Genomic DNA, 41533 nt, shown 5'->3' with positions numbered 1-41533 from the left:
CATCGATGTAAGAAACACGGTTATTTTCTTTTACAGTTTGGGCTTGATGCAAACCTAGTTCATAAGCACAGACACTTAAAAAAAGTGCAGCTGCTGACCCAGCTAGATATTTTTTATTGATTTTCATAATCTCCTCATTTCAATTCTTCTGCTAAAATGCTCATATTTTCTTCAAGGTTTTCTAGATAAGTCTTGTCATTTTGTGGGTCTGCCTCTAAAGGATTCAGAGTTTTTAGACCCACACCTGTTGATTTGACAAGAGTTTCAGCTACTTTCGAAGAAGCATTACTTTCTGTAAAAATCGTTTTAACCTTATAGGTTTTAACAAATTCCTGAATTTCTGTTAGTTGTCTTGGACTTGGTTCTTGTTCTGGAGAGATACCAGCGATTCCAAGCTGATTGAGTCCAAATCGCTTAGCTAGATAAGAAAAGGCTGTATGTTGTGTTACAAATGTTTTCTGACTCGCTTTTTCAAATTTAGGCTGGAATTTCTTAGTTAATTCCTGAGCTTTTTTGATAAAGGCTTGCGCATTTTTCTGATAAGTTTCTTTATGTTCACTATCCACCTCTGAAAGTTTATCAGCGATAATCTGAGCTTCTTCGCCAGCTTTTTCAGGATCTAGCCATGTGTGAGGATCATAAAGCGTTTTTTCATCAACTCCATCACCTGCTTCCACATCTTCTAGACCAGGGACACGATCCAATGTCATTCCTTCTGAAGCCTCTAAAACTTTAACTTTGGATTTTTTTAGATTGGGATCCAGACTTCCTGCCCAAGATTCGAGCGTATGCGAATGGTAAACAAAGACATCTGCATCATAGATGGCTGCAATGTCATTTGCTGAAGGTTCAAAGGAGTGAATCCCACTACTTGACTGAATCATTCGAACATCATTCAAGTCACCAGATACTTCCTTGACCATAGCGTAGATAGGATAGAAACTGGTCACAATTTTCATCCCTTTCCCTGTCTGGCTTTCCTTTCGGCCACAAGCACCTAAACATAAAAGAAAGACACTTAACAATACTAAAAATAAACTTTGTTTCTTCATACAAAACTCCTTAACCAGTTATTTAATTAGTTAATATTCTACTCCTATTTTTTTTATTGTCAAGCATTTTATGAACTAGTTAATAAATTTCTGATTTTAAACTATCAAAAAAACCTTGCAACTAGGTTACAAGGTTAATCACATTAATCGAAGTTAACGTATTCTTTTTGAAGTTCAAGAACTTCTTCCATTGTTGAACACTCTGTAAGGGCACGATTAGCGTACTCTTCCATCTTAGCAGTGTCCAATTTTTTCATCAAGCTACGTGTACGAAGTACTGATGTTGCTGACATAGAGAACTCATCCAAGCCCATTCCGACAAGAAGTGGAACAGCTTTTTGGTCACCAGCCATCTCACCACACATACCAGCCCATTTACCTTCAGCGTGAGCTGCCTTGATAACATTGTTGATCAAGCGAAGGATTGATGGGTTATATGGTTGGTAAAGGTATGAAACTTGTTCGTTCATACGGTCTGCTGCCATTGAGTATTGGATCAAGTCGTTTGTACCAATTGACATGAAGTCTACTTCTTTTGCAAATTGGTCTGCAAGCATCGCTGCTGCAGGGATTTCAATCATGATACCAACTTGGATGTCATCCGCAACTGCAACACCTTCAGCAAGAAGGTTTGCTTTTTCTTCTTCATAAACTGCTTTGGCTGCACGGAATTCTTTCAAAAGGGCAACCATTGGGAACATGATACGCAATTGACCATGAACAGAAGCACGAAGAAGGGCACGGATTTGTGTACGGAACATTGCATCTCCAGTTTCAGAAATAGAGATACGAAGGGCACGGAATCCAAGGAATGGGTTCATTTCATGTGGCATATCGAAGTAAGGAAGTTCCTTATCTCCACCGATATCCATTGTACGAACAACCACTGGTTTACCATTCATTCCCTCAAGAACAGCCTTGTATGCTTCATACTGCTCATCTTCTGTTGGGAAGTCTTGAGAATCCATATACAAGAACTCTGTACGGTAAAGTCCAACAGCTTCTGCACCGTTGTTGTTAACACCTTCAACGTCTTTTGGAGTACCGATGTTAGCAGCCAACTCGAAGTGTTTACCGTCAGCAGTCACTGTTTGAGCATCTTTCAAAAGTGCCCATTCAGCTTTTTGTTTAGCATAAGCTTCACCAGCTGCTTTAAATTCTGCCGCTTGTTCATCTGTTGGGTTGATAATCACTTCACCAGTAATTCCGTTAACGGCAAGGATATCGCCGTCTTTCACTACTTCAGTGATGTTATTTGTTCCCAATACAGCTGCAATTTCAAGTGTACGTGCCATGATAGCTGAGTGGCTTGTACGTCCACCGATATTTGTTACAAAAGCTTTTACAAAGTTTTTGTCCAATTGAGCTGTATCAGATGGTGTCAAGTCATGCGCAATCACAATTACTTCTTCATTGATAGAAGCTGGGTTTGGTAATTTTTTACCAAGAAGGTTTGCCAATACACGTTTTGTCACGTCGCGGATATCCGCTGCACGTTCTTGCATATATGGGTTGTCTTCCATGCCTTCAAAGATAGTGATGAACATGTCAGTCACTTCTTTAAGACCTGCTTCAGCATTGACTTTCTTAGCACGGATTGTTTCTTTAATCTGACCAATCAATTCTGGGTCAGCAAGAACCATCAAATGAGCGTCAAAAACTTGAGCTGCTTCTTCACCAAGCGTACCTACAGCTTTCTCACGGATAAGAGAAAGCTCGTTTTGAGAAGCTTCAAGAGCTACATCCAAACGAGCCTCTTCTGCGTTTGTATCTTCGACTGAAACAGTCTCGAATGACAAATCCGGTTGAACGAGTAGATATGCTTTTGCAACTGCAACACCATCAGATGCTGCGATTCCTTTAAGCATTTCTGTCATTTTCCTTATGCCAATCCTTCTTTTTCCATTGTTTCTGAGATTGCAGCGATAGCGTCATCTGCATCTGCACCTTCAGCTGAGATAGTTACATCAGCACCTTGGCCAACACCAAGACTCATAACACCCATGATTGATTTAAGGTTAACTGATTTACCTTTGTACTCAAGAGTGATATCTGAAGCAAATTTGCTTGCAGTTTGTACCAACAATGTTGCTGGACGTGCGTGAATACCTGTTTCTGCCACTACGTGGAAATCTTTAGAAGCCATAGTTTGACTCTCCTTTTGTTCTTTCTTTTTTGAGTTATATGTGATAACCCTTACAATTTGGTATTATACCATCTTCTAGGATTTTTTTCAAGCATTTTATGGGATTTATTCGATTTCCTTTCAGATAACTTGCTGAAAATCTTCTATTCTAGATAACAAAACACAGGATATAGTTTTCCAAAAAACTACTTCTAGGATAATCATCACTATTTTACAAAACAAACACTACATGTTGTGTTTTGCGACCTTGAGTAGAAAAATATACCACTATATTTAGTTTCAAATCATTGACAAAAATTTATTTTCTGATATACTAAGAAAGTAATCTATTTTGAAAGAGGAGTTACACAATGGTAACCGTTTATTCTAAAAACAACTGTGTCCAATGTAAAATGACCAAACGTTTCTTGGACAGTAATAATGTCGCTTATCGTGAAATCAATCTTGATGAGCAACCTGAGTACATCGATCAAGTTAAAGAGCTCGGTTTCAGCGCAGCTCCTGTTATCCAAACACCAACAGAAGTCTTTTCAGGTTTCCAACCAGGAAAACTGAAACAATTAGCATAATCTTAGTACATCATCCAGAAGAAATTGCTTCTAGGGCTAACTTAGAAGCCTTTCTTTTGTAATTAGATAAGGGAAATTTTATGGGATTAAAACATCTTGAAGACGTAACTTACTTCCGTCTCAATAACGAAATCAACCGTCCTGTCAATGGACAAATCATGCTTCATAAAGATAAGGAAGCCCTGGATGCCTTCTTTAAAGAAAATGTAGTTCCAAATACTATGGTTTTTGATTCAATCAAGGATAAAATCAACTACCTCATTGAACACAACTACATCGAAACAGCCTTTATCAAGAAATACCGTCCAGAATTTTTGGAAGAATTGGCTCAATTTATCAAAGAACAAAACTTCCAATTCAAGTCTTTCATGGCTGCCTATAAGTTTTACAATCAATACGCCTTAAAGACTAATGACGGTGAATATTATCTTGAAAGTATGGAAGACCGTGTCTTCTTTAACGCCCTTTATTTCGCTGATGGCAATGAAGCTGTTGCAATCGATATTGCCAATGAAATCATCCACCAACGCTACCAACCTGCTACTCCTTCCTTCTTGAATGCTGGTCGTGCTCGCCGTGGGGAGTTAGTATCTTGCTTCCTAATCCAAGTAACGGATGATATGAACTCTATCGGACGTTCTATCAACTCAGCTCTTCAACTTTCACGTATCGGTGGTGGCGTGGGAATTACTCTCAGCAACCTTCGTGAAGCTGGTGCTCCTATTAAAGGATATGAAGGAGCAGCTTCTGGCGTCGTTCCAGTTATGAAGCTTTTCGAAGACAGCTTCTCTTACTCAAACCAATTGGGTCAACGTCAAGGTGCTGGTGTTGTCTACCTCAACGTCTTCCACCCAGATATTATCGCCTTCCTTTCAACTAAGAAGGAAAACGCCGATGAAAAAGTTCGTGTTAAGACACTTTCACTTGGTGTTGTAGTGCCCGATAAATTCTACGAATTAGCACGTAAAAATGAAGAAATGTACCTCTTCAGCCCTTATTCTGTAGAGCTTGAATACGGTGTACCATTCAACTACATCGACATCACTGAGAAATACGATGAACTAGTCGCAAATCCAAATATCCGCAAAACAAAAATCAAGGCGCGTGATTTGGAAACTGAAATCTCTAAATTGCAACAAGAATCTGGCTACCCTTATGTTGTCAACATTGATACGGCTAACCGTGCAAACCCAGTTGATGGTAAGATTATCATGAGTAACTTGTGTTCTGAGATTCTTCAAGTTCAAGAACCAAGCTTGATCAACGATGCTCAAGAATTCCTTCAAATGGGAACAGATGTTTCATGTAACCTTGGTTCAACCAACGTGGTCAACATGATGACTTCACCTGACTTTGGTCGTTCTATCCGTGCTATGGTTCGTGCCCTTACTTTCGTTACAGATAGTTCACACATCGTAGCTGTTCCTACCATCGACCACGGAAATAGCCAAGCTCATACCTTTGGTCTTGGTGCCATGGGACTTCACAGCTACCTTGCCCAACAATTGATTGAATATGGATCGCCTGAGTCTGTTGAGTTTACAAGCATCTACTTCATGCTCATGAACTACTGGACCTTGGTAGAATCAAACAATATCGCGCGTGAACGTGGTATTACCTTCCATAACTTTGAAAAATCAGACTATGCTAACGGAAGCTACTTTGACAAGTATATTACAGGCGAGTTTGTTCCAAAATCAGACCGTGTTAAAGAACTCTTCAAAGATGTCTTTATCCCAAGTGCTGCTGACTGGACTGAACTTCGCGACAAGGTTCAAGCAGATGGTCTTTACCACCAAAACCGCCTTGCTGTAGCACCAAATGGTTCTATCAGCTATATCAACGACGTTTCTGCTTCTATCCACCCGATTACGCAACGTATCGAAGAACGTCAAGAAAAGAAAATCGGTAAAATCTACTATCCTGCTGCTGGCTTGTCAACAGAAACCATTCCTTACTACACTTCTGCTTACGACATGGATATGCGTAAAGTGATTGATGTGTATGCTGCTGCAACTGAGCATGTGGACCAAGGACTTTCACTCACACTCTTTATGCGTAGTGACATTCCAAAAGGACTTTACGAATGGAAGAAAGAAAATAAACAAACGACACGTGACTTGTCTATCCTTCGTAACTATGCCTTTAACAAGGGAATCAAGTCTATCTACTACGTCCGTACCTTTACAGATGATGGTGGAGAAGTCGGTGCCAACCAATGTGAAAGCTGTGTGATTTAATCTTTGCTTGAGGAAATTACTTTTTCTCAAATTAGTGATTCATTCACCCTGCTAAACTAAACTGGAATAAGCACCTATACTATGGAAAAACACAAAAGTCGGACTTCCGACTTTTTGTGCGATACTCCTCTAGAATTATGATAAAATAGAAGTAATTGTGAGTTCGCAATACTAAACACAGAAAGAGATTTCAAAATGGAAACTTACTACAAAGCCATTAACTGGAATGCCATCGAAGATGTCATCGACAAATCAACTTGGGAAAAACTGACGGAGCAATTCTGGCTTGATACACGTATTCCTTTGTCAAATGACTTGGATGACTGGAGAAAGCTATCAAATGTAGAAAAAGACTTGGTTGGAAAAGTCTTTGGTGGTTTAACCCTTCTCGACACTATGCAATCTGAAACTGGGGTTCAAGCCCTTCGCGCAGACATCCGTACACCACATGAGGAAGCTGTTTTCAATAACATCCAATTTATGGAATCTGTCCACGCTAAATCTTACTCATCAATCTTTTCTACCTTGAATACTAAGGCTGAGATTGAAGAAATTTTCGAATGGACCAATACCAATCCTTACCTACAAAAAAAGGCTGAGATTGTCAACGAAATCTACCTAAACGGTAGCCCACTTGAAAAGAAAGTTGCTAGTGTCTTCCTTGAAACCTTCCTCTTCTACTCAGGTTTCTTCACTCCCCTCTACTATCTCGGTAACAACAAACTGGCCAACGTCGCTGAAATCATTAAATTGATTATTCGTGATGAATCTGTTCACGGAACCTACATTGGTTATAAATTCCAACTTGGTTTCAATGAATTACCTGAAGAAGAGCAAGAAAAACTCAAAGAATGGATGTACGATCTGCTATACACTCTCTACGAGAATGAAGAAGGCTACACAGAAAGTCTCTATGACGGTGTTGGTTGGACGGAAGAAGTCAAAACCTTCCTTCGCTACAATGCTAACAAGGCACTCATGAACCTGGGACAAGATCCACTCTTCCCAGATTCAGCTGATGATGTCAACCCAATCGTTATGAACGGTATTTCAACAGGAACTTCCAACCACGACTTCTTCTCTCAAGTCGGAAATGGTTACCTCCTTGGTGAAGTTGAAGCCATGCAAGACGATGACTACAACTACGGTTTGGACTAAGGTCATCTATTTTATAAGTGATAAAAAGATCATGGTTTGTTTAAAACAACCATGATGTTTTTGTTTTTGTTTTCTTTTGTTTTTTAAATTGATTGATTGAATACTTTATGATAAAATAGTAATAGAAATAGAGGTGATAACGATGTTAAAGCAGGAAAAACTAGATAATATTCTAGAAACGGTAAATACAAAAGGAACTATTACTGTAAAAGAAATCATGACTCGCTTGGATGTATCAGATATGACTGCTAGACGCTACTTGCAAGAGTTAGCAGACAAGGATTTACTTGTTCGGGTGCACGGGGGAGCTGAGAAAATTCGCACAGGTTCTATTTTAAACAATGAACGTTCCAATATTGAAAAACAAAGCTTACAGATTGCAGAAAAACAAGAAATCAGCCGTTTTGCAGGCCATTTAATTGATGAGGGTGAAACCATTTTTATTGGTCCAGGGACAACCTTGGAATCTTTTGCCCGTGAACTTCCAATTGATAATATTCGTGTTGTAACAAACAGTTTACCAGTCTTTCTCATCTTAAACGAACGAAAACTAACAGATTTGATTTTAATAGGTGGAAACTATCGCTCTATCACTGGAGCCTTTGTCGGAACACTAACCTTGCAAAACTTGGCCAATTTGCAATTTTCTAAAGCCTTCGTTAGCTGTAATGGTATTCAGGACAATGCGATTGCGACCTTTAGTGAAGAGGAAGGTGAATCTCAACGCATAGCCCTCAATAATTCCAATAAAAAATACTTACTAGCTGACCATAGTAAGTTCAATAAATTTGATTTCTATACCTTCTACAATATCTCTGATATTGATACCATCGTTTCAGATTCTAAACTGAGCAAAGAAACGTTTGAACAACTTTCAAAACAAACAAAAATTATTCTTTCTAAACCATAAGACTGAGGATTGATAAAATATAAAATGCGTCATATCAAGAAAATAAAAATCTTGATATGACGCATTTTTTGATGAAGATTTTTACAAAGAGTTTCCTAGATTCTTTATGATTGTTGAAACGGCATAAAATCTGAATCAAAGGAGATATTATCCCGTTCTTCAGGACTGATAAAATTTAAAAAGATATTTTTAAATTCTTCCAGCTCATAGTCTGAATGGCAAATCCATTCTTTACCGGTAGAGACATACCATTTCCCAAGATTTTTCAGCTCCTCATTAGTCAAACAAGGTATTTAAGAACATTTATCAAAATTGATAATATAAACTTTTTCATAAATTGATCAGATAAAATCTTTGAACATCTTTTGCCTCACTAGAATTCTATATCTAATTACTAATTCTACTAGTCTATAATCTGACTTTCCGCTACTTTCTTGTACCAGTGAGCTGATTTCTTAGGATAACGTTCTTGAGTTTCAAAGTCTACATAGAAGAGACCGTAACGTTTTTCATAACCGTTTGACCATGAGAAGACGTCCATCAATGACCAGATGAAGTATCCTTTGACGTTTGCACCATCAGCAATCGCATCAGATAAGACCTCTAAGTGTTGTTTGACATAATCAATACGGCCATCATCATAAACAGTATTGTCTACAAACTCATCTTTATAACCAAGTCCATTTTCAGTGATGTAAATCTTCTTATAGTTCGGATAATCTTTCTTCACGCGCATGATTTGGTCATACAAACCTTGAGGGTAGATAATCCAATCCCAATCCGTACGTGGTACATAGTCAGGAGCTACACGACGACCAACACCTTTGATTTGGTATTTAGAGCTTCCTTTCTCACCCTTACCATTATGGATAATTTCAGTTTCTCCATCAAAGGCTTCCATCCAGTCACTCATATAATAGTTGATGCCTAGAAAATCATTCAAGTCTTTCGCAGCTTCTAATGCTGTGAAATCTTCTTCACGAAGATCCAAGCTACCACCATTGACTGATAAGATATGGTTGACGCCTTCCATCGTTTCAGCTGAATAGTGACCTAGATAAGTTGCATCCAAGATAAATTTATTGTGGATGATATCTTCCAACTCAGCTGCACGAACATCTGCTGGATTTTTAGGATCTAAAGGATACTTGGTTGGCAGTGCGTGAACAACACCAATTTCACCTTTATAACCTTTATCTTTATATAGCTTAACTGCACGCGCATGAGAAACCATCATATTGTGGTGCGATTGGAAAACTTTGGCAAGGTCGTACTGAATACCTGGAGGGAATTTTCCAACCAAGTATTGACCATCACCAATTGGCCCAATTTCATTAAAGGTTGTCCAATAGTTTACTTCTGGGAATTCTTCAAAACAGAAGGCAGCGTAGTCTACAAAGTGTTCAATATTTTCACGGTTTAAGAAGTCTCCATTTGAGTGGAGAGCTTCTGGCGTATCAAAGTGATGAAGAGTTACAAAAGGCTCAACATGACGTTTGTGACACTCTGCAAATAGATTATGATAAAATTCAACACCTTTAGCATTTACTTGATCGTAACCAGTCGGGAAAATACGTGACCAGGCAATAGAAATTCGAATACCATTGACACCATACTCTTCTGCTAGCTTGAGGTCAACTGGGTATCGATTGTAAAAATCACTGGCTGGTTCGGCAGTGTACCAGTAGTTATCTTCAAGATATTTATCCCAAGCAACTGGTCCTTTTCCATCAGTATGCGTAGCGCCTTCTGCTTGATAGGCAGCTGTTGCGCCACCGAAAATAAAGTCTTTTGGTAATGATTTTGTCATTTTTTCACCTATTTCTTGATTTAAATAAAGTAAAAGTGAGAGGAGAGGAGTCAGTGAGCCATCCTTCTCCATCTCACTTCTTGTACCAAGTCACCGAATTGTAACATGAGGAGGTAAAAACGATAGCTTTTTACCGACGAATTAATAAGGCGATTAGGAAATTTGCCATAGCGATTGCCGTAACGATAGGAGACTATTTCATAGTCCCTATCGTTAATCGAATTGTGACATGAGAAGGTAAAAACGATATCTTTTTACCGACGAATTAATAAGGCGATTAGGAAATTCGCCATAGCGATTGCCGTAACGATAGGAGACTATTTCATAGTCCCTATTATTAATCGAATTGTGACATGAGGAGGTAAAAACGATAGCTTTTTACCGACGAATTAACAAGGCGATTAGGAAATTCGCCATAGCGATTGCCGTAACGATAGGAGACTGTTTCACAGTCCCTATCGTTAATCGAATTGAGCTTGTACGAATGCAAGAGCACCTTTTCCATCACGAGTTAATTTGATGTATTGAGCGCCTTCTGTTTTCGCTAGTTTAATACCGAGCTTATCTGTTTCTGCTTTCATGTCTTCAAAGTTTGAAGCAACTTGAGGGGCAAGGATAACAAGATCAAACTCTGGCAACATTTCACGGTGAGCACCATAGCCACCTGCTGCTGCTTTCACAGGAACATTGTATTCTGCAGCTGCCTTATTCAAAGCATTCGCAAGAAGTCCACTTGTCCCTCCACCTGCACAGAGAACGAGGACATTTGTTTCTTCAGTGATTGTATTTTGTGCTGCTTCTACACCAGCTTTTTCAAGAATAGCATCTGCTTTTGCAGTGTTGAAGTTTGCGGCAACTTTTTCTTTCAATTCATCATTAGATTTACCTGAACGCTCTTCTTCAAGAATTTGTTCATCATATACTTTAAGGAATGGATAGTAAATGACTACGTCAACCACGATTAGAAGGGCAGCAAGAATGAATGATAGAACTTGGAAGTTCGTACCAAGAACTAGACCTAGTGGAGCTGGAGTTGTCCATGGTAGATTAGCAGTAAATGAGTTCATTCCAAGTGTTTCAATAAAGAATTTGAAGATCCAAACGTTTGCGATTGGAGCAAAGATAAATGGAATGAAGAAGATTGGGTTTAATACAAGTGGTGCACCAAACAAGATTGGTTCATTTACACCAAAGAATGTTGGGACTACTGAAGCACGACCGATTGCACGGTTACGTTTAGATTTTGTTAACCACATGAACATGAATGGAACAACCAGTGTCGCACCAGTACCACCCATGGTAACGATAAACATTTGTGTACCAGAAGTAAGAATCTTGTCAGCGTGCATACCTTGTTGGAGAAGGTTCAAGTTGACTTCGGCATTGGCATAGGTAATAGCTGCGATAGCTGGTTCAACGATAGATGGACCATGGATACCAACAAACCAGAAGAAAGCAAAGGCACCAAAGATAATCGTAATACCTAGATAACCATCAGCAGCAGAGAATAATGGTGCAAAGAATTTACCGATTGATTCAGCTACGCTTGCACCAACAAAATGACGAGCTAGTAAATCAAGAGCATAAAGAGAAACAACTGATAGAGTGAATGGAATCACATCTTTAAAGACTTGTGAGATATTAGGTGGAACTTCGTCAGGCATGCGAATAGTGACGTTGTTCTTAACACAAACCTTATAGATGGCTACGGTAACAAAGGCAGCAAGGAAGGCTGAAAGCAAACCTTTTGTCCCCAAGAATCCAGTAGCTAGACCATTTTCGATAGGATCAGCTGCCAACATCAACAAACCAACAATTGCTGCCAACAATGTTGACATATAGTTTATTTGATTGGTTTTCTCCATGCTACGGTTTACTGAGTCGGTCAATGACTTAGCTGTTGTACCTGCTACCAAGAGAGCCAGAATACCCATAGAATAGCTATAAGGTTTCATCAGAAAAGCTACAACTTCATCAGACCATTTAAAGCCCCATGAGTTGGGTACAAAAGCAATCAAGATAAAGATACTTGAGAAGAGAATAACAGGCATACCTGCAATGAAACCATCACGAATAGCACGAAGATAGATATTACGAGATAGTTTCTCAAAGAAAGGCTTTCCTTTCTCGATAAATGCAATTAATTTATTCATTACTTAACTCCTCTCTTGTAGAGTTCAATTAAATGGTGCATCAAATCTTTTAACAAGATGGTTGTCATCAAGTGATCTTGACCGTGCATCATGGTCACACTATACGCTAAGTCCTCACCAGAAGCTTCCTTAGTTAATAGACTTGTTTGCGCGTGGTGAGCCTCTGCAATACAGCTACCAGCTTCCTCTACCAAAGTGTCCGCTTTCGCAAAATCACCAGCTTCAGCAGCCTTCAAGGCTTCCAATAGTTTTGAACGAGCGTCTCCAGCATAGGCTACGATTTCAAAACCTAACAATGTTACTTCTTCTCTATTCATGATAGAATTCTCCTTATGTATTTTTAATTAAATTTTTATGACAATAAACGTTGGATATGTAGAACTAGATAAACTCGTTCACTTTTATACAAATCAAGACCCGTATGTTGCGTAATCACATCATAGATCTTGGAACCAATCTCGAACGCTTTTGGATAGGATTGTTTAATATGATCTTCCATATCCAGAAGTGATTGGTTATCATCTCTAGATCTGTCTAAATAATCCAAGAAATAATTCAAATGAATCATAAAGCGATCATAGAAATGGTTATTCTCTTTAGTTCGTTGAATTGCATAGTCCGTTAAAACTTCTTCAACATTCCTGAGAATTTCTTTCCTCTTATCAATCGACTCCACAAGTTCTACTTCATTTTCACCTTCGGCATTAATGAAATGATAAGCAATCCGAATAATCTCGTCCTCAGGAAAATGATCTGCTAGCTTCTGGCGGTAAATTTCAAATGCTTCATTTGCGATTTGAAAAGCGACAGGATACTTAGTGGAAATATCTGGCAGATTACTATCCTTGTACCTTCCTTGTGCTAGAGCTTGGTAAGAACAGTAAATATGATCTGTCAAGGTTACGTAGAGATACTCTTGAATCGGATAATGATATTTCTTTGATAGCTTATCAATGATTTCATAAGTCACTGTGATAAAATCAAGCGGAACATCTTTGAGGAGAGCCATAAAGTTTTCTCTTGACTCTTCGGTCTTCATCCGAAAGATTTTCTCAACCTGATGTTCAGTAATCAAATCTCCCTTCCTCTTCCCAAATGCAATCCCCTTACCAATTACAATCACTTCTTCTCCCTTATCATTCCTGACAAGCGAAACATTATGATTCATTGGATTTAGAATTCGATACATGTCAACCTCCTTTTATATCTTAAAGGTATATGAGTACAAAAAATGACCACAAATGAACTAGAAAATCAGCCGATTTCTAATTCACCTGTGATCATGCCTAATATTACTTAGTAACACTCACCTTGTATTAACTTGTGATTTAAGTATAGCACAAGTAAGTTATTTTGTAAACCTTTACATAAAACTTTTTTTAAAATTTTTTTAGATTCATGTTCCTAACCTAGGAGGACTTGCTTACACGCGTTCTTTCCATGAAGTCGCTGTTGTTTGAAGAACTTTATTGAGCTCATCAATGTTTTCAAAACCAGTTGTGCGAAGCCATTCGCGAGCTGCTGCTTCACCATCTTTGATGTATGCTTCAACTGATCCAGCCCATGTAGCACGGCCACAAAGAACTCCGTTAAAGTTTGCACCTGATTCATGAGCAAATACAAGAGTATCTTGGAAAAGTTTAGCTGATACACCAGCACTCAAGTAGATGTAAGGCAAGTTAGTTGCTTCATCTTGAGCTTTGAAGAAGGCTGCTGCTTCTTCACGTGTATAAACTACTTCACCTTCAGCGAAGCCTTCAACATATTTAATGTTAACAGGAACTTCTACTTTCAAGACATCAATGTTAAAGCGTGGGTCTGAGAAGACTTTCATAGCGCCGATAACTTTGTGTGGTTTTACTTTAGCGTATTCTACAGAACCTGCGTCAGCAATTTTTTCATCGTAAGCAAGGATTTCAAGGAAGAATGGGATATCTTCAGCCACACATTCAGAACCGATACGTTCGATGTAAGCTTGTTTTTCTTGGTTGAGTTCGTCTGAGCTATCTACATCATAGTAAAGCAAGAATTTAACTGCATCTGCACCTTCTTCTTTAATACGTTTTGCAGACCAAACATCCAAGCAGTCTGGCAAGCGTTTTGTGCTTGTTGTGTCATAACCTGTTTTTTCATAAGCAAGGAGAAGACCAGCTTTTTCATCAAGAGCTTTAGTTGCTGGAAGTCCATATTCAGGATCAAGAAGCATAGATGAAGCGTATTTAGTCAATTCATCTGCTACCAAAACTTTAAGTTCTTCCATTTGAGCCACTGTCGGTTCTTCTGTTTGGTGTTGAGCCATGAGGCGTTTCAAAGCACCGCGTTGGTCAAATGCAAGAGCTGAGATGATTCCATTTTCATCAGAAAGTTTTTCTAAGCGTGCACGTTTTTGTTCTGTTAAAGCCATTTTATACCTCTTTTACTATTAATTGATCATATAGAGCTTGATAGTTGGCCATGTTGACATGACCAGTCATTTTTTCTTGAGCATTGAGCATACCAAGGACATTTGCCTTGATGAGTAATTCTGCATCCGATTCTTTGTAAAGAAGTCCTGAAGAAATCCCTGCCACAGTAGAATCTCCAGATCCAACAGGATTTACCACCTGAATTCTAGGAATATCTACCTTGTAGAAAGTGTCACCATGTTTGGCAAAAGCACCGTTGGCACCAAGCGAAACAATAATCCATTCAATACCTGCAAACAAAGGTTCTTGAAGTACTTCTTTTAATTCATCCAAATCCTCAGAAACTTCTCTTCCTAGAAGCTGGGACAATTCCTCATTATTTGGTTTGATGACTGTTGGTTTATGTGGTGATTCAAGAACCGCCTGAAGTGCTCTACCAGAGCAGTCCAAAACAACAGGCTTGCCAGCTTGGTTAGCAAGTTCTACCAAGCTCGCATAGTAATCAACTGGAAGTCCAGCTGGCAGACTACCTGAGATAGCTACTACTTCAACTGACTCCAAGAGTTTTTTGAAATGTTCCAAAAAGTCTTGACCTTCCTGTTCCAATACTTCAGGACCTTTTTCAAGAACTTCTGTTTGGTTATCTCCGTGAAGAATAGCGATACAGTTACGAGTTTCTCCCTGAATTGAGAAGAAATCTTTCTTTACTTGATCATCGATATGTTCAACCAAAAACTCACCAAGTTTACCACCAACTAAACCAGTAGCAAGAACAGAATCTCCAAATTCTGAAAGCACTCGGGTAACATTGAGGCCCTTACCACCAGCCGTTTTGGTTACATCCACCACACGATTGACAGTATCAATCTTTAACTCATCCAAGGGATAGGAAATATCAATGGATGGGTTCATTGTGACTGTTAAAATCATAAGTCACCTCTTAGTCGTGATATTCTCCACGATCCCATTTTTCAAGGAATTCAGTGAAGAAGTTTGCGTCTGTTTGTTGAGCATTGTGACTTTCAAGGTGTTCAATTTTCGCAATCAATTTCTTGTTTTCTTCAGATGGTTTGTATTCAGCATGGATGAAAGCTTCGATGATATCACACATGAGCAATTCACCAGTAATCTTACCACCAAATCCGATAACGTTTGCGTTCAATTGTTCTTTAGCATAAAGGGCTGTTGTCATATCACGAACCAAGGCAGAACGGACACCTGGAACTTTATTTACAGCATTGTTGATACCAACACCAGTACCACAGATACATACTCCAAGATCAGCTTGACCGCTAGTTACAGCTTCCCCTACTTTTTTTCCAAAGATTGGGTAGTGGGTACGTGTATGGTCATATGTACCAAAGTCAATGACTTCATATCCTTTTGATTTCAAAAATTCTGAAACCGCCATTTTTTCATCTGTTACGATGTGATCACATCCAATTGCAATTCTCATTTTTAACTTACCTTTCTTACTGTAATCTAATTAGCACATTTTGTTCAACATGTCGACACGGATTTGATGACGACCACCGTCGTATTTACCGTTAACAAATCCTTTAGCGATGTTTTTAGCCAATTCATCACCAACAAGTTGTGCACCCATAGTGATCATACGTGAGTTGTTGTGGCCACGAGTCATATAAGCTGAACGTTCGTCAGATACTTCTGCAGCAACCATTCCTTTGATCTTAGTTGCGACCATAAATGGACCAGCTCCATAAGCATCAATCACGATACCAAGGTTTTGTTCTTCTTTGTTTACTTCTGCAGCAACAGCAAGAGTCACATCAACAAAGTCTTGACCTTCAGCTGTAACATCCACAACGTGGAAGTTTTCTTTTTCCAAGAAGTCTTTCACAACTTCTTTCAATCTCAAACCTGCAGCATCTGCACCGATAACAATAGACATATTGTATACTCCTTTTATTTTTCTAGGCTAGTAAAAACTTTTATGGTTAGCAGTTTACCTACAAAAAGTTTTCTAGCAGTTTATTGACAAATTGGATTGAATGAGATGAATCACACCTTATTCAAGTTTAGGAAATCAGTTTCCTAGAAATAATCTTTCTCTACGAAAGAGAATATAACAAGTGATTGTTTGTTTGTGACAAACATCATTTGTTGCTTACAAACATAATATACTCCTATTTCTTAAAAAAGTCAACAATTAATGTTTGTTTTTGTGCTTTTTTAATTAAAAAATTTCGATATCAAAACCAATTTGATCCACTTGACCAGGTTCTAGGAGACGAACATTCTTCTTATCTTCTAGATGATCTCCTTCTTCAAGAGATGTTGACAAGCCAGACCATGGTTCAAAAGCAATGAAAGGACCCTTATTCAAAGTTGACCAGATAATGAGATTTGGAAACTCTGCAAAGTGCACTTTCAATCCCTTATCATGTTTACGAGAACGAAGGGCAATTGTTCTAGATTGCAATTCATCTAAGGTGACTGCATCAGTGCTGAAAAGATCATAGCTGAGGTCTAATTCTTTTTGACCTTCTAGCCATGGACTTCTATCTTGAAAATCCAGCATACCTGTTTCTGGGAAAGGACGTGGAACAGAGCAAGTCTCTTCTTTCTCAAACTCTAGATAATAATCTTCATAGACTTCATCATCCAGTAGAGGACAATTAAATCCTGGATGTCCACCAATAAAGTAAGGCATGACCTTGCTAGTTTCTTTATTGAAAATCTTGTATTGAGTTCGTACTGTCTTGCCAGTAAGGCTATAAGTGATTTCTAGGCGGAAATAATAAGGGTAGTTCTGATAGCTATTCTCATCGTCTTCAATTGCAAAAGTTACACTATTATCTGTCTGTTCAACTAATTCAAATTCTTTCTTACGAACCAAACCATGACGAGGAATCTTTCCTTTGCTTTCTTGCCCCTTCTCATCTATATAGAGGGCTGTATCCTCTCTCAAAGAACCACAAATGGGGAAGAGAACAGGAGCTTGTCCACTCCAATAAGTGGCATCCCCTTGCCACAAATACTCCAGTCCCTCAGTATCTTTTATAGAAGAAAGAGCCCCACCAAAACTGTTAAATTCAACTCTTAATTGTTCTGATTTTAATTCAATTACCATTATTTTCTCCGATTTCTTGATAGTTTATAAAAAACTAGGCTGTCACTCCTATCAGGAAAATGACAACCTAGCTTTAACAATTTACATTTTATAGGAGCGCATTATTTTGCTTTTGCTGCGTACTCTTCGTTACGTTTGATCATTTGTTTTCTGTACCATGCAAAGATACCGATATAGAATACAAGGAAGACTACAGCACCAAGGATTGCTTTGATATCACCTGTTGTAGTGTTACCAATTGTCCAACCAAGAAGTTTTTCGATTGGTCCTTCAAGAGTTGAGTGAGTGATCAATTGAGTTTCGCTCACACCTGCTGGGAAGGCACCTACACCTTTAGCAAGTTCTGTTGCAAATGGTGCGATAAGTGTACCTGAAAGAAGGAAGAGTGGCAACAAGAGTGTTCCGAAGATAATCATACGGAGCAATTTACCACGTGTTACAACCAAGAGAGCTGGAGTAACACCCATAGCGATGATACCTGCAAGTGGCAAGATACCATTTCCGACTTTTGAAAGAAGCACAGCTTCGATCAACATGATTGGTGCAAGTACGTTGGCACAAGCCCAGATTTCAGCACGACCAGCGATGAATGGCCAGTCAAGACCGATATTAAATTTACGTCCTTGAAGACGTTTAGTAGCAACGTTTGTAATACCTTGTGAAAGTGGTTCTACGGCAGCGATGAACCATGAACCGATGAGTGAGAAGAGTTCCAAAGATACACCGGCTGTCAAACCAAGAGACAACCAACCTTTAATAACTAATTGCCAGTTTGCTGCATCTTCTACGCCAGCAACTGGATGTGGAGTACCCATCAAACCGATAACGATACCAAGGATGAAACCGATGAAGAATTTAGATCCCCAGAAACCGATTTTCTTGTTCAATTTAGCAGCATCAAAGTCATATTTATCAAGACCTGGGAAGAATTTTTCAAAAATCTTATCCAAAACCATGATAACTGGGTTCATCATGTAGTTCATGTGAGTTGAAGTCATTGGTGATGAACTTGGTGCGTTAAGAAGGTCATCAAATGTAGGTTTCATCAAATCAGAGTTGATGATTTTAAGAACACCTACAAGGACAACTGCTGCAGTGGCGATGAAGAGTGAAACCCCTTGGCTTACACCGTTGTTGTCTGCATACCATTTAATCAAAAGACCTGTGATAGACAAGTGCCAGATATCGAAGATATCAACGTCAAGTGTATCAGTTTTCTTCATAGCAAGCATCACTACGTTGACAATCAACATGATGAGCAAGAAGTAAAGTGTCCAAGCAGATCCCCAAGTGATTGTAGCAAGTGGTGCCCAACCAACGTCAGTGATGTTCAATTGAATACCAGTATTTTCAACGAATTTTGCAAGTGATGCTGAGAAAGCACCATTCAGCATACCGATGATAGCACCGATACCAGTAAGAGCGATGGCAAGTTTGATACCACCTTCAAGTGCTTTGGAGAATTTCACTCCAAAAAGTAGAGCCAATACTGTCAAAATGATCAGCATGATGATTGGCCCACCCATATCCAAGATAGGTTTGAACAGCTTATTGGCTAGTTCGATAATGACATCCATAATAGTTCCTCCCTTTTTATAGTTATATGAATGTTAACAAATTAAAATTAGCTTAACCCGTGTTCTTTGATAGCTGCTTCAATATTGTCAAATACTGGAGCACTCATAGCTGGGATACGGAATAAGATTGGTCCAGCTTCGATAACTGGAATACCTGGGTCAAAACCAAGGTCTGTAGCAGCAATTGGTGTAAAGATGTCATAACCTTTGATAAGATCTTCGTTAACGTCTTTTACCATAACTGCATCACAGTGAACATCAAAACCGCGGTTTGAAAGTTCTTCTTCAAGAGCACTTTTAATTTGGTGGCTTGAGTTAACACCTGCACCGCAGGCAGCAAGAATTTTAATCATATGGATTTCCTCCGATTTAATATTTTTAATAGACAAGATTAAGCGATTGCTTCAGCGATATAAGCATAGAGGGCTTCTGGTTCAGAAATTTTTGATAGGTCTTCAAGATGACCATTTCCAGTAAAGAAGTCCATCAACTGAGCAAGAATGTTTGTTTGACTTGAACTTGAGTTATTAATGATAAAGAAGAGTAAAGATACTTCTACTTCCTTATCTGGTGCAATCATGTTGTGGAAGGTCACAGGTTTATCTAATCTAACGACCACAACTTTTTCAGCTAGATTATGAACAATATCAGTATGAGGAATAGCCACATTCGGCAAATCCTTACCCAAAAATTCCATATCTAGGCCAGTTGGAAATGACTTTTCACGCGTGATCAAGGCTTCACGATAAGTTGGAGTTACGATTTCTCGTTCTTCCAATAAAGTTGCAACCTGATCAAAGAGATGTTCTTGATTATCCGCTTCTAAGCAAAACACAAGGTTTTTGTCAAAGAAATGATCTAATCCCATAAGGTTTTCCCTTCTTTCCATTAACTTTATGCTATAAGTATAACACTATATGAAATCGTTGTCAATAATTTTTTGTTGTTTTTTGTCCTTTTTTCGATTATTTTGTTTATTTTTATATTTACAACCAAAAACAAACATTTAAAACAAACACTTTAAACGATTTAATCCTATTATAAATGCAAAAAAACAGGCCTATTTAAGCCTGTTTTACTATTGATTCTTATGTAAGTTTCCTGTGAACAAGAAAAACAATTATGATAACTTATTCTTCATCCATGCTCAAGACGCTAAGGAAGGCTTCTTGTGGAACTTCTACTGATCCGATAGCTTTCATGCGTTTCTTACCAGCTTTTTGTTTTTCAAGCAGTTTACGCTTACGAGAAACGTCACCACCATAACATTTAGCAAGTACGTTCTTACGAAGGGCCTTGATATCAGTACGAGCGACAATCTTGTGTCCAATAGCTGCTTGAATTGGGACCTCAAATTGTTGGCGAGGAATGATTTTCTTGAGCTTATCAACGATGAGTTTTCCGCGTTCGTAGGCAAAGTCCTTGTGAACGATAAAGCTAAGGGCATCCACCTTGTCTCCATTGAGAAGGATGTCCATTTTGACCAGCTTAGAGGGGCGATACTCTGACAATTCGTAGTCAAAGCTTGCATAACCACGTGTTGAAGACTTAAGTTTATCAAAGAAGTCAAAGACAATTTCAGCAAGAGGAATTTGATAGATAACATTGACACGGTTATCATCAATATAGTCCATAGTCACAAAGTCACCACGCTTGCGCTGAGCTAGCTCCATCACTGCTCCAACAAACTCTTGCGGTACCATGATTTGCGCCTTAACATATGGCTCCTCAATGGTCGCAATCTTAGTTGGGTCTGGAAACTCAGATGGGTTGGACACATCCATTGACTCACCGTCGGTCAAATTAACCTTATAAATAACAGACGGAGCTGTCATGATGAGGTCGATATTAAACTCACGTTCCAAACGCTCTTGGATAACATCCATATGGAGAAGTCCAAGGAAACCACAACGGAAACCAAATCCAAGTGCCTGAGATGTTTCTGGTTCAAACTGAAGACTAGCATCATTCAGTTGCAATTTTTCAAGCGCTTCACGTAGGTCATTGTACTTGTTTGACTCGATAGGATATAGCCCCGCAAAGACCATAGGATTCATCTGCTTGTAACCATGTAATGGCTCTGCAGCAGGATTGGTTGCCAAGGTAACGGTGTCCCCCACACGAGTATCTTGAACCGTCTTGATAGAAGCTGCAATATAACCAACGTCACCAGTCGCAAGGAAATCACGACCAACTGCTTTGGGTGTAAAGATACCAACTTCCGTAACATCAAAGGTCTTGCCATTGCTCATAAGCTGAATCTTATCGCCAGGTTTAACCACCCCATCCATGACACGCACTTGGAGGATAACCCCACGGTAGGCATCGTAAACCGAGTCGAAAATCAAGGCCTTAAGAGGCGCCGTCACATCACCTGTTGGAGCTGGCACTTTTTCTACGATTTGCTCGAGGATTTCTTCGATACCAATACCAGCTTTAGCTGATGCTAAGACTGCTTCGCTGGCATCTAGACCAATGACATCTTCAATCTCTGTGCGTACTCGTTCAGGGTCTGCAGCAGGCAGGTCAATTTTGTTAATGACTGGCATGATTTCCAAATCATTATCCAAGGCCAAATAAACGTTGGCAAGGGTTTGAGCCTCAATCCCTTGAGCAGCATCAACCACCAAAATCGCTCCCTCACAGGCAGCGAGCGAACGCGAAACTTCATAGGTAAAGTCTACGTGCCCCGGCGTGTCAATCAAGTGGAAAATATAAGTTTCCCCATCTTTTGCAGTGTAATTCAACTCGATGGCATTGAGTTTAATGGTAATCCCACGTTCTCGCTCTAGATCCATGCTGTCCAAAAGCTGGGCCTGCATTTCACGGCTTGAAACCGTCTCAGTTTTTTCCAAAATACGGTCTGCTAGAGTCGACTTTCCGTGGTCAATATGGGCGATAATAGAGAAGTTACGGATCTTCTCCTGTCGTTTTTTCAATTCTTCTAAGTTCATGGTTCTCTTCCTTTCAGGGTATCTATTTATTATAAATTGTTTTTGACATTTTGACAAGACCATACCCTGCTAGGAGTACTAATCTTCAGCGACAAAGCCGTCATTTTCGATAAAGTGGTGTTCTGTCATTCCTTGGTCTGTAAAGACAATCCCATGAAGGACACCACCATAGACAGCTCCTCCGTCCATCCCAATCTTGCCATCTTCTGTAGTCCAAAGCTCAGCAGTACCTCGCTCTTGCTTTAACAAACCATAAACCGGTGTATGACCAAAGACAATAGTTTTCCCAGTATGATTTTCGGCTTCGTGGAATGGTTTTCTAAGCCATACTTTCTTGTAATCTGTGGTTTCATGCCAGTCATCCAAGGTCAAATCAATACCAGCATGTACAAAGATATACTTATCTGTCTCTACCACAAATGGCATTTGTCGAATAAATTCGACCAAGTCTGCTGCTTCAGTAGCAACACGCTTGGCATCTTCTACTCCGTCAACTGGGGCATCCAAGGGACGACCTAGGATAGAGTTAATAGTTGTATCTCCACCATTGCGACGATAATGGTCATAACTTTCTTCTGGGTCATCTAGCCAAGTCAAAAACATATACTCGTGATTTCCTGACAAACAGATTGCCCCTTGATTGTCCACTAAGTCCTTGACCATTTCAAGGACACGGCGACTATCTTCACCACGGTCAATCAAGTCCCCTAGAAAGAGCAACTGGGTCTGACCATCCCATGTTTTGAGAAGGTCTTCCAGCATCCCAGCTTTTCCGTGAACATCTCCAATTACATAATAGTCTGTCATCTTATTTCTCCTTGTTTCTCAACAATTCTCTGGCTTGCGTCAGGGCTGCTTCCGTCACATCAGCACCTGCCAACATCTTAGCAACTTCTTCCACTCGCTCTTCAACCGTCAAGAGACGAACAGTCGAAACCGTTGAATGCTCATTGCTAATCTTCTCAATAAAAAATTGATAATCTGCAATCGCAATCACTTGTGGCAAGTGGGAGATAGCTAGAACCTGACCATGTTGGCCAATCTTGTGAATCTTCTGTGCAATAGCCTGAGCTACACGACCTGAAACTCCTGTATCCACTTCATCAAAGACAATACTTGTCTTGCCTTCTTTACGTGAAAAAGCAGACTTGATAGCTAGCATGAGACGGGATAATTCCCCACCGGACGCAACCTTGACCAAGGGTTTAAAGTCTTCGCCAGGGTTGGTTGAAATGTAAAACTCAACCATTTCATTGCCCTCACGACTGAATTTGCCCTTGCTAAAACGAACCTGAAACTGGGCTTTTTCCATATACAGGTCTTGCAGTTCTTGTTTAATCTCTGCTTCGAGCTGCTGGGCCAAATCATGACGAGCAGATGCAAGCTGACCTGCCAAATCAACAAGATTGACTTCCAATTTTTTAAGCTCTGCTTCCATGTCCTCAGACGAAAGGTTATTGCCTGTCAAGAGATTGTATTCTTCCGTAATCTTGGCAAAATAAAGCAAGACATCGTCTACAGTCCCACCATACTTGCGGGTAATAGTATGAAGGAGGTCCAAACGATTCTCAACCTGCATGAGACGATTGCCATCAAAATCAAGGTCCTCAATAATAGCTTCCAGACGCTTGCTAATGTCTTCTAAGACATAGTAGGTCTCAGATAGTGAGCTTGAAATTTCACGGTATTCAGGATCGTACTCTTCGACACTTTCCATGTCATTCATAGCTGAACGAACATTGGCTAGACTTGAAAAATCTTCATTGTCCAACATGCTGTAGGCATTGGTCAACGTATCCGCAATATTTTTATGGTTGAGGAGTTTCTCTCGCTCTTGATTGAGAACCAAATCTTCTCCAGCTTGCAAGTTTGCCGCCTCAATCTCTGCCATTTGAAATTCCAACATTTCAATACGTGCCTTATGTTCCTGTTGGTTTTTCTTGACTTCCAGAACCTGCTTACGCATTTTCCGATAAGCATCAAAACTCGTTTGATAGGTTTCTTTCAATTCCCAAAAAGCTACGTCACCGAATTCATCCAACATCTGGATGTGCAGTTGAGGACGCATTAACTCCTCTTGGTCATGCTGACCATGAATATCTACAAGATGTTGCCCAATAGCACGCAAAACCGACAGATTGACCATCTGACCATTCACTCTACTGATACTCCGACCATTTTGCAGAATTTCCCGACGGATGATAATTTCATCACCCATTTCCAAGCCTTGCTCATCAAAAATTTCCTGTAAAAGGCGACTATTCTCAACGGAGAAAAGTCCCTCAATCTCTGCCTTTGGCGCACCGTGACGAATAACATCTGTCGTCGCACGAGCTCCCAACATCATATTCATGGCATCAATGATAATCGACTTCCCTGCACCTGTTTCACCAGTCAGGACTGTCATCCCCTTTTCAAAATTGAGGGAAATAGCCTCAATAATGGCAAAGTTTTTTATCGAAATTTCAAGTAACATATAGACCTACCAATTTTTTACTTGTTCAAAGATTTCCTCAGCTAGACTTTCACTTCTGGCAATGACTAAAATCGAGCTATCATCAGCCAAACAGCTGAAAATTTTGTCCACAAAAGTCTCGATTAACTGAGCTTTTACAAAAGCCGTATTTCCTGGAATAACTTGGAGATTGATCATCTTATCCATCAATTCAGCTGATTCAATATTGTCTTCAGCTAGTTGCAAACTTTTCACGATTGATTTTGGCAATTCATAGACATAGGTGTTGTCTCTCAAAGGGATTTTGACAATACCTAGTTCTTTGATATCTCGTGATACCGTCGCTTGAGTGGCAGTGATGCCTGCTTCTTTCAAATGTTCTACAATTTCTTCTTGTGTACCGATTTGATAATCTGTCACAAATCGTCTAATTTTTTCAAGTCTCTCTTTTTTATTCATTTTTAAATTGACTATGCGCCCTCTCTACTACTTCTTCAATCTCAGCAAGAACCTGATTGCTTGCTGACTCTTCTTTTTTCAAATACGCTAAAAATTCAATATTTCCATGACCACCTTGGATGGGAGAAAAGTCCAATCCAAGGACTGAAAAGCCTTCCTCTACTGCCATAGCTGTGACAGATTCAAGAACATTCTGGTGCACCTTAGCATCTCGAATAATTCCATTTTTCCCAATTTGCTCACGGCCTGCCTCAAACTGGGGCTTAACCAAAGCCACAACCTGACCTTGATCAGATAACACACGGTGTAAGGCCGGCAAAATCAGACTAAGGGAAATAAAACTCACATCAATACTGGCAAAGCTCGGTTCCTGCTCGAAATCAGTCTTTTCTGCATAGCGGAAATTGAACTGCTCCATGCTGACAACTCGTGGGTCTTGGCGTAGTTTCCAAGCCAACTGGTTGGTACCAACATCGACTGCAAAGACCAACTCAGCACCATTTTGCAACATGACATCGGTAAAACCTCCAGTAGAGGCACCGATATCAATCGTTGTTACCCCTTCTACTGACAAATCAAAGACCTGCAAGGCCTTCTCCAGTTTCAAGCCACCACGACTGACATACTTGAGTTTCTCCCCCTTGAGTTTCAGCTCAGTGTCGTCCGGGATTTTCTCTCCTGGTTTGTCAAACCGTTCTCCATTCAGGACTGCTACGACTAGACCAGCCATGACACCGCGCTTCGCCTGTTCTCGCGTTTCAAACAAGCCCTGTTTATAAGCTAGTACATCCACTCTTTCCTTAGCCATTGATTCTCAAACTTTCTACTACACTAACAATCGATTCTATCTCAAAGGGAACCTGCTGGGCAATTTCTTCTAATTTTGCATTAGCTTGATCCAAGGTTTGGTTACAAAAGGCAATTGCCTCTTCCAAGCCTAACAAGGCTGGGTAGGTTGACTTCTCTGCCTGCAAGTCCTTTTGTGGAGTCTTGCCGATTTCCTCAAAACTAGCTGTCACATCTAGCACATCGTCTCTAACTTGAAAGGCAAGTCCAATCAATTCGCCAACAGTTTTCAGCTTCACCTGCATTTCAGGTACTAATTCAGCTATAATGGCTGCAGCTTGGAAGGGATAAGCTAGTAACTTCCCAGTTTTATTGGCATGAATGGTTTGGAGCTCTTCCAAAGACAAATGCTGGTGTTCCCCTTCCATGTCCAAAACCTGCCCTGCTACCATGCCTAAACTTCCTGAAGCAAGCGATAAGTTGGCAATCAAGTCCACCTTGATCTGACTTGGCAAATCTGCCTGCGCTATCAAGGCGTAAGGATCTAGGAACAAGGCATCTCCTGCCAAAATGGCCATAGCTTCACCGAATTTCTTGTGATTTGTCAAGCGTCCCCGACGATAATCATCATCATCCATAGCAGGAAGGTCATCGTGAATCAAGCTCCCTGTATGAATCATTTCCAAGGCAGCAGCCACCTGCGCGTGAGCAGGTTTAATAGCGACCTGCAAGGCTTCCAAAACTTCCAACAAGAGAAAAGGCCGAATACGCTTGCCACCAGCATGAATGGAATAGAGAACCGACTCTCTCAAACTAGAGGCAAACTGCTGGTCTCCATAAAAGTCTTCCAAAGCCGACTCAACAAGAGCTAATTTTTCTTGCTTTTTCATTCAAAATCACTTTCTGTTCCGTCTTCTTGCATGACCTTGACCAAGGTCTTTTCAGCCTTGTCCAGCGTCGCTTGGAGCTCTTTTGACAAGACCATGCCCTTTTGAAAGGCTGCAATCGCATCTTCCAAAGCAATTTCACCATTTTCCAAACTTTGGACAATAGTCTCCAGTTCTGCAAGATTTTCCTCAAATTTCTTTTGTTTTGACATCTTTAACCTCTAATTCTACTTGACCATCTCGCATCAAAAGCGTCACTTGGTCTTTTTTCTTCAAACTCTCAACCGAATCTACAACGGACTCTTCTTTTTTGACAATAGCATAACCACGCGCCACGATTCGGCTAGTATCCAACATCAACAAGGCTTCCGAAAGTCGCTTCACTTCAGCAACCTTGGCATCATAAACCAGCGCCATTTGGCTACGTAGGAGCTTGTCTAACTGACCTAGACGATCTTGATAACGTTGAATTTTGGTAACAGGTGATAACTGAACCAGTCGATGCGTCCTTGCTTGGACTAATTGGTTGCTATCGGAAATCCGTGTTCGCAAACTTTGTTTTAAGCGCAGTTGCAGCTGATCCAAGCGTTGCAAATAACCGTCATACAAGCGCTCTGGCTGTCTAAAGATAACAGACTGACTGCATTTTTTTAAAGCTTCTTGTTTCTTCGATAGGACATTTCGGACTGCCGTTGCCATCCGTTTTTCCTGATTTTGCAAATGAGCTAATAGATCCAACTTGGTCACAGGTGTAGCCAGTTCAGCAGCTGCTGTTGGAGTTGCAGCGCGGCGATCTGCCACAAAATCCGCCAAGGTCACATCTGTCTCATGCCCCACACTAGAAATAACTGGCAAACGAGATTCAAAAATAGCTCGTACCACAGTCTCTTCGTTAAAGGCCCAGAGATCCTCTATGGAACCACCACCACGACCAATAATGAGCAAATCCAAATCGTCACGTTGATTGGCACGGGCAATATTTCTAGCAATTTCCTCCGCAGAACCCTCACCTTGAACCTTAGTTGGATAAAGTAAGATATCGACACCTGGAAATCGCCTGCTGACTGTCGTGATAATATCTCGAATAACGGCTCCACTACGGCTGGTTACCACACCAATTCGCTTAGCAAATTGGGGCAGAGCTTGCTTGAAGCGTTCTTGAAACAGGCCTTCTTCAGTTAGTTTTTTCTTGAGTTGTTCAAACTGAATCGCGAGCGCCCCAACCCCGTCAGGCTCAGCCTTTTCAATGATAATGGAGTAGCTACCGCTCGGTTCATAGACCTGTACACGACCAATCACATTGATCTTCATTCCTTCTTCCAGGTCGAAACCTAATTTCTGATAGGTCCCTGACCAGATGGTCGCTTGAATAACTGCGTGGTCATCTTTTAGGGAGAAATATTGGTGAGTAGGTCGTTTACGAAAGTTGGAAACTTGACCAGTTAAATAGACCCGTTCCAAGTAAGGGTCTTTATCGAATTTCATTTTCAGATACTTGGTCAAAGTTGTTACCGATAAATACTTTTCCATCTCCACCTACTATTCATTTTCTTGCTCTTTCATGGGTATTATTATACCAAAAATATGCCTAAAAATCTCCATTTATGTACCATTATGAGGGGAAAATAAAAAAAGGAGGCAAGGCCTCCACATCTGTTTATTTGCTGTTTCGTGCTTCTTCCAAAATCTTCGCAATCTTGGTTGTCAAAAGGTCGATAGCCACTGTATTGCTGACTCCCTCAGGAATGACGATATCAGCATAACGCTTGGTTGGTTCGATAAACTGATGGTACATAGGTTTGACCACACCTAAATACTGGTCAATAACGCTATCCAAACTACGGCCACGCTCTTCCATATCACGCTTGATCCGACGAATAATACGCACATCATCATCCGTATCCACAAAAATCTTGATATCCATCAAATCACGCAGACGCTTGTCTTCCAAGACCAAAATCCCCTCAACGATAAAGACATCTTGAGGTTCTTGACGATAGGTCTTGCTACTTCGTGTATGCTCTGTATAGTCATAAGTCGGAATGTCCACCGGACGCCCTGCCAACAATTCCTTAATCTGCTCAATCATCAAGTCTGTATCAAAGGCAAAAGGATGGTCATAGTTGGTTTTGACACGCTCTTCAAAGGTCAAATGAGACTGATCCTTATAGTATGAATCATGCTCAATCATGGAAATCTTTTCATCAGGAAAATGCGATAAAATGGCTCTTGAAACACTGGTCTTACCTCCACCAGAACCACCTGTCACTCCGATAATGATTGGTCTATTTTGCATGCTATCCTCCGTTTTTTTATCCGTGGTCTATTCTATCACATTTTTTACAAAATTTATAGTCTGATTTGGATAGTCTAGGGGAAACAACACTCCCTACACCTCAGTTAGACTAGCTAAAAACCTTCCTTGGCTTGTAGAGATTGTCCCGTTTTTCTAGAATGGCTAACAATTTATCTTCTTCAAAAGCAGCTAATTCTTGTTCTGTTTGTTCGAGCTCTATAAAACGACCAAAGCGTACTTCTGTAGCCTCTTCTGGAGTTAGTAAAACTTTGACGAGGTCTCCTGTCCCAATCTCTAGAGGATGGAGAAAGTCCAGTTGACCAATCTCCACTCTTTCAGCAATTTCTTCCAATGTAAGAGCATCTTCAAGCTGTAGACCGGCAGCACTAGTCCGTGTCAAATGTGACATATGGGCCGCATAGCCAAGTTTTTCTCCCAAGTCAACTGATAAAGTGCGAATATAAGTTCCCTTACTGCATTTCACACGAAAAGTAAAGCGTGCAAGTTCACCATCATAAGAAATCGGACTTGTCCGCTCAAAGCTATAAATAGTTACCTGACGTTCTGGACGCTCCACTTCCTGACCAGCACGCGCATACTCATAGAGCTTACGACCATTGACCTTAACAGCCGAATACATAGGGGGAATCTGAGTAATAAGCCCAGTCAAGCTAGCAATCGCTTCATCGACAATGGTTTCATCCAAGGGCGACAAAACAGGGGTCTCTGCGACCACTTCCCCACTGGCATCCTCAGTCGTTGTTGAATAGCCCAGAGTGATTTCCCCCTCATAGACCTTGCCCTCATCCTGCATAAATTCGACCATGCGTGTCGCTTTGCCAACCGCAATAGGCAGAACTCCCACTACATCCGGATCCAAGGTCCCACCATGACCGATTTTCTTGATTCCCAAAATCTTACGCAGTTTAAAAACCGCATCATGCGAGGTCATCCCCGCTTCTTTTTTTAAGTTGATAATACCGTTCATTTTTGCTTTCTCACTCCCCCTTCAATGCTTCAAATTTCGCTTTCATGGTTGGATTTTTCCGGGTCAATTTTTTAACTGAAACATCTTCCAGTTTATTATTTGCAAGACGAAGTTGGTTTTCGGATGTGGTCAGGAATTTCTTAACCTCTTCCATACGCTTAATGGCCTTGTCGATTTCATCAATAGCTTTGCCAAAGTTGGTCGAAGCTGAATTATAGTTCTTAGCAAAAGCTAGCTTGAAGGCATCCAAATCTTCCTCAAAATGCGTAATATCAATATTTTGCTCCCGAACTAAGGCCAACTCCTGCTTGTATTTCAAAGAATTAAGCGCCGCATTACGCAAGAGTCCAATCAGCTGAATAAAGAACTGAGGGCGAACCACATACATCTTTTCATACTCGTGGCTGACGTCAACAATCCCTGTGTTAAAGTAATCGTTATCGGCCTCAAGCATGGTCACCAGAACGGCATATTCGCAATTCTTTTCACGACGGTCCTTGTCCAATTCCTTGTAAAAATCTGCGTTCTTATGCTTCTTCTCTGTCCCGTCAGCTTCGTTTTTCATCTCAAACATGATAGAAATGATTTCTACTCCATTTTCATCACTCTCACGGAAAATAAAGTCCCCCTTAGACCCACGCGCAGAGACCTTGTTATCCTTCTCAAAGTAGGCATTTGGAAAGGCAAAACTGCGGACCTTGTTAAACTCACTTTCCGCATACTGTTCCAGACTTTCACCGATAGCCTTGGTAGATTGTTGAGCCTTAAAATTCTTGTAAAATTCGACTTGTTCACTAGCTGCTTTAAGTTGGGCTTCGTAATTCTGCTTAACAGAAGCCAAAGACAACTCATTTTCCTTTTCTTGCAATAGCAACTGATTTTTGACCTGATCTCGTTCTTTTTCAAGGTCAGAAAGGGTCTTTTGCAGTTGATTTTCATGCTCCAAACGCAAGGTGGCCAATTGGTTTTCCAAGGACTGTACTTCCTTGTCCTTAGCCAAGAGAGCCTGATGGCTTGTCTGTTCAACCTCTTTCTTAGCCAACTCTTTCTCTGTATCAAAGTTTTGGATTTGACTCTGCAATTGCGCGATTTCTTGGTCTTTTTGAGCTAGTTTAGACTGTTGCTCATTCATAGCCTTTTGCTCAGCCAAGGCTAGTTCCTGCCTCATGCGATCGTGCAGTTCCTTATCAAACTCTGCCGTTCTTACTTGGGACAAGAGTTCGGCATACTGGCTTTCATTTACTGTAAAAACTTCCCCACAGTTGGGACATTTGATTTCGTTCATATCTTTCCTCTTTCTAGACTTCTGTAACCATTATATCATGCCTGAGGGAAAATCAAAAACAGTGAGTCGAAACCCACTGTTTATCTTCTTTTACTTTAAATTTTTTCTAAGGCCAATCCCCAAGCAAAGACAAATGGGAAGAGGAAGCGTCCACTACCTGGTGCGATTTTATTAATCAAGTCAGCCCCAACTGCACCAGCAGCTGTACTGAAGGTTAAAAATGCACCTGCAAACATAGAACGAATCGCATACTTAAATTTGCTTTTATTATAAAGACTTTCCTTCTTCTTACAAGCAAATTCAATCTTTGAGATAAATTCTGAAGAAACCATAATAAACTCCTAAAACTTTTATTTGTGATAATTATATCACAAACTTTAGAATTAAGGAAACGTTTTCTGTATTTCATAAAAGTTTATTTTACAAAAATATTAAAAGAATCAATGAAACTTAATCTTCACTGATTCTTTTAGAACTAATAAAATTGTTTATATGGTTGATTGAAGGCTGTTAAAATTTCGTCAGATGTTTGTGAATAATCTTTTGTTTCTTTCAAATCACCCTTTACAATGATCCGCTCAGTAGCTGCTGCATCCTCACAAGTTACTAAAGTAATTTCATCAACACCAGTTCGGTCATCAATTTCATCTACTCTATCTGGTGTAACTCGTTTCACTTCACTAATTTCATAGGTATACACTTTATTCTTATCTGTCAAGTGAATTTTCATCCCTTTTTTCGCACGATCTAGTGGAGAAAAAAGCATCTGACTAGCATTATCACCTGTGAAAATATGATGGCTAGCTAATGAATAATTCCCTTTACCCATTTCTTGGTCACGCTTCATGGTACCCGCACCATATAAAAGATTGACATTTGCAATCCCCTTAAAGATAGGTAAATTAATTTCAAGCTCAGGTATTGCAATTCCTCCGATAACAGGTAATTTTTGATTATCCCATTGAGAGGCTAAAACAGCTTCAGAGGAAATGGCTTTTACTGAATCAAAATCAAAATTTCCCTCTGTGTCCTGATTTTCTTCTATTTTTTCTTTTGATACTTGACTAACTTGGTATTTATTACTATTCCAAGCAATAAAAGCGTCACGAATCTTTGCATTAAAAATTAAAGCAATAGAGATCAGTATGAGAAAAACAGCCAATATATTTGTCAGCAGATTTTTTCGTTTGTTTTTCTTCTTATTATTTTTTTGAGACATTATGCTTCACCTTCTGTTTCGTTTTCTGTCCCAACTTCTTCTTTTTCTGATGCTGCTACCGTTGTAAAGGTCACAATTTTAGCATCTTGGTCCAGGCGCATCACCTTAACTCCCATAGTTGAGCGCCCTGTTTGTGAAATATTGGCAACGTTGGTTCGAATCATGACACCTGTATCAGTGATAATCATCAGGTCTTCATCACCTTTAACAGTCAAAAGACCTGCAAGAGAACCGTTCTTTTCTGTAATCTTAGCGGTTTGCATCCCTTTACCACCACGACCTTTAGTTGGATATTCGGTCGCAACTGTTCGCTTACCATACCCCTTTTCTGTGATGATAAGAACCTCGTCCTGGTCTGTAATCACACTAGCACCAACAACTGTGTCTCCGTCACGAAGGTTAACACCTTTCACACCAGTGGCGATACGACTCATACCACGAACAGCTGATTGATTAAAGCGAACTGCATAACCAAACTTTGTACCAATGATAATATCCGTGTCCTCTTCTGTCAGCAAGACATTAATCAACTCATCTTCATCTTTGAGGTTCAGTGCTTTAAGTCCATTTTGACGAATATTAGCAAATTCCTTAACGCTGGTTCTCTTCACAATACCATGACGAGTAGTGAAGAAGAGATAAGCATCATCACTACGTTCAGACTCAACATTAATGATGGTCTGGATACTTTCACCTTCATCTAATTTTAAAAGATTGACAATCGGCAATCCCTTAGCTGTACGGCCATACTCAGGAATTTCATAGCCTTTCAGGCGATAGACACGTCCTTTATTTGTAAAGAAGAGCAAATGATCATGCGTGCTAGTTGATACTAACTCACGAACAAAATCGTCATCCTTAACACCTGTGCCTTGAACACCGCGCCCCCCACGTTTTTGAGCGGTAAATTCGCCTTGGTCCAGACGTTTGATGTAACCCTTGTTAGACAGTGTAATTAAGACATCAGCTTCTTCAATCAAATCCTCATCTTCGAGGCTTAAGACTTCACCAACCATCAATTCAGTACGACGTTGGTCTCCAAACTTACGCTTGACTTCATCTAATTCATCTTTAATAATTTGAGAAACACGCTCTGGCTTAGCAAGAATATCTGCTAAATCGGCAATCAGAGCCAAGAGATCATCATACTCAGACTGAATCTTATCACGTTCCAAACCTGTCAAACGACGAAGACGCATATCAAGAATGGCTTGACTTTGACGTTCAGATAACTTGAATTTACTCATCAACTCAGCTTGTGCTTCCGCATCCGTTTCACTAGCACGGATGATACGAATCACTTCGTCGATGTGGTCTAGAGCAATCAAGAGACCTTCTAAAATATGAGCACGCGCTTCTGCTTTTTCCTTATCAAAACGAGTACGACGAACAACCACTTCTTTTTGGTGCTCGATATAAGCATCCAAAATCTGACGAAGAGACAAAATCTTCGGCACCCCATTTTGGATAGCAAGCATATTGAAACCAAAGTTGGTTTGCATCTGGGTCATCTTGAAGAGGTTATTGAGGATAATATTTGCGGATGCATCTCGTTTGACCTCGATTACGAAACGAACTCCTTCACGGTTTGACTCATCACGGACTGCTGTGATGCCCTCAATGCGTTTTTCCTGAACCAAACGAACAATATGCTCATGCACCTTGGTTTTATTAACCATGTAAGGAAATTCCGTTACAACGATGCGCTCACGGCCAGTCTTAGTTTCTTCAATTTCAGTACGAGAACGAAGCACAATGGAGCCCTTACCGGTTTCGTAAGCCTTATGTATACCCGATTTTCCCATGACAAGGGCACCAGTTGGAAAATCTGGACCAGGCAAGACTTCCATCAAATCCTTAGTGGTCACTTCAGGATTGTCCATGACCAACTTCACAGCATCAATAGTTTCACCCAAGTTATGAGGTGGAATATTGGTCGCCATACCGACAGCGATACCAGTAGCTCCATTAACTAAAAGATTTGGAAAACGAGCTGGAAGGACTAAAGGTTCACGTTCATTGGCATCATAGTTATCAACGAAATCAACCGTATTTTTATTGATATCACGAAGCATCTCCAGAGCAATCTTGCTCATACGTGCCTCAGTATAACGCTGGGCGGCAGCACCATCACCATCCATGGAACCAAAGTTCCCATGACCATCTACAAGCATGTAACGGTAACTCCACCATTGAGCCATACGGACCATGGCTTCATAGATAGAGGAATCCCCGTGTGGGTGATATTTACCCATAACATCCCCTGTAATACGAGCAGATTTTTTATGAGGTTTGTCTGGAGTAACACCCAGTTCATTCATTCCGTAGAGAATCCGACGGTGAACAGGTTTCAAGCCATCTCGAACATCAGGAAGAGCCCGCGCTACGATAACACTCATGGCGTAGTCGATAAAGCTCGTCTTCATCTCCTTTGTCAGATTGACATTCACTAAATTTCTATCCTGCATTAATAAATGCCTCATTTCACTATTAGTATAAAATATATTATACCATAATGTCCGCCATATTTCAGGTATCTAAAACCACTAAAACGTTTACATCAAGAACTGCAAAGCATATCCGTGACAAAGCTTTTTAAAAGTGATAGAATTGAAATAACTGGGGAAATCCCTGAATAAAATTAAGGAGATGTTTAGAATAATGACTTCAACTAAACAACACAAAAAAGTTATCCTTGTCGGTGATGGTGCTGTAGGTTCTTCTTACGCTTTTGCACTTGTTAACCAAGGAATTGCACAAGAGCTTGGAATTATCGAAATTCCACAATTGCATGAAAAAGCTGTTGGTGACGCGCTTGACCTTAGTCACGCCCTTGCTTTCACTTCACCTAAAAAAATCTATGCAGCTCAATACTCTGACTGTGCAGACGCTGACCTTGTTGTAATCACTGCAGGTGCGCCTCAAAAACCAGGTGAAACTCGTCTTGACCTTGTAGGTAAAAACCTTGCTATCAACAAATCAATCGTAACTCAAGTTGTTGAATCAGGTTTCAAAGGTATCTTCCTTGTTGCTGCTAACCCAGTTGACGTCTTGACTTACTCAACTTGGAAATTCTCTGGATTCCCTAAAGAACGCGTTATCGGTTCAGGAACTTCACTTGACTCAGCTCGTTTCCGTCAAGCACTTGCTGAAAAATTGGATGTTGATGCTCGTTCAGTGCACGCCTACATCATGGGTGAACACGGTGACTCTGAGTTCGCTGTTTGGTCACACGCTAACATCGCTGGTGTAAACCTTGAAGAATTCCTTAAAGACACTCAAAATGTTCAAGAAGCTGAATTGATTGAATTGTTCGAAGGTGTTCGTGATGCAGCTTACACAATCATCAACAAAAAGGGTGCAACATACTACGGTATCGCAGTAGCCCTTGCCCGTATTACTAAAGCAATCCTTGACGATGAAAACGCAGTACTTCCACTTTCAGTATTCCAAGAAGGTCAATACGGAGTTAAAAACGTCTTTATCGGTCAACCAGCTGTTGTTGGGGCACATGGTATTGTTCGTCCAGTAAATATCCCATTGAACGACGCAGAAACTCAAAAAATGCAAGCATCTGCTAAAGAATTACAAGCTATCATTGACGAAGCATGGAAAAACCCAGAATTCCAAGAAGCTTCTAAAAACTAATTGTAACTAGGTTCTCATTAAATGAGAACTCCACACCGAAGACAAACATCATTTTAGTGTTTGTCTTTTTTATTTCTCCAGCTCTACTATCCTTAAAATAAGTTGAACCCTTTATAAAATACTTTTCAATGCAAAACAAAAAACTTTCCCTCCCTGTTTTCCTTGCTTTTTCCGAACTAAGTCAATCTTAACTTCCAGTTGCTCACTTATAAACTTAGCTTGATTATCTAACACTTGGTAAGTATATTTGTGGTTATTGGATACGATTAAATCATAGATGAAGTAAAATCGAGAACTTACTCAACCTGACGAAGAATATAGTCTTGCGGAACGAGTCCCTCTAGCGTGTAAAAGACAACCTGATTGCGGTTATTGTCTGGATTTTCTTTATGAAACATAGGAAACATCTCACAACTTTTCTGACATCTATTATACGACTTTAGAAAAAATGCCCTTAGAAACTTTTAATCTAAGGGCTTTGTTTTCAGTCTGAGTTTCTTATAAAATGAGAACTTTTCTTTTTATTGTTATAAAATCTAAGATCGTACTTTTAAAAATATTACTTATCTCACTTCTTATGTATTGTATTGTAAATTCGAATACAAACACAACAACTCAAATATACTCTCACCATACAATAGATAAAATAACCTGTAGATGATACTATGAAAAATGATAAGATATAAATTTAAAACATTTTATTCCTGCAATCTCTCATGCAATTCTTGCATTTGAACATCGTCTGGAACCAGTTTTAAGTAAGCTTGTACATTGACTTTTGCTTCTTCGAAGTAGCCCAATTCACGCAAGAGATAGATATAGTGTTCCAGAAATTCTGGATTGTCCTTCAAATCACCTGCCAACTCTTGGTAATGATCATAGGCAGTATCCAAATCATCCATTTCTTGATAAGAACGAGCAATCATCCACTTGGTTAAAAGATTTTCTGGTTCCTCGCTCTGCAAGTCTAGAATATCCTCATAACGCTCCTGCTCTAGATAAATAGTTGCCAAACGAAGCAAGATTTCTTCCGTATCCTCAGCGTCTTCTTTTGCAGTCAGGAGATAATTTTCTGCCCCACTAGCATCATGCAATTCATAAGAGAATTGTGAAGCAGCCAACAAGAGACGAGTTTCAAAGGGATTTTTCTCTAAGCCTTGCTTAGCAATACGCAGGGCTTCTTGAACTTGATGTTCCTTATGTAAAGCCTGACTGTAACCATACTCATATCCTTCAAAATCAGGTGAAATGGTATCAAGTTGCTTAAAGTAGAGGACAGCTTTTTGGTATTCTTCTTGATCAAAGTAAAGACTGGCCAACTCAAAAGCTGTTAAATCATCATATTCTAACTCCAAGGCTTTTTCTAAAAACTCTGTAGCTGTTTCAAATTTCCCTAACTGGGCATAGGCAAAGCCAATCCGTTGATAGGTAGAAATGCCTGTTTGCTCATAAATAGTACGATTATCTAACTGGGCATAGCCTTGAATAGCTTCTTGGTAATTTTCCAACTCACTATCCAACTCTGCTAATCCCAATATCAAGAGAGGATCTTCTGAGTAAGTCAAGGCCTCCAATAATTTCTCACGCGCCACATCTGTCAAACCTTCCAGCTGGTAGAGGTCTGCTTTAAGTGCCAAAGCTGAAACATACCAGTCACTGTCTGCTTGGATTTCTTCAAGATAAGCAAAAGCTTCTTCGATTTGACCATCCTCGCTAGCAATTGCTGCTAGATTAAGATGAACCTCTGGAAAATCCTCTATGATTTTCAGGTAAATTTCCTTAGCCTGAGGATAGAAACCAATCCCTTCAAGATAGGTTGCCAACTCATACAAAAGGTCACTTGGATCATTTTCTAAAGCTTTGACGAAATAATGCTCAGCCTTGGTTAAATCTTGTTCCTCCAAAGCCTGTAACATCTGTTGACTATTGTTCACTCTTGACTTCCTCTCCCTCTAGTTCATATAGACCACTGACTAACTTATACCATTCAAAAATGGCTGAAATGACAACTTTAGCAGAAGCATAAACCGGAATACCGAGTAAAACTCCCCAAATACCAAACATAGATCCTGAAGTTAACAAGACAAAGAGAACATTAATAGGATGGATGTTTAATTGACTTCCCAAAATCAGTGGAGAAACAAAACGGCCTTCAATTGTTTGTTCTACGATAAAGACAATCACCACTTTTAAAAGCATGACTGGCCCAGCAATCAGGCCCAGAATTAAGGCAGGAAGCATGGCTAGGAAGCTACCCAGATAAGGAACCAGATTTAAAATACCAGCAGTAACCCCCAACGTAACTGCATAGCGTAGACCGATAATCTTGAAAAAGATGATAAACATTACTGCTACAATAATAGCCACTGTCACTTGCCCTCGAACATAGTTGGACAACTGTTGATTCACATCTGATAAAACTTGTCCAACAGGTTCCTTCAATTTTGTTGGCATGAATTGGGTCAAATAGTTGCGCAAACCTTTCCCATCACGCAAGAGATAAAAGAGCATGAACGGAACGATAATCAAGGCAACAATCACTTGAGATGCCCCGCTAATAAATGCACTCACCCAATTGACTGCCTGAGATGAAACCTTACTTGCCCAAACTGTAGCCTGACTAGAGAAGTTTGTTAAAACTTGCTCTAATTGAGGTCTGAAATCATCTGGTAAACGCTTGGTGACCAAATCATTAACAACTCTGTCTGCATCTTCGAGGTAGACTGGAACATTCCTTGCAAAACTTAAAACTTGACGTTGCAGATTTGGAATGGCGACTGCCAAGCCCCAAATGATAAAGAGAGCGATGATGACAAAGACAATACTGATTGCGATGACACGATTAATCTTATGCTTCTCCATCCAATCAACAATAGGATTTAATAAATAATATAGCAAACCAGATAGAATGACTGGCAACATCACAACTGCCAAAAAGTCTAGAACCGGTGAAAATAGAAAACTAATCTTGCTTAAAATAAAAAGATTCAGTCCCAATAATAAGGTTACCAAAAATACCGTAATTGCCTTGTTATCCAAAAACCATTTGAAAAACCAAGATAGGCTAAACTGTTTCTCTTTTTGCTCCATAAATACTTCCTTTCTATTATTCTCTCATTATACCATTTTTAAATCAAAATAACTGTTTTTTAAAGTGCTTACATTCCATTGAATTGCACCGCATAGCATATTATAAATTCATTTTGTGATATAATAGTCTTATCTTTTATATAGAGGTAAAGTTATGAAAGAAACTGTTTATTTTGGAACATACACACGTCGTACTTCCCAAGGGATTTACAAAGCAGACTTTGATACAGAAACTGGTCAACTTGCAAATCTAGAACTTTTTGCTCCTGAACCAAGTCCAACCTATCTTGCTTTTGATCAGCACCAACATTTATACACTGTTGGTAGCCAAGACGATAAGGGAGGAATCGCTGCCTATCAAACTGACGGTACCTTATTAAATCATGTCGTGGAAGAGGGAGCACCCCACTGTTATGTTGCCGTTGATGAAAAGCGTGATTTGGTGTACGCAGCAAACTACCACAAGGGACAGGTCCTTGTTTATAAACGTCAGGAAGATGGTCGTCTTCTACTTAGTGATGTGGATCAACACAGTGGCCAAGGTCCACATGAAAATCAAGCTTCTCCACATGTTCACTATACAGATTTAACACCTGACCACTATCTAGTGACTTGCGACTTGGGAACTGACCAAGTCATCACTTATGATCTTGATCAAGAAGGAAAATTATCTAAACTCTATACCTATCACAGCCAGCCAGGAGCAGGCTCACGCCATATTATTTTCCATAACCATTATAAAATTGCTTATCTCATTTGTGAACTCAATAGCACTATCGAGGTTCTAATCTACGATGGTGTTGGCGAATTTGAACGCATGCAAGTCATTTCAACTCTACCAGAAGGTTACAAAGGTTTTAATGGAACTGCTGCTATTCGTCTCTCTAAAGACGGTAAATACCTCTACGCTTCTAACCGTGGTCATGATTCTATCGCAGTATATACAATTCTTGCGGATGGTAGCTTAGAGTTGTTAGAAATCGTTCCGACACATGGTCAGACTCCACGTGATTTTGATTTGACGCCGGATCAAGAATTTGTCATTGCTGTCCATCAGGACTCTGACAATGTAACCGTCTTTAAACGCAATCCTGAAACTGGTCGTCTAGCAGAACTTTCTAATGACTTCCATGTCCCAGAAGCGGTCTGCATCAGTTTTGCTAATTAACATAATTATAACTGATCAACTAACGGAGCTACACACCAAAGACAAACATCATTTTAGTGTTTGTCTTTTTTATATTTTCTAAACTACTCCCCTAAAAAACTGAAAACTTTCTGCAAACACTTATCAATGAGAAATAAAAATTCTTCTCAGCCATCAATTAATTATCATGCATCTTACGGAGCGAAACAGAGTATTATTAGATTATAAAAAAGAACCTTGCAAAGCAAGATTCTTTTAGTGTCTGACTTAAATAATTGTTCTTCTGGGAACTAAATCGAATTAAGCTTCGATTTCTGTAACCATACCTGAACCAACAGTACGTCCACCCTCACGGATAGAGAATGTAGTACCTTGTTCTACGGCGATTGGGTGGATCAACTCAACGTCGATTGTCACGTTATCACCAGGCATTACCATTTCAGTACCTGCTGGAAGTTCGATTGAACCTGTAACGTCAGTAGTACGGAAGTAGAATTGTGGACGGTAGTTGTTGAAGAATGGAGTGTGACGTCCACCTTCTTCTTTAGTAAGGATGTAGACTTCACCTTTGAATTTAGTGTGTGGGTTGATTGAACCTGGTTTAGCGATAACTTGTCCACGTTCGATTTCATCACGTTGAACACCACGAAGAAGGACACCTACGTTATCTCCGGCAAGACCTTCATCAAGTTGTTTACGGAACATTTCAACACCAGTAACGACTGCTTTTTGAGTTTCTTCTTTGATACCAACGATTTCGATTTCGTCGTTGACTTTAACGATACCACGGTCGATACGTCCTGAAGCAACTGTACCACGTCCAGTGATTGAGAATACGTCTTCGACTGGAAGAAGCAATGGTTTGTCAGTGTCACGTTCTGGTTCTGGGATGTACTCATCAACTGTGTTCATCAATTCCATAACGATGTCTTCGTATTTAGTGTCACCTTCAAGGGCTTTAAGAGCTGAACCTTGGATAACTGGAAGATCGTCACCTGGGAAGTCGTATTCTGACAATAGGTCACGGATTTCCATTTCAACCAATTCAAGCAATTCTTCGTCGTCAACCAAGTCAACTTTGTTCATGAAGACGATAAGGTGTTTAACACCAACCTGACGTGAAAGAAGGATGTGCTCACGAGTTTGTGGCATTGGTCCGTCAGTTGAAGCTACTACAAGGATAGCTCCGTCCATTTGAGCGGCAC

Annotated in this window: 38 protein-coding genes and 2 pseudogenes; 6 read left to right on the top strand and 34 right to left on the bottom strand. The window is 40.0% G+C overall.

The features are described from left to right. From PAN07_RS15875 to PAN07_RS15860, 4 genes are all read right to left on the bottom strand, one after another. Nucleotides 1-127: pneumococcal-type histidine triad protein (locus tag PAN07_RS15875; RefSeq protein ID WP_269798304.1), on the bottom strand; the 127-nt coding region annotated here is incomplete at its 3' end. A gap of 7 nt (nt 128-134) precedes the next feature. After that, complete coding sequence (adcAII, locus tag PAN07_RS15870) at nt 135-1052, bottom strand: metal ABC transporter substrate-binding protein (protein WP_247933372.1); 918 nt, start codon at nt 1050-1052, stop codon at nt 135-137. A gap of 143 nt (nt 1053-1195) precedes the next feature. Next, a complete protein-coding gene (ptsP, locus tag PAN07_RS15865) occupies nt 1196-2929 on the bottom strand; it encodes a phosphoenolpyruvate--protein phosphotransferase (RefSeq protein ID WP_004241506.1) in 1734 nt (577 codons plus the stop codon). Between the two features lie 5 nt (nt 2930-2934). After that, nucleotides 2935-3198, bottom strand: a complete 264-nt coding sequence (locus tag PAN07_RS15860) for a phosphocarrier protein HPr (RefSeq protein WP_000146947.1) — start codon at nt 3196-3198, stop codon at nt 2935-2937. 350 nt (nt 3199-3548) lie between these two features. Between PAN07_RS15860 and nrdH the strand changes: the two genes are divergently transcribed. The 4 genes from nrdH (at nt 3549) to PAN07_RS15840 (ending at nt 8075) form a co-directional block, all read left to right on the top strand. Next, the gene (nrdH, locus tag PAN07_RS15855; protein WP_000259240.1) at nt 3549-3767 is read left to right on the top strand and encodes a glutaredoxin-like protein NrdH; all 219 of its coding nucleotides are present in this window, start codon (nt 3549-3551) and stop codon (nt 3765-3767) included. An 80-nt stretch (nt 3768-3847) separates the two neighbouring features. Further along, nucleotides 3848-6007, top strand: coding sequence for a class 1b ribonucleoside-diphosphate reductase subunit alpha (gene nrdE / locus PAN07_RS15850; RefSeq protein ID WP_269798303.1), 2160 nt, complete (start codon nt 3848-3850; stop codon nt 6005-6007). A gap of 195 nt (nt 6008-6202) precedes the next feature. Continuing rightward, nucleotides 6203-7165 carry a class 1b ribonucleoside-diphosphate reductase subunit beta gene (nrdF, locus tag PAN07_RS15845; protein ID WP_000451386.1) on the top strand — a complete coding sequence of 321 codons (963 nt, stop codon included), beginning with the start codon at nt 6203-6205 and terminating at the stop codon, nt 7163-7165. Between the two features lie 142 nt (nt 7166-7307). Continuing rightward, nucleotides 7308-8075 (top strand): DeoR/GlpR family DNA-binding transcription regulator, encoded by a 768-nt coding sequence (locus tag PAN07_RS15840; protein WP_033685012.1) that lies wholly within the window; start codon nt 7308-7310, stop codon nt 8073-8075. Between the two features lie 104 nt (nt 8076-8179). Here PAN07_RS15840 and PAN07_RS15835 read toward each other — a convergent pair. The 27 genes and pseudogenes from PAN07_RS15835 to gyrA form a co-directional block, all read right to left on the bottom strand. After that, nucleotides 8180-8413 (bottom strand): annotated as a pseudogene (locus PAN07_RS15835) (DUF3884 family protein). Nucleotides 8414-8478: 65 nt separating this feature from the next. Next, a complete protein-coding gene (lacG, locus tag PAN07_RS15830) occupies nt 8479-9885 on the bottom strand; it encodes a 6-phospho-beta-galactosidase (RefSeq protein WP_141230867.1) in 1407 nt (468 codons plus the stop codon). Between the two features lie 461 nt (nt 9886-10346). After that, the gene (locus PAN07_RS15825) at nt 10347-12038 is read right to left on the bottom strand and encodes a lactose-specific PTS transporter subunit EIIC (RefSeq protein ID WP_001037324.1); all 1692 of its coding nucleotides are present in this window, start codon (nt 12036-12038) and stop codon (nt 10347-10349) included. Beyond that, complete coding sequence (locus PAN07_RS15820) at nt 12038-12355, bottom strand: PTS lactose/cellobiose transporter subunit IIA (RefSeq protein WP_001078329.1); 318 nt, start codon at nt 12353-12355, stop codon at nt 12038-12040. Before PAN07_RS15820 ends, PAN07_RS15825 begins: the two co-directional genes overlap by 1 nt. A 35-nt stretch (nt 12356-12390) precedes the next feature. Then, on the bottom strand, nt 12391-13227 hold the full coding sequence (locus PAN07_RS15815; RefSeq protein WP_269798302.1) for a transcription antiterminator: 837 nt from the start codon (nt 13225-13227) through the stop codon (nt 12391-12393). A 234-nt stretch (nt 13228-13461) separates the two neighbouring features. Further along, entirely contained in the window at nt 13462-14442 is a 981-nt protein-coding gene (gene lacD / locus PAN07_RS15810) for a tagatose-bisphosphate aldolase (protein WP_001229114.1), read from the bottom strand. A gap of 1 nt (nt 14443) precedes the next feature. After that, nucleotides 14444-15373 (bottom strand): tagatose-6-phosphate kinase, encoded by a 930-nt coding sequence (locus PAN07_RS15805; protein ID WP_269798301.1) that lies wholly within the window; start codon nt 15371-15373, stop codon nt 14444-14446. Between the two features lie 10 nt (nt 15374-15383). Then, nucleotides 15384-15899: a galactose-6-phosphate isomerase subunit LacB gene (gene lacB, locus PAN07_RS15800; protein WP_001216910.1), complete on the bottom strand. Its 516-nt coding sequence runs from the start codon at nt 15897-15899 to the stop codon at nt 15384-15386. 30 nt (nt 15900-15929) lie between these two features. Continuing rightward, nucleotides 15930-16355: a galactose-6-phosphate isomerase subunit LacA gene (gene lacA, locus PAN07_RS15795; RefSeq protein ID WP_000029277.1), complete on the bottom strand. Its 426-nt coding sequence runs from the start codon at nt 16353-16355 to the stop codon at nt 15930-15932. A 285-nt stretch (nt 16356-16640) separates the two neighbouring features. Further along, nucleotides 16641-17537, bottom strand: coding sequence for an aldose 1-epimerase family protein (locus tag PAN07_RS15790; RefSeq protein WP_023948151.1), 897 nt, complete (start codon nt 17535-17537; stop codon nt 16641-16643). 101 nt (nt 17538-17638) lie between these two features. After that, entirely contained in the window at nt 17639-19114 is a 1476-nt protein-coding gene (locus tag PAN07_RS15785) for a PTS galactitol transporter subunit IIC (RefSeq protein ID WP_000382513.1), read from the bottom strand. A gap of 47 nt (nt 19115-19161) precedes the next feature. Beyond that, nucleotides 19162-19467 (bottom strand): PTS sugar transporter subunit IIB, encoded by a 306-nt coding sequence (locus tag PAN07_RS15780; protein ID WP_000590547.1) that lies wholly within the window; start codon nt 19465-19467, stop codon nt 19162-19164. A 38-nt stretch (nt 19468-19505) separates the two neighbouring features. Then, nucleotides 19506-19982 (bottom strand): PTS sugar transporter subunit IIA, encoded by a 477-nt coding sequence (locus PAN07_RS15775; protein WP_000521972.1) that lies wholly within the window; start codon nt 19980-19982, stop codon nt 19506-19508. Between the two features lie 262 nt (nt 19983-20244). Next, complete coding sequence (lepA, locus tag PAN07_RS15770; RefSeq protein ID WP_001047207.1) at nt 20245-22068, bottom strand: translation elongation factor 4; 1824 nt, start codon at nt 22066-22068, stop codon at nt 20245-20247. A gap of 78 nt (nt 22069-22146) precedes the next feature. Further along, nucleotides 22147-22875 (bottom strand): metallophosphoesterase family protein, encoded by a 729-nt coding sequence (locus tag PAN07_RS15765; protein ID WP_000133350.1) that lies wholly within the window; start codon nt 22873-22875, stop codon nt 22147-22149. A 1-nt stretch (nt 22876) separates the two neighbouring features. Continuing rightward, nucleotides 22877-24544, bottom strand: coding sequence for a DNA repair protein RecN (recN, locus tag PAN07_RS15760; protein WP_269798300.1), 1668 nt, complete (start codon nt 24542-24544; stop codon nt 22877-22879). Between the two features lie 6 nt (nt 24545-24550). Continuing rightward, on the bottom strand, nt 24551-24982 hold the full coding sequence (locus PAN07_RS15755; RefSeq protein WP_042901045.1) for an arginine repressor: 432 nt from the start codon (nt 24980-24982) through the stop codon (nt 24551-24553). Then, nucleotides 24975-25790 (bottom strand): TlyA family RNA methyltransferase, encoded by an 816-nt coding sequence (locus PAN07_RS15750; protein ID WP_001041086.1) that lies wholly within the window; start codon nt 25788-25790, stop codon nt 24975-24977. Before PAN07_RS15750 ends, PAN07_RS15755 begins: the two co-directional genes overlap by 8 nt. Continuing rightward, a complete protein-coding gene (locus PAN07_RS15745; RefSeq protein ID WP_024057654.1) occupies nt 25783-26658 on the bottom strand; it encodes a polyprenyl synthetase family protein in 876 nt (291 codons plus the stop codon). The genes PAN07_RS15750 and PAN07_RS15745 overlap by 8 nt, the downstream gene beginning before the upstream one ends. Further along, nucleotides 26655-26867: an exodeoxyribonuclease VII small subunit gene (locus tag PAN07_RS15740; protein ID WP_000043226.1), complete on the bottom strand. Its 213-nt coding sequence runs from the start codon at nt 26865-26867 to the stop codon at nt 26655-26657. Before PAN07_RS15740 ends, PAN07_RS15745 begins: the two co-directional genes overlap by 4 nt. Continuing rightward, nucleotides 26845-28185, bottom strand: a complete 1341-nt coding sequence (gene xseA, locus PAN07_RS15735) for an exodeoxyribonuclease VII large subunit (RefSeq protein WP_269798299.1) — start codon at nt 28183-28185, stop codon at nt 26845-26847. Before xseA ends, PAN07_RS15740 begins: the two co-directional genes overlap by 23 nt. Before the next feature lie 127 nt (nt 28186-28312). Beyond that, nucleotides 28313-28951, bottom strand: coding sequence for a uridine kinase (udk, locus tag PAN07_RS15730; protein ID WP_001181376.1), 639 nt, complete (start codon nt 28949-28951; stop codon nt 28313-28315). A gap of 109 nt (nt 28952-29060) precedes the next feature. Then, nucleotides 29061-29939: a tRNA pseudouridine(55) synthase TruB gene (gene truB, locus PAN07_RS15725; RefSeq protein WP_269798298.1), complete on the bottom strand. Its 879-nt coding sequence runs from the start codon at nt 29937-29939 to the stop codon at nt 29061-29063. A 10-nt stretch (nt 29940-29949) separates the two neighbouring features. Next, nucleotides 29950-31224, bottom strand: coding sequence for a DUF2130 domain-containing protein (locus tag PAN07_RS15720; protein WP_084862348.1), 1275 nt, complete (start codon nt 31222-31224; stop codon nt 29950-29952). Nucleotides 31225-31334: 110 nt separating this feature from the next. Then, nucleotides 31335-31556 (bottom strand): annotated as a pseudogene (locus PAN07_RS15715) (transporter); the annotation flags it as partial. Between the two features lie 143 nt (nt 31557-31699). Further along, nucleotides 31700-32443: a class A sortase gene (locus PAN07_RS15710; RefSeq protein ID WP_084862353.1), complete on the bottom strand. Its 744-nt coding sequence runs from the start codon at nt 32441-32443 to the stop codon at nt 31700-31702. Next, the gene (gyrA, locus tag PAN07_RS15705; protein WP_084862355.1) at nt 32443-34911 is read right to left on the bottom strand and encodes a DNA gyrase subunit A; all 2469 of its coding nucleotides are present in this window, start codon (nt 34909-34911) and stop codon (nt 32443-32445) included. The genes PAN07_RS15710 and gyrA overlap by 1 nt, the downstream gene beginning before the upstream one ends. A 193-nt stretch (nt 34912-35104) precedes the next feature. Between gyrA and PAN07_RS15700 the strand changes: the two genes are divergently transcribed. Further along, nucleotides 35105-36091, top strand: a complete 987-nt coding sequence (locus tag PAN07_RS15700) for an L-lactate dehydrogenase (protein ID WP_023942623.1) — start codon at nt 35105-35107, stop codon at nt 36089-36091. A 698-nt stretch (nt 36092-36789) separates the two neighbouring features. Here PAN07_RS15700 and PAN07_RS15695 read toward each other — a convergent pair. Then, nucleotides 36790-38025, bottom strand: coding sequence for a tetratricopeptide repeat protein (locus tag PAN07_RS15695; RefSeq protein WP_247933384.1), 1236 nt, complete (start codon nt 38023-38025; stop codon nt 36790-36792). Beyond that, on the bottom strand, nt 38015-39181 hold the full coding sequence (locus PAN07_RS15690; protein WP_247933385.1) for an AI-2E family transporter: 1167 nt from the start codon (nt 39179-39181) through the stop codon (nt 38015-38017). The genes PAN07_RS15695 and PAN07_RS15690 overlap by 11 nt, the downstream gene beginning before the upstream one ends. A gap of 154 nt (nt 39182-39335) precedes the next feature. Between PAN07_RS15690 and PAN07_RS15685 the strand changes: the two genes are divergently transcribed. Continuing rightward, nucleotides 39336-40349, top strand: coding sequence for a lactonase family protein (locus tag PAN07_RS15685; protein ID WP_265465760.1), 1014 nt, complete (start codon nt 39336-39338; stop codon nt 40347-40349). Nucleotides 40350-40628: 279 nt separating this feature from the next. Here PAN07_RS15685 and tuf read toward each other — a convergent pair. Then, nucleotides 40629-41533: elongation factor Tu (tuf, locus tag PAN07_RS15680; RefSeq protein ID WP_269798297.1), on the bottom strand; the 905-nt coding region annotated here is incomplete at its 5' end.

This window comes from Streptococcus sp. SM5 (assembly GCF_027497975.1).
Note: the sequence above shows the minus strand (reverse complement) of the source record. Positions and strands in the feature narration are given on the sequence as shown.

What these genes read in the sequence shown, in the direction of transcription:
- lacA (WP_000029277.1), bottom strand. Translation starts at nt 16,355, where the DNA reads ATGTCTATTGTTATCGGTGCAGATGCTGCAGGTTTGAGATTGAAAGAA.
- PAN07_RS15805 (WP_269798301.1), bottom strand. Translation starts at nt 15,373, where the DNA reads ATGATTTTAACAGTCACAATGAACCCATCCATTGATATTTCCTATCCC.
- nrdE (WP_269798303.1), top strand. Translation starts at nt 3,848, where the DNA reads ATGGGATTAAAACATCTTGAAGACGTAACTTACTTCCGTCTCAATAAC.
- PAN07_RS15740 (WP_000043226.1), bottom strand. Translation starts at nt 26,867, where the DNA reads ATGTCAAAACAAAAGAAATTTGAGGAAAATCTTGCAGAACTGGAGACT.
- nrdF (WP_000451386.1), top strand. Translation starts at nt 6,203, where the DNA reads ATGGAAACTTACTACAAAGCCATTAACTGGAATGCCATCGAAGATGTC.
- PAN07_RS15750 (WP_001041086.1), bottom strand. Translation starts at nt 25,790, where the DNA reads ATGGCTAAGGAAAGAGTGGATGTACTAGCTTATAAACAGGGCTTGTTT.
- PAN07_RS15755 (WP_042901045.1), bottom strand. Translation starts at nt 24,982, where the DNA reads ATGAATAAAAAAGAGAGACTTGAAAAAATTAGACGATTTGTGACAGAT.
- PAN07_RS15790 (WP_023948151.1), bottom strand. Translation starts at nt 17,537, where the DNA reads ATGGTAATTGAATTAAAATCAGAACAATTAAGAGTTGAATTTAACAGT.
- PAN07_RS15815 (WP_269798302.1), bottom strand. Translation starts at nt 13,227, where the DNA reads ATGTATCGAATTCTAAATCCAATGAATCATAATGTTTCGCTTGTCAGG.
- lepA (WP_001047207.1), bottom strand. Translation starts at nt 22,068, where the DNA reads ATGAACTTAGAAGAATTGAAAAAACGACAGGAGAAGATCCGTAACTTC.
- PAN07_RS15745 (WP_024057654.1), bottom strand. Translation starts at nt 26,658, where the DNA reads ATGAAAAAGCAAGAAAAATTAGCTCTTGTTGAGTCGGCTTTGGAAGAC.
- gyrA (WP_084862355.1), bottom strand. Translation starts at nt 34,911, where the DNA reads ATGCAGGATAGAAATTTAGTGAATGTCAATCTGACAAAGGAGATGAAG.
- PAN07_RS15690 (WP_247933385.1), bottom strand. Translation starts at nt 39,181, where the DNA reads ATGGAGCAAAAAGAGAAACAGTTTAGCCTATCTTGGTTTTTCAAATGG.
- truB (WP_269798298.1), bottom strand. Translation starts at nt 29,939, where the DNA reads ATGAACGGTATTATCAACTTAAAAAAAGAAGCGGGGATGACCTCGCAT.
- PAN07_RS15775 (WP_000521972.1), bottom strand. Translation starts at nt 19,982, where the DNA reads ATGGGATTAGATCATTTCTTTGACAAAAACCTTGTGTTTTGCTTAGAA.
- PAN07_RS15780 (WP_000590547.1), bottom strand. Translation starts at nt 19,467, where the DNA reads ATGATTAAAATTCTTGCTGCCTGCGGTGCAGGTGTTAACTCAAGCCAC.
- PAN07_RS15720 (WP_084862348.1), bottom strand. Translation starts at nt 31,224, where the DNA reads ATGAACGAAATCAAATGTCCCAACTGTGGGGAAGTTTTTACAGTAAAT.
- PAN07_RS15820 (WP_001078329.1), bottom strand. Translation starts at nt 12,355, where the DNA reads ATGAATAGAGAAGAAGTAACATTGTTAGGTTTTGAAATCGTAGCCTAT.
- ptsP (WP_004241506.1), bottom strand. Translation starts at nt 2,929, where the DNA reads ATGACAGAAATGCTTAAAGGAATCGCAGCATCTGATGGTGTTGCAGTT.
- recN (WP_269798300.1), bottom strand. Translation starts at nt 24,544, where the DNA reads ATGTTACTTGAAATTTCGATAAAAAACTTTGCCATTATTGAGGCTATT.
- PAN07_RS15860 (WP_000146947.1), bottom strand. Translation starts at nt 3,198, where the DNA reads ATGGCTTCTAAAGATTTCCACGTAGTGGCAGAAACAGGTATTCACGCA.
- nrdH (WP_000259240.1), top strand. Translation starts at nt 3,549, where the DNA reads ATGGTAACCGTTTATTCTAAAAACAACTGTGTCCAATGTAAAATGACC.
- PAN07_RS15825 (WP_001037324.1), bottom strand. Translation starts at nt 12,038, where the DNA reads ATGAATAAATTAATTGCATTTATCGAGAAAGGAAAGCCTTTCTTTGAG.
- adcAII (WP_247933372.1), bottom strand. Translation starts at nt 1,052, where the DNA reads ATGAAGAAACAAAGTTTATTTTTAGTATTGTTAAGTGTCTTTCTTTTA.
- PAN07_RS15685 (WP_265465760.1), top strand. Translation starts at nt 39,336, where the DNA reads ATGAAAGAAACTGTTTATTTTGGAACATACACACGTCGTACTTCCCAA.
- udk (WP_001181376.1), bottom strand. Translation starts at nt 28,951, where the DNA reads ATGCAAAATAGACCAATCATTATCGGAGTGACAGGTGGTTCTGGTGGA.
- lacG (WP_141230867.1), bottom strand. Translation starts at nt 9,885, where the DNA reads ATGACAAAATCATTACCAAAAGACTTTATTTTCGGTGGCGCAACAGCT.
- PAN07_RS15765 (WP_000133350.1), bottom strand. Translation starts at nt 22,875, where the DNA reads ATGACAGACTATTATGTAATTGGAGATGTTCACGGAAAAGCTGGGATG.
- PAN07_RS15710 (WP_084862353.1), bottom strand. Translation starts at nt 32,443, where the DNA reads ATGTCTCAAAAAAATAATAAGAAGAAAAACAAACGAAAAAATCTGCTG.
- PAN07_RS15840 (WP_033685012.1), top strand. Translation starts at nt 7,308, where the DNA reads ATGTTAAAGCAGGAAAAACTAGATAATATTCTAGAAACGGTAAATACA.
- lacD (WP_001229114.1), bottom strand. Translation starts at nt 14,442, where the DNA reads ATGGCTTTAACAGAACAAAAACGTGCACGCTTAGAAAAACTTTCTGAT.
- PAN07_RS15700 (WP_023942623.1), top strand. Translation starts at nt 35,105, where the DNA reads ATGACTTCAACTAAACAACACAAAAAAGTTATCCTTGTCGGTGATGGT.
- PAN07_RS15785 (WP_000382513.1), bottom strand. Translation starts at nt 19,114, where the DNA reads ATGGATGTCATTATCGAACTAGCCAATAAGCTGTTCAAACCTATCTTG.
- lacB (WP_001216910.1), bottom strand. Translation starts at nt 15,899, where the DNA reads ATGAGAATTGCAATTGGATGTGATCACATCGTAACAGATGAAAAAATG.
- xseA (WP_269798299.1), bottom strand. Translation starts at nt 28,185, where the DNA reads ATGGAAAAGTATTTATCGGTAACAACTTTGACCAAGTATCTGAAAATG.